The organism is Streptomyces sp. NBC_00667 (assembly GCF_036226825.1).
In the GTDB taxonomy this organism is placed as follows: Bacteria; Actinomycetota; Actinomycetes; order Streptomycetales; family Streptomycetaceae; genus Streptomyces.
Genome location: NZ_CP109022.1, coordinates 1,969,836 through 2,026,287, shown reverse-complemented (window position 1 = coordinate 2,026,287; position 56,452 = coordinate 1,969,836). Strand labels below are relative to the sequence as shown.

Sequence of the window (56,452 nt, the reverse complement as noted above, 5' to 3'; positions counted from 1 at the left end):
CTCGCCTACACCTGGAAGGGCCCGGACGAGGTCAGCTGGACGCTGCACAAGTCACAGATGCTGCGCCAGCTCGACGGCTCGTACAAGCTGACGCCGGTGGACGGCGGCACGCGCACCGAGGTGACCTACCAGCTGACCGTGGACGTCAAGATCCCGATGCTGGGCATGATCAAGCGCAAGGCGGAGAAGGTCATCATCGACCGCGCCCTGGCGGGCCTCAAGAAGCGCGTCGAATCCGCCTGACCGCTCGTCGGCCCCTTTCGGCCCGAGCACTCGTCCGAGGCCCGGGGGTGTGGGGCGGAGCCCGGCTCCGCGCAGCCACAGGCACACGACCCGGAGTACCCGCACCATGCACACACTGCTGATCACCGGACCCGGCGGGGCCGGACGGACCACCGTGGCCGCCGTCACCGCGGTCGCCGCCGCCCGGGACGGGCGGCGCGTGCTGCTGCTGTCCGGCGACCCCGGCGATCCGCTCGCCGCGCAAGCCGGCCGGGACGTGCCCGGGCTGCGGGTCGGACGGATCGACTCCGGCGAGGAGTTCCGGGCCGAACTCGTCGCCCTCCAGGAACGCGGCGCCGCCCTGCTCGGCATGCTCGGCAGTCGGCCCCTGAGCGCCGAGGAACTCACCGAGCTGCCCGGCGCCGAGCAGTTCGCGCTGCTCCGCGCCCTGCGGCGGGCCGCCGCCGCCCCCGACACCGACCTGGTCATCGTGGACATGCCCCCGCTGCACCAGACGGTGACCACCCTCGCCCTCCCCGCCCAGCTGCGCCGCTACCTCAGCCGGCTGCTCCCCGCCGAACGGCAGGCCGCCCGCGCCCTGCGCCCCGTACTGGCCCAGCTGGCCGGGGTGCCGATGCCCGCCCAGTGGCTCTACGAGGCCGCCGCCCGCTGGGACGAGGAGCTGGCCGCCGTGCAGGCCGTCGTCGAGGCCCCCACGACCGAGGTACGGCTCGTCGCCGAGCCCGGCCCCGGGGCGGACTCCGCGCTGCGCACCGGCCGGCTCGGGCTGGCCCTGCACCAGCTGCCGGCCGGGGCGCTCGTCGCCAACCGGACCCTTCCGCAGGGCTCCGCCGACCCCTGGCTGGCCGGGCTCGCCGCCCAGCAGGAGAAGTACGCCGCCCAGTGGGCCGCCGAACTGCCGCTCATCCCGCTCCCGCACCTCGGACGGGACCCCGAGGGCCCCGAGGACACGGCGCTGCTCGCCGACTCCGCCCCGGGCCTCGCCCCGGCGGCCGCCGCGCCACGCCCCGCCTGGGCCGTCGAGGACCGGCGCGCCGAGGACGGCGTACTCGTCTGGGCGATCCCGCTGCCCGGTGCCCGCAAAGCCGACCTCGACCTGGTCCGGCGCGGGGACGAGCTGCTCCTGGCGGCCGGCCCGTACCGCAGGATCGTTCCGCTGCCGTCTGCGCTGCGCCGCTGCACCGTCTCCGGAGCCGCCCTCACCGGCGGGGTGCTCCGCGTCCGGTTCACCCCGGACCCGCAGCTGTGGCCCCGCGCGCGCTGATTCCCCTACCGCCGTTCGGGTACCGTCGAAGGTAGCCCGTACCGCACGTATCGCAGCCGCCGCAGGAGTGTCCGCCATGAGCGAGGCCACCGACCGCACCACCGACGACGACGCCTGGGCCAGGGCCTGCGCCGAGGACCTCGCCGCCGAGAAGGAGCGCCTCCGCGCCGAGCGGGGCGCCGCCGGGGACGACGGGTCCCGCGGCGGGACCGGCACCGCCGCCGAGGAGCTGTTCAAGCTCTTCGAAGCCGTCGCCGACAAGGTCTCCGCCCTGAACAACCCCCTGTTCGGCGCCGCGGCGCAGGGCGCGGTACGCCAGTTCGTCGACCAGGCCAAGACCGCCGTCAAGCCCGTGGTCGAACGCAACCCCGAGGTCTTCGACCACCTCGCGGCCGCCGGCTCCGAGCTGCTCGCCGCCTACCGCTCCGCCGTGGAGGGCCACGAGCGGCGCTGGACGCAGCAGCGGCCGACGGCCCCGCACGCCGAGGACGACCCGCGCCGCGACGGCGACGACGGGGACACCGGGCCCGGGCCGGCCGAGCGCATCGATCTCGACTGAACCTCCGCCGGGCTCGGGTACGGTTGGCCGTGGCGGGGCTTGACCGGAAACCGAGGGACTAATGGGACTCACCATCGGCGTCGACATCGGCGGCACGAAGATCGCGGCCGGCGTGGTCGACGAAGAGGGCACCATCCTGGAGACGTACAAGGTGCCCACCCCGCCGACCCCGGACGGCGTGACCGACGCGATCTGCACCGCAGTGTCCGAGGTCAGCAGCAGCCACGCCATCGAGGCCGTGGGCATCGGCGCCGCCGGGTACGTGGACGACAAGCGCGCCACCGTACTGTTCGCGCCCAACATCGACTGGCGGCACGAGCCGCTCAAGGACAAGGTCGAGCAGCGCATCGGCCTCCCCGTCGTCGTCGAGAACGACGCGAACTGCGCGGCCTGGGGCGAGTACCGCTTCGGCGCCGGCCAGGGCCACGACGACGTCATCTGCATCACCCTGGGCACCGGCCTCGGCGGCGGCATCATCATCGGCAACAAGCTGCGGCGCGGGCGCTTCGGCGTCGCCGCCGAGTTCGGCCACATCCGGGTCGTTCCGGACGGCCTGCTGTGCGGGTGCGGCAGCCAGGGCTGCTGGGAGCAGTACGCCTCCGGGCGCGCGCTGGTCCGGTACGCGAAGCAGCGCGCCAAGGCCACGCCCGAGAACGCGACGATCCTGCTCGCGCTCGGCGACGGCACCCCCGAGGGCATCGAGGGCAAGCACATCAGTCAGGCGGCCCGGCAGGGCTGCCCGGTGGCCGTCGACGCCTTCCGCGAGCTGGCCCGCTGGGCGGGCGCGGGCCTGGCCGACCTGGCCTCGCTCTTCGACCCGTCGGCGTTCATCGTCGGCGGCGGCGTCTCCGACGAGGGCGACCTCGTCCTCGACCCGATCCGCAAGTCCTTCAAGCGCTGGCTGGTCGGCGGAGCCTGGCGCCCGCACGCGCAGGTACTGGCCGCGCAGCTCGGCGGCAAGGCCGGAATGGTGGGCGCGGCCGACCTGGCGCGCCAGGGCTGACCTCGACCGGCGTACGCCGCTGCCCGCCGCGCCCCCTGGGGGAGCGGCGGGCAGCTGCGTAGGGTGGGGAAGCATGGAGCTGCCTTCGCTGTCGGCCTCGCTGCCGAAGTCCTGTACGGAGCCCGACGGTTCGGCCGTGATCCGGGTGCTCAGCTACAACGTGCGCTCGCTGCGCGACGACGAGGAAGCGCTGGTCCGGGTGATCCGGGCGTGTGAGCCGGACCTGGTGTTCGTCCAGGAGGCGCCGCTGTTCTTCCGGTGGCGCAAGCACGCGGCCCGGCTGGCCGCCAAGTGCGACCTGGTGGTGCTGAGCGGGGGTGGGAGCGCCGCCGGCCCGCTCCTGCTCTGCTCGCTACGGGCCTTCGTGGAGCGCACCGAGGACGTGCTCCTCCCGCTGACGCCGGGCCTGCACCGGCGGGGCTTCGCGACGGCGGTCGTCCGGTTCGGGACGGCGGTGCGGGTGGGTGTGCTCAGCGCGCACCTGTCGCTGGACGCGGGGGAGCGGGCGGCGCAGGCGGAGGCGCTGCTGGAGCGCGTGCGGTCGCTGGACACCCCGTACGCGATCGCGGCGGGCGATGTGAACGAGACCCCGGACGGGGCGGCGTTCCGACGGCTGGCGTCGGCGATGCAGGACGGCTGGGCGGTGGCGCCGTGGGGCGGGGAGCACACGTTCTCCCGCTCCGGAGCGCCGCGCCGCATCGACGCGGTGTTCGCGTCGCCGGGCGTGGAAGTCCTGGCCTGCGGCGTTCCCCTCCCCCTCCCGGGCGTCACCCACCCCGACCTCCGGGCGGCGACGGACCACCTCCCGGTCCTGGCAGCCCTGCGCCTGCGTCCGACTCCTCTTTGACGCGCCGCTCGGACGCGCCGCTCGCACGTCTCGGCGCCAGGCGCCTCGACGGCTTCGCACCGCTGCGGCGAACTCCGTCCGCCGGGGGCGGCGCATCGGGCCCATGCGCAGCGCGGCCGCGCAAGCGCCCCCGGCTGCGCCGGGCTCCCTGGGCTCCGCCCCACACCCCGCGCCTCAATCGCCGGCGAGGCTGATTTCGTACAGCGCGGGCCGCGCAAGCGCCCCCCGGCTGCGCCGGGTTCGGCCCCACACCCGGTTGCGGTGTGCCGGCGCCCGCGCCGTGGTGTCCAGGGGGCAGGCCGCGGGGCGGCGGACGGAGTCGGACGGCGACGCGAAGGCGTCGAGGCGCCCCGACGCAGAGAGATCAGACCACCGCGCCGCGGCCCGGGTCGTCGGGCTCGTCGTCATCGTGGGCCATGCGGGCCACCAGGGTGGCGAAGCCGCCGAGGAAGCCGCCGATGCCGAGGGTGGTCAGCCACCAGGTCATCTCCCACTGCAGCAGCACCGCCAGCAGCAGCAGGACCGGGCCGCCCACCACCGCCAGCCAGGCGAACTTCGCCGTGGTGTCGGCCGGCGGGAGTTCCGGTTCCGGCGGGACGAAGTGGCCCCCCTCCCCGTCGTCGTCGCCGTCCTCCGGCTCCGCCGGGGTGTGGTCGCGGGGGCCCGGGGGCGGGGACAGGGTCACGCCCGGGGCGAAGACCACCGAGCCGCCCAAGGGCTCCTCCGGCTTCGGCTCGGGCTCCCGCTCCGGCTGGACGTCCTCCTCGGGCAGCATCAGGTTCTCGATGGGCCGGAACGGTCTGGATCCCGGCGGGTCCGGCGGTTCCTGCCCGTACCCGGCGACGATCGCCGCCCACGCCGCCTCCTCGTCCAACGGGGGCACGCCCCCGGACGACTCCTCGTGCTCAGCCACCGCTGGCCGCCCCCTCCCTGCCGACGCTCTTCGCGAGCCGCCCGACGAACGCATAGCTGTCCGCGAAGATCCGCTCCGCGTCATGGTCCAACGTCGCGACGTGGTAGCTCTGTTCCAGCAGGGTCTCCGTCACGTCCGTGGACGAGATGCGGGAGAGGATCCGCGCCGAGTCCACGGGCGGTACGACATGGTCCTGCGGGCTGTGCAGCAGCAGCACCGGCTGGGTCACCTGCGGCAGTTCGGTGTCGACCAGCCGGAAGAACCGGCGCAGCGAGTGCGCGGCCCGCGTCGGCACCCGGTCGTATCCGACCTCCACCGACCCCGGCTTGGCGATGTCGCTCGCGATACCGGGCGTCGAGCGCAGGAAGTGCTGCGCCACCGGCAGGGCGAAGGCCAGCGGGTCGTGCACCTTGTTGGCGGGGTTGACCAGCACCAGCCCGCTGATCGACTCCCCGTGCTTCGCCGCCAGCCGCAGGCTCAGCGCCCCGCCCATCGACAGCCCGAACACGAACACCTGCTCGCACCGGTCCAGCAGCTCCCGCAGCGCGCGGTCGACCTCGGCGTACCAGTCCTGCCAGCCCGTGAGCTGCATGTCCTGCCACCGCGTCCCGTGCCCGGGCAGCAGCGGCAGCGAGACCGTCAGCCCCCGCTCGGCCAGGTACTCGGCCCAGGGGCGGAGCGACTGAGGGGAACCGGTGAAGCCGTGGCAGAGAAGCACGCCGACCGGCCCGCCCTCGTGGCGGAACGGCTCTGCTCCAAGGAGGACGGGCACCAGGGACTCCTTTGAAAGGGCGGGGGTACGAGGGGTACGTAGCGCTGTGTGACTTCACCGTACGCGACCGCGGTGACACCGACCAGGGTCGTCGGGCCGCTCCTGCGGCGGGCAGGGGTTAAGGTCTGTTCGACAGACACAGGAAGGCTTTCGAGTTGATCTACGGCGCAATGAAGTTCTCCATCGGCGGTTCACTGAAGCTTGCTTTCAGGCCGTGGGTGGAGGGCCTCGAAAACATCCCCGCGGAGGGGCCGGCGATCCTCGCGAGCAACCACCTTTCCTTCTCCGACTCCTTCTTCCTGCCGGCCGTTCTGGACCGGAAGGTGACCTTCATCGCGAAGGCGGAGTACTTCACCTCACCCGGGGTCAAGGGCAAGCTGACGGCCGCCTTCTTCAAGGGCGTCGGCCAGCTCCCGGTGGACCGTTCCGGCGCGCGCGGGGCCGGCGAGGCCGCCATCAAGAGCGGCATCGAGGTCATCGAGCGCGGAGAGCTGTTCGGCATCTACCCCGAGGGCACGCGTTCGCCCGACGGCCGCCTCTACCGCGGCAAGCCCGGCGGACTGGCCCGGGTCGCGCTCGCCACGGGTGCCCCGGTGATCCCGGTGGCGATGATCGACACCGAGAAGATCCAGCCGCCCGGCAAGGTGGTGCCCAAGCTGATGCGCCCGGGCATCCGGATCGGCAAGCCGCTCGATTTCAGCCGCTACCGCGGCATGGAGAGCGACCGCTTCATCCTCCGCTCGGTGACCGACGAGGTCATGTACGAGATCATGAAGCTCTCCGGCCAGGAATACGTGGACATCTACGCGACGGCCGCGAAGCGGCAGATCGCCGACGCGGAGAAGGCCGCCAAGGCGGTCAAGGAGTAGGAACGGGCGGGGGCCCCGGCGCCCGCCCGCGCGGGGGTGGTGGGGGAGATGGCGAAACGCGAGCGCGTCGTGCGCATGTCGGTCGAGCAGCCGCTGTGGCGCGCCCTGACGGTCTACCGGCTGCTCACCATGGTCTACGCGGTGCTGCTGTTCGTCTCCGCGTACGCGCAGTTCCCGCGGCCGGCGGTCGCGGTGGGTTACCTCGCCGTGCTCGCCGTCTGGACCCTGGCCACCTACCGCAACGTCGCGAGCGCCGCCCGCTGCACCAAGCGGTTCCTCGGCGCCGACCTCACCGTCGCGCTCGCCGGCATCCTGCTCACCCCGCTCGCCGACACCCACGAGCGGATCGCGGCCGGCGGCCCCACCCTCCCCAGCATCTGGACGGCCGGTTCGGTCCTCGCCTTCGCCCTCAAGGGCGGCTGGCGCTGGGCCGGTTGCGCCTCCACGCCCGTCGCCGTCGCCAACATCGTCATCCACGGCGGCGACCCGACCCGCGACACCCTGCACAACGTACTGCTGGTCTGGGTCGCCTCCCTGGCCATCGGCTACGTGGTCGAGGTGGCCCGCGCCAGCGAGGCCACCCTCGCCCGCGCCCTGGAGATCGAGGCCGCGACCCGCGAGCGCGAGCGCCTCGCCCGCGACATCCACGACGGGGTCCTCCAGGTCCTGGCCATGGTCCAGCGGCGCGGCACCGAACTCGGCGGCGAGGCGGCCGAACTCGGCAGGATGGCCGGCGAGCAGGAGGTGGCGCTGCGCACCCTGGTCTCCAGCGGGCTCGTACCCGCTTCCCGGATCTCCCGGGACCAGTCGCTGGGCGCGCTCGTGGACGCGTACGAGGTCGAGGAGCCGGGCGCCGACGAGGGGGAGCTGGACCTGCGGACCCTGCTCGCCCCGCACGCCGGGTCCCGGGTGAGCTTCGCCGAACCGGGCGGCCCCGTGCCGCTGCCCGCGCCCGCCGCCCGCGAGCTGGCGGCGGCCGTCGGCGCCGCCCTCGACAACGTGCGCAGACACGCGGGGGAGGGTGCCCGGGCCTGGATCCTGGTCGAGGACTGGGGTGACGAGGTGATCGTCACCGTTCGCGACGACGGCCCCGGCATCCCGGCCGGCCGGCTCGACCAGGCCGAGGGCGAGGGCCGGATGGGCGTGGCGCTGTCGATCCGCGGCCGGCTGCGGGACCTCGGCGGCACCGCCGAGCTGGTGTCCGTCCCCGGACAGGGCACCGAAGTGGAACTGAAAGTACCGAGGGGGAGGACCCAGTGACCGAGCCGAACGAGATCAAGGTGATGGTCGTCGACGACCATCCGATGTGGCGCGACGCGGTCGCCCGCGACCTGGCCGCCGCCGGCTTCGACGTCGTCGCCACCGCCGGGGACGGCCCCGAGGCGGTCCGCCGGGCCGTGCCCGCCGCCCCGCACGTCCTGGTCCTCGACCTCAATCTGCCGGGCATGCCGGGGGTGCAGGTCTGCAAGGAGCTGGTCGGCGCCAACCCGGCGCTGCGGGTCCTCGTCCTGTCCGCCAGCGGTGAGCACGCCGACGTCCTGGAGGCCGTCAAGTCGGGTGCGACCGGCTACCTGTTGAAGTCGGCAGGCGCGCAGGAGCTGATCGAGGCGGTCCACCGCACCGCGGCCGGCGACCCGGTCTTCACCCCGGGCCTCGCGGGCCTGGTCCTCGGCGAGTACCGGCGCCTGGCCACCGACCCGGCACCGGCCGCCGCCGAGGGGCCGAAGGCCCCCCAGCTCACCGAGCGCGAGACCGAGGTGCTGCGGCTCGTGGCCAAGGGGTTGTCGTACAAGCAGATCGCGGAACGGCTGGTCATCTCGCACCGCACGGTGCAGAACCACGTCCAGAACACCCTGGGCAAGCTCCAGCTGCACAACAGGGTCGAGCTCGTCCGGTACGCCATAGAGCGCGGTCTGGACGACGCGTAAGGGCGGTCGTACGTCGTACTTACGTCCTCGTACGAGTGAACGGGCGTACGCAACGCCCCGTGATTCCACCGGAATTGACGCATCCGAGCCCCTCGCTGTGACCTGGGTCACCACTAGCGTGGCCGTCATGCGGGCCCCGCGCCCCCAGCGGGCCCTGTGGCGAAGGGAAATTCCATGAAGGTCGGAGTGCTGACGGGCGGCGGCGACTGCCCGGGGCTCAACGCGGTCATCCGGGGCGTCGTGCGCAAGGGCGTCCAGGAGTACGGCTACCGGTTCGTCGGGTTCAAGGACGGCTGGCGCGGGCCGGTCGAAGGGGACACCGTCCCGCTCGACATCGCCGCGGTACGCGGGATCCTGCCGCGGGGAGGGACCATCCTCGGCTCCTCGCGCACCAACCCGTTCAAGCAGGAGAACGGGGTCCGGCGGATCAAGGAGAACCTCGCCAAGTACGAGGTCGAGGCCCTCGTGGCGATCGGCGGCGAGGACACCCTGGGCGTGGCGGCGCGGCTGTTCGAGGAGTACGGCGTCCCGTGCGTCGGGGTGCCGAAGACCATCGACAACGACCTGTCGGCGACCGACTACACCTTCGGCTTCGACACCGCCGTCGGCATCGCCACCGAGGCCATCGACCGGTTGCACACCACGGCCGAGTCCCACATGCGGGTCCTGGTCGTCGAGGTGATGGGGCGCCACGCGGGCTGGATCGCCCTGCACTCGGGCCTGGCGGGCGGCGCCAACGTCATCCTCATCCCCGAGCAGCGCTTCGACATGGACAAGGTGTGCGCCTGGGTGACCTCCCGCTTCAAGTCGAGCTACGCGCCGATCGTGGTCGTCGCGGAGGGGGCCATGCCCAAGGACGGGGAGATGGTCCTCAAGGACGCCACGAAGGACTCCTTCGGGCACGTCCGGCTGTCGGGCGTCGGCGAGTGGCTGGCCAAGGAGATCGAGGCGCGGACCGGCAAGGAGGCCCGTACGACGGTGCTCGGCCACATCCAGCGCGGTGGCACGCCCAGCGCCTTCGACCGCTGGCTCGCCACCCGCTTCGGGCTGCACGCCATCGACGCGGTGCGCGACGGCGACTTCGGCAAGATGGTCGCCCTCAAGGGCACCGACATCATCCGGGTCCCCATCATCGAGGCCACCTCGAAGCTCAAGACGGTGGACCCGGCGCTGTACGAGGAGGCGGGGGTCTTCTTCGGCTGACGCGCCGCCGCGGCGCCCCGCACCCGCCGTTCGGGTCACGTTCACCCGCCGGCCGGTCGGGAACCGGTGGCCGGCCCCCGAGGGCGGTCCGCGGGGTCCCGGCCCACCGCCGGGCGGCGGTGGGCCGGGGCGGCGGGTGAGCCGGGCCCCCCGGCTCCGGCGGGGACTACGCCGGGGCGCCGGTGCGGACGGACGACAGGAGCCCGCCCAGCAGCTGCGCGCCGCGCAGGGTCAGGACCGACTCCGGGTGGAACTGGACCCCCGCGAAGCCCGACGCCGAGCGCAGGGCGTGGACCTCACCGCTCGCGGGGTCCCGGGCCACCTCGATCCCGCGCGCCGAGAGCCGCGCCGCGTCCTGGGCGGAGCACCGCGCGGTGTACGTGTTGTAGAACCCGACCACCTCCGGGGCCCCGAACAGGTCGATCCGTGTCTGCGCCCCCTGCGCCGGCTCCGCCTTGCGCACCAGCGGCAGCCCCAGCTCGGCGGCCAGCAGTTCGTGCCCCAGGCAGACCCCGAGCAGGCCGCCCCGGTGGCCGGCCAGGAGGTCCGCCGCCAGGGCGCGCAGCGCCCGCATCTTCGGGTCCCCGGGATCCGCCGGGTTCCCCGGGCCGGGGCCCAGGACGACGGGGCCCTCCCAGGCCAGGGCCGCCGCGCGCAGCCCCGGGTCGTCGAAGCGGCGTACCGTCACCTCCAGCCCGGTCACCCGCAGGACGTGGGCCAGCATCGCCGTGAAGGTGTCCTCCCCGTCGACCACCAGCGCGTGGCCCGAGCTCACCGGGGGCCGCTCCTGCATCCGCAGCCAGAACGGCGCCAGGTCCTCGCGCCGGGCGGCGAGGGCCGCCCGCACCCGGGGATCGGAGCCGAGTGCGGCCGCGGCAGGCTCCGGGCGGGGCGCCGCCGGACGGACCCCGAGGGCCGCCAGCACGCCCGCCGCCTTGGCGTGGGTCTCCGCCACCTCGGCCGCCGGGTCGGAGTGCCGCACCAGCGTCGCCCCGACGGGCACGCGCAGGGTCCCGTCCGGCGCGATGTCGGCGGTGCGGATCAGGATGGGGGAGTCCAGCGTCTGCGCCCCGGCGGCGTCCCGTCCCAGCAGCGCGAGGGCGCCCGCGTAGTAGCCGCGGCCGCCGCTCTCGTACCGTTCGATCACCCGGCAGGCGTTCTGCACGGGCGAGCCGGTCACCGTCGCCGCGAACATCGTCTCCCGCAGCACCTCCCGCACGTCCAGCGAGGAGCGCCCGCGCAGCTCGTACTCGGTGTGCGCGAGGTGCGCCATCTCCTTGAGCCGGGGCCCGACCACGACACCGCCCATGTCGCCGACCGTGCACATCATCTTGAGCTCCTCGTCGACCACCATCGACAGCTCCTCGGTCTCCTTGCGGTCGCCGAGGAACGCGAGGAGCGACCCGGCGGTCGGCCCCCCGGCCGGGTAGCGGTACGTCCCGCTGATCGGGTTCATCACGACCGTCCCGCCGGACATCCGGACGTGCACCTCCGGGCTGGCGCCGACCAGCGTGCGCTCCCCGGTGTGCACCACGTACGTCCAGTACGCGCCCCGCTCGCCCAGCAGCAGCCGCCGGAACAGGGCGAGGGCGTCGGCGCGCCCGAAGCCCTCGATCCGGCCCTCGTAGGTGCGCCGGATGACGAAGTTCGCGCCCTCGCCGCGCCCGATCTCGTCCCGGATCACCCGCTCCACGGTGTCGGCGTACTCCTCGTCGGGGACGTCGAAGCCGCCGCCCTCGACCCGCACCGGGTGGTCCGGCAGCGCGGCCAGTGCCTCGGCGAGCGGGACCTCGTAGGCCTCCTCGGCGGCCAGCACGCCGAGCGGGGTCCCGTCGTCGCGCACGTCGAACCCGCGCTCGCGGATCTGCCGGAACGGCACCAGGGCGAGGGTGGGCAGCTCCCGTACGGGCAGGTCGGCGAGGCGCTCGGACTCGTGGACCGGGCCGATCAGCACCTCGACGGTGTCGTGGTCGCGGCCGGGCGTCCGGCGGCGCAGCAGGGCGAACGGCGGGCAGGACTCGTCCAGCAGGCGGCTGAGGTCCGTGGTCATGGGGGTGGGCGTCCTTCCGGAGGGAGGGGCGCCCCGCGTCCGAAAACGCCGAAGGCCGCCCCTCGGGGCGGCCTTCGTGTCGCTCGTGTGGTTTACGTACGCGCGAGGAGTGGGCCGCCGGGAGCGGGCCACCACCAGTTCTGGTTCACGTGCGCGTACATGCCGCAGACCCTAGCCCACGCCCCGCCGGAGGCGCAGCCTCCGGACCGCGTCCCCCATATCCGGAGACACCCGTCTCACCAAATGGGCATCGGGCTGGACGTCGCGTGTGACGACGTAATGTGTACGAGGTGACCGTGAACGCTGAAACCCACGCCCCCGCCGCCAAAGCGGCCTGGCGAGACCTTCCCGCGGCGCAGCAGCCTTCGTACCCCGATGCCGAGGCACTGCGCGCTGTCGTCGCGGACCTCGAGTCGTATCCGCCGCTCGTCTTCGCGGGCGAATGCGACCAGCTGCGCGCCCGTCTGGGAGCCGTCGCCAAGGGCGAGGCGTTCCTGCTCCAGGGCGGCGACTGTGCCGAGGCCTTCGACGCCGTATCCGCCGACCACATCCGCGCCAAGCTCAAGACGCTGCTCCAGATGAGCGCCGTCCTCACGTACGCGGCCTCCGTGCCCGTGGTCAAGGTCGGCCGCATCGCCGGCCAGTACTCCAAGCCGCGCTCCAAGGACACCGAGACCCGCGACGGCATCACCCTGCCGACCTACCGCGGCGACTCCGTCAACGGCTTCGCCTTCACCGAAGAGGCCCGGATCCCGGACCCCGAGCGGCTCAAGCGCATGTACCACGCGTCCGCGTCGACGCTGAACCTGGTGCGCGCCTTCACCACCGGTGGTTACGCCGACCTGCGCCAGGTGCACGCCTGGAACCAGGACTTCGTGCGGAACTCCCCGTCCGGGCAGCGCTACGAGCAGCTCGCGCGGGAGATCGACAACGCGCTGAACTTCATGAAGGCGTGCGGCACCGACCCGGCCGAGTTCAAGGCGGTGGAGTTCTACGCCTCCCACGAGGCGCTGCTCCTGGACTACGAGGGTGCGCTGACCCGCACCGACTCGCGGACCGGCAAGCTGTACGACACCTCCGGCCACATGGTCTGGATCGGTGAGCGCACCCGCCAGCTGGACCACGCGCACATCGAGTTCTGCTCGCAGATCGCCAACCCGGTCGGCATCAAGCTCGGCCCGACCACCACCGTGGACGAGGCGCTGACGTACATCGACCGCCTGGACCCCCAGCGTGAGCCGGGCCGGCTGACCTTCGTCGTCCGCATGGGCGCCGACAAGGTCCGCGACAAGCTCCCCGAGCTGGTCGAGAAGGTCACGGCCTCGGGCGCGACCGTCGCCTGGGTCACCGACCCGATGCACGGCAACACCTTCGAGGCGGCCTCCGGCCACAAGACGCGCCGTTTCGACGACGTGCTCGACGAGGTCAAGGGCTTCTTCGAGGTCCACAAGGCGCTGGGCACCCACCCGGGCGGCATCCACGTCGAGCTCACCGGTGACGACGTCACCGAGTGCGTGGGCGGCGGCGACGAGATCTTCGTCGACGACCTGCACCAGCGCTACGAGACGGCCTGCGACCCGCGGCTCAACCGCAGCCAGTCCCTGGACCTGGCCTTCCTCGTCGCGGAGATGTACCGCGACCAGTGAGCGGCTCGCGCGGGCTCGTGCGAGGCTCGTGAGCGGGCCGTGAGTGGCTCGTGACGGTGGGGCGCGGATCGATGTGATCCGCGCCCCACTGTCGTATCCGGGTCTTTTAGGGGAGCCTCACCTTAGGTACGGTTAGGTAAGCCTCACCGAATAGGAGTGGCTGTCCGACCCAGTCCATTCCCGGGAGGTGAACCGCGTGTACGTCTGCTCGTGCTTCGGGATCACCGACAAGCAGGTCAAGGAACACGCGGAGGCCGGGGCCTGCACCCCCCGGCAGATCGCCTCGGCCACCAAGGCCGGAACCGACTGCGGCTCCTGCGTCCGCACCATCCAGGGCCTCCTCGGCCGTGGCGCGTGCCCGCGGCGCGAGCTGCTGGATACGGGCCGGACGGCTGCCGTCCTGGCTGCGGAGCCCGTGCCGGCCGCCGAGCCGGTGCTCGCCGACGCTGCCTGACGGCCCGGGACGGCCCGGGGCGGCCCGTGCGGGGCTCAGCTCTCCGGCTGCTCGATCTGCTGCGCGATGTACAGCGGCTCGCCGATGCTCTCGATGAGCTCCAGCTGCGTGTCGAGGTAGTCGATGTGGTGCTCCTCGTCCGCCAGGATCTCCTCGAAGAGGCGGGCGGAGGTGACGTCACCCTTGCCGCGCATGACCTCGATGCCGCGCCGCAGGCGGTCGATCGCCTCGACCTCGACCTGCCGGTCCGCCTGGAACATCTCCGTCAGGGTCTGGCCGACGCGCACGTGGAAGAGGCGCTGGTAATTGGGCAGCCCGTCGAGCATGAGGATGCGCTCGGTGATCTTGTCCGCGTGCTTCATCTCGTCGATGGACTCGGCACGGGTGTAGTGGGCGAGCTTCGTCCAGCCCTTGTTGTCCTGGATGCGGTAGTGCAGCCAGTACTGGTTGATGGCCGTGAGCTCACCGGTCAGCTGCTCGTTGAGAAACTCAAGGACCTCGGGGTCGCCCTGCATCGCGAAGGCTCCTTCCAAGCAATGTCAGCTTGTGACTGGGCAGTGCGCGCATCCTTCCACCGTCACCCAGGGCCGTCCAGTAAGTGCCTCCTTAGTCGGAGTTGCCGTGACTTGTCGGAATCGGCCGGGGCGGTCATGACCACCCCGCGACGTCTGTCACCATGGAGGCATGGGTCAGCCGGTGAGCCGGGAATTTCCGGGAGCAGAGCAGTTCGAGCTCCCTCCGGGGCAGCGGTTGCAGCGGGGCTGGCCGGTCACCCACTACGGGCCGGTACCCAAGTTCAAGCCCGAACGCTGGGAGTTCCGCGTCTTCGGGGCCACGGCCGACGGGGAAAAGCACTGCTGGAACCACGAGGAATTCACGGCCCTGCCGTTCGAATCGGTCGTGGCGGACCTGCACTGCGTGACGAAGTTCAGCATGCCGGGGGCCGAATGGGGCGGGGTGCTCGCGCGTACCGTCCTGGAACTGGCCCCGCCGGCGCCGCAGGTCACGCATGTGATGGTGTGGGCCGAGTACGGGTTCAGCTCGAACATGCGACTGGCTGATTTCGCCTCCGAGCGGACCGTCTTCGCCACCCATCAGGGTGGCGAACTCCTGACCGCCGAGCACGGTTTCCCGCTGCGGCTCGTGGTGCCGCACCTGTACGCCTGGAAGGGGCCCAAGTGGGTCCGGGGCGTGGAGTACATGACCGCCGACCGGCGGGGCTTCTGGGAGGAGCGGGGGTACCACAACATCGGCGACCCCTGGCGCGAGCAGCGCTACTCGTACCAGGAGGAGCCGGGCGACGGGCCCGACATATAGGCCCTGCCGCCCTGCCGTCCTGCCGCCCCGCCGTCCTCCGGGGCGGCCCGCTCAGTGGTGGTACTGGTGGACGACCGCGTGCCCCTTGCCGCGGCCGATCATCCACTTGTTGACCGGGGTGGTGATGACGAAGGCGAGCGCGAGGGAGAGCGCGAGCGCCGTCCAGAACAGCGCGTCCTGGAGCTGGGCGTCCATCGCGCCCGGCCACAGTGCGATCACACCGTTGTCGACCAGTTCCATCACGGCGATGGAGAGGGTGTCGGCGGCCAGCGCCACCCGGACGGCCGTACGCAGGTCCACGCCCGCGCCGAGGATCCCGCGCAGGGTGAGCGCGTAGCCGAAGAAGAACGCGAGGACGATGGCCGCGATCATCGTGGCCAGGTTGCCCCAGCCGAGCGCGGTGCCGATGATCATGCCGAGTACCTCGCCGATGGCGCAGCCGGTGAGGCAGTGGAGGGTGGCCTTGGCGGCCATGGCCCAGGTGACGGTGCCGTCGTGGTGGCTGGTGTGGCTTGCATGGCCGTTGTGGCCGTTGTGGCCGTCATGGCCGCCGTGGCTGTCGTGGTCGCTGTGGTGCTCGTGGCCGGCGTGTGCCTCGTGGTCGGCGTGCCCGTGATGCGAGTGGTTCATCGCGGCCCCCTGTGAACGTCGGATTACGGTCCTGCGGGTAGCAGAACCGTATACCCCCCAGGGGTATTCCCCAACGTCTTATGCGTGGGCGCCGCGGAGCTCCTTCAACAGTGCCACGTCCGCGGCGTGGCCCTCCTTGCCGCCCGGCGTCTCGATGATCAGCGGCACACCCTCCGTCGCGGGGTGCGAGAACAGCTCGCCGAACGCCTCCCGCCCGATGTGCCCCTGGCCGATGTTCGCGTGGCGGTCCTTGTGGGCGCCGACGCCTTCCTTGGAGTCGTTGGCGTGGATCAGCTTGAGCCGGCCCCCGCCCACCGTGTCCACCAGCAGGTCCAGCGTCTGCTTGACGCCGCCGGGCTCCGCGAGGTCGTGCCCGGCCGCGAAGATGTGGCAGGTGTCCAGGCAGATGCCGAGCTTCGGGTGGTGGTCGAGGGCCTCGAAGTACGGGCCGAAGTCCCAGGTGCGCGAGCACAGCGAGGAACCCTGCCCGGCCGTGGACTCCAGCAGCAGGAACGGGTCGTCGTCGTGCGTCAGCTCCTCCAGCAGCGGCAGCATGTACTGCCTGACCTGCGCGTACGCCACTTCGCGCGGACGCCCGCCGGTGGCCGAGCCAGTGTGCACGACCACCCCGAGCGCCCCGATCGCACGGGCGCGGCGCAGCGAGTGCCGCAGGGACTCCACCGACCTCTCGACGGTCGCCCCGGTGTGCGAGCCGAAGTTGATCAGGTACGGCGCGTGGACGTAGGCCGGAACGGACCCGTCCGCGCACTGGGCCCGGAACTGTTCGTCCTGCGCCGGATTGCCGGCCGGGGTGGCCCATCCGCGGGGGTTGGCCACGAAGACCTGGACGGCCTCGGCGCCCATCTCACGCGCGTAGGTCAGGCCGACCGAGGCCAGCCCGCCGGCCACGGGGACGTGCCCGCCCACCGGGTTGCGGCGCGCCACGCGCTGCTCGGCCCGCTCGTCGGCGCCCGCGTCGGCGCTCCCTTCGGTGTGCACTCACAGCCCCTTGGTGCGGATGATGATCGTGCTGCCTTCGGGGGCGCTCTGGCCGCCGGGCACCGACTGCGCGTCGACCGTGTTGCTGAAACCGAAGAACGGCCGCTCCACCTTCACCTTGAAGCCCTGCGCCTCCAGCGCCCTGCGGGCCACGTCGGCCTCCTGGCCCGTCACGTTCGGCACCGGCACCTGGCGGGGGCCCTTGGACACGGTGAGCGTCACCGTGTCACCCGCCGCGGCCTGGGTGCCGGCGGCGGCCGACTGGTTGGCGACCGTACCGGCGGGGGAGGGGGAGTTGACCTGTTCGGCCGCCGTCTCCACCTTGAGGCCGAGGTCCTGGAGGGCGACGCGCGCCTGGTCCACGGGCTGACCGGTCACGTTCGGCACCTGCACGGGGCGGCCCTTACTGACGACGATCGCCACCGCCGTGTCGGGGGCCCGCTTCTGCCCGCCCTCCGGGTCGGTGGTGATCACCGCGCCCTGGGGGACGTCCTGGCTGAACGCCTGGGTCACGATGCCGGGCGCGAGACCTGCCGACGTCAGCTCCGCCTTGGCGGCGTCCAGGGTCTTGCCCTTGAGCGCGGGCACGCTGACGATCTCGGGCCCGCGGGAGACGGTCAGCGTCACGGCGCCGTTGCCGCGGATGCGCTTGCCGCCCTGGGGGTCGGTGTTCATGACCGTGCCGCGGTCGAAGGCCTCGCTGAACTTCCGGTCCACCCCCTTCACCCCGAGACCCGCCGCCGACAGCTCGGAACGGGCCTGTTCCTCCGTCTTGCCCAGGAGGTTCGGCACCTTGGTGAACTGGCCCGAGTTGATGTACCAGACGCCCGCGCCGAGACCGAGGGCCAGCAGCACCGCGGCGATGACCAGGTACAGGCCGCGCGGCCGGGCCCGGCGGCGGGCCCGCGGCGCGGGCGGCGGCGGGGCCGCCAGGCGGGAGGTGTGCTGGACGGGCTGGTTACCCGTCCCGGAGACGGGCCGGGGGATCACGCTGGTGCGGTCCTCGCTCGCGCCCCGTTCGCCCGGGTGCGCCTGGGGCGGCACGGCGTCCAGCTCGTCCTCGCTCAACGCGGCGCGTGCCTCCAGCGTCAGGCCCAGCAGCGCGGCGGCGTCGGAGGGCCGCAGCTGCGGGTCGCGCGCGGTGGCGCGGGCGACGAGCGAGTCCAGGCAGGCGGGCAGCCCGGGGACGGCGGCCGACGGGGGCGGGACGTCCTCGTTGAGGTGCTGGTAGAGCACCTGGGCGGGACTGCCGCCGGTGTGGGGCTTGGAGCCGGTGAGCATCTCGTAGAAGACGACGCCGCAGGCGTAGACGTCCACGCGCGTGTCGGTGACGCCGTTCTCGATCTGCTCCGGGGCGAGGTAGGAGACGGTGCCGAGGACGGAGCCGGTGGTGCTGGTGACCGTGTCGACGCTGCGGACCAGGCCGAAGTCGGCGACCTTGACCCGGCCGTCGTCGCCGATCAGGACGTTCTCGGGCTTCATGTCGCGGTGGACGAACCCGGCCCGGTGCGCGGCGCCGAGCGCGGCGAGGACCGGTTCGAGGATGTCCAGGGCGGCCCGCGGCTGGAGGGCGCCGCGCTGGCGGAGCACGTCGCGCAGGGTGCAGCCGGAGACGTACTCCATGGCCAGGTACGTGTACGGGCCGTCCGTGCCCTGGTCGAAGACGGCGACGACATTGGGGTGGGCGAGGCGGGCCACGGACTTCGCCTCGCGGATGAACCGGTCGACGAAGGCGGCGTCCGCGGCGAGGGCCGGGTGCATCACCTTGAGCGCGAGGACGCGGTCGAGGCGGGTGTCGAGGGCGCGGTAGACCGTGGCCATGCCGCCGGCCGCGATGCGGGCGTCGATGCGGTAGCGGCCGTCGAGCGTCTGCCCGACGATGGGGTCGTCCAGGGTCGTGTCCACCCGGGGATTCTACGAGCCCCCGCCGTGCCGCCGGGCGGGGGCGTAGGGGTTGCAGCGCAGCTGTGACGTCCGCCGCCCGGCCGGGCCGGGAAACCCGGCCCCGCCGGCCCGCGCCTCGAACGCCGATCGGGGCCGGTCCAGGAGCGCCCTCAGAACGCCGGGCGTTCCGGGTCGAGGGTGGCGCGGCCCTCCGCCGGGGAGGAGGCTTCCGCGAAGCGGCGTTGGGGGATGCGGCCCGCGCGGTACGCGAGGCGGCCCGCCGAGACCGCGTCCCGCATGGCCGCCGCCATCAGCACCGGCGCCTGCGCACGGGTCACCGCCGAGGCCAGCATCACCCCGGCGCAGCCCAGCTCCATCGCCAGCGCGGCGTCCGAGGCCGTACCGGCTCCCGCGTCCAGGATCACCGGCACGCCCGCCCGCTCCGTGATCAGCTCGAAGTTGTGCGGGTTGCGGATCCCCATCCCCGAGCCGATGGGGGAGCCCAGCGGCATGATCGCCGCGCAGCCCACGTCCTCCAGCTTCCGCGCCAGCACCGGGTCGTCGTTCGTGTACGGCAGCACCGTGAAGCCCTCGTCGACCAGGACCTCGGCGGCGTCCAGCAGCTCGACGCCGTCCGGCAGCAGGGTGCGTTCGTCCGCGACGACCTCCAGCTTGATCCAGTCCGTGCCCAGCGCCTCCCGCGCGAGGCGCGCCGTCAGCACCGCCTCGCCGGCCGTGAAGCAGCCCGCCGTGTTCGGCAGGACCGCGATGCCGAGCCGGTCCAGGACCGACAGGACGGAGCCCTGCACCGTCGGGTCCAGCCGTCGCATGGCGACGGTCGTGAGTTCCGTACCCGAGGCGACCAGGGCGCGCTCCAGCACGTCCAGGCTCGGGGCGCCCCCCGTGCCCATGATCAGGCGGGAGGAGAAGGTCCGGCCGCCGAGGGTGAAAACGTCGTCCGCCATGGCCGTCAGCCTCCCTGTACCGCGGTCAGGACCTCGACCCGGTCGCCGTCGCCGACCACGGTGTGCGGCCACTGCCCGCGCGGTACGACCGTCTCGTTGAGGGCCGCGGCGACGCCCTTGGGGGCCGCGGTCAAAGTGGCGACCACCGCGTCGAGCGTGGTGCCGGCCGCGACCTCGCGCGGCTCGCCGTTGACGGAGATGGTCATGCGTACGACTCCTGACGTGCCCCGGTGAACCGGCGCGGGGTGAAGGGGCGGGCGATCTCCGGCACCGTGCCGGTGGCCAGCAGCTCCGCCATCACGTCGCCGGTGAGCGGGGTCAGCAGCACCCCGTTGCGGTAGTGCCCGGTGGCCAGGTGCAGCCCGGGCAGCGCGGTCGGGCCTAGCAGCGGGGCGTTGTCGGGGGAGCCGGGCCGCAGCCCCGCCCCGGTCTCGGTCAGCGGCAGTTCGGTGATGCCGGGCACCAGCTCGTGGGCGTCGCGCAGCAGCTCGTAGACGCCGCCGGCGGTGACCGTGGTGTCCCAGCCCAGTTCCTCGCTGGTCGCGCCGACGACGAGTTCGCCGTTCTCGCGCGGCACGAGGTAGACGTGGCTGCCGCGCACGACCGCCCGTACGGTCCGGGACAGGAACGGCGCGTAGGGGGCCGGCACCGTCAGCCGCAGCACCTGCCCCTTCACCGGCCGCACCGGAACCTCCACCTCCGGCGGCACCCCGGCCAACTGCCCGGACAGGGAACCCGCCGCCAGGACCGTCTGGCCGGCCCGGAGCTCCGTACCGTCGTCGAGCAGCGCCCCGGCCGCCCGGTCGCCCGTGACGAGCAGCCGGGCCGCGCTCGCCCGGTGGACGGTGACCCCGGCGCGTTCGCAGGCGGCCAGCAGTGCGGCCGTCAGCCGGCGCGGATCCACCTGGTGGTCGCCGTCGACCCGCAGGCCGCCGCGGACGCCGGGCGCCAGCATGGGCTCCAGACGGCGGCACTCGCGGCCGGTCAGCCACTGCGACTCCAGGCCGCAGCGGCGCTGGAGGGCGTGCAGCTCGCGCAGGTGGAGGCGGTCGTCGGAGTCGAGGGCGACGGCGAGGGTGCCGCAGGCGCGGTAGCCGATGTCCATGCCGCCGCTCGCCTCGGTGAGTTCTGCGGCGAACTGCGGGTAGCGGGCGGCGGAGGCGACGTTCAGCCCGAGCAGGGTCTCCTCGCCGTAGTGCAGTTCGGTGACGGCGGCGAGCATGCCGGCCGCGACCTGGGCGGCTCCGCCCCCGGGGGCCGGATCGGCCAGTACGGTGCGCAGCCCGCGCCGGGCCGCCCGCCAGGCGGTGACCAGGCCGATGATGCCGCCCCCGATGACGAGGACGTCGGACCCCTTCGGGGATCCCCTCAGAGATGAGTGCATGGGCGTCCAGCCCCTCCCTTCGCCGGCATGACCCGGATCAGGTTCGTACGGTCGGAGGCCGGCCAGCCTCCCTCTCAGCCCGGTGCGCCCGGACTCCCGCGATAGGTACGGTGGCCAGACTAACCCCGGTGGGCATGCCGGGTAAGGCTGCCTCCCCCGGGCCTGTTCCTGATGAAACGTCAGCTGATTAGGCTGGGCGGCGTGAGCGAGCAGACGGAAAAGACCCAGAGCGGCGTCGTCATCGTGGGTGCCGGAATGGCCGGGGTGCAGACCGCGGTCGCCTTGCGGGAACAGGGCTTCACCGGCCCCGTGACCCTGCTGGGAGCCGAACCCCACCAGCCCTACGACCGGCCCCCGCTGTCCAAGGCGGTGCTGCTCGGCAAGGCCGAGGACTCCGCGTTCGACGTCGACTTCGAGGCCCTCGGCATCGGACTGCGGCTCGGTGTGGAGGTCACCGGGCTCCGGGCCGGCGCCCGCGAAGTGGACACCGAGGCGGGCCCGGTCCCCTACGACGTCCTCGTCCTGGCGACGGGAGCGCGCCCGCTGACCCTGCCGGGCTCCGGCGGCGTCCCGGGCGTGCACCTGCTGCGCACCCTGGACGACGCCGCCCGGCTGCGGCCCGTGCTCGCGGCGGCGCCGCCGGTGGTGGTGGTCGGGGCCGGGTGGATCGGCGCCGAGTTCGCCACGGCGGCCCGGGAGGCGGGCTGCGCGGTGACGGTGGTCGAGGCGGCGGAGCGGGTGCTCGCGGGAGCCGTGCCGGCGGAGGTCGCCGAGCCGATGGGGCGCTGGTACGCCGAGGCGGGCGCGGAGCTGCTGACGGGGGCCCGGGTGGCGTCCGTGGAGGAGGGCCGGGTCCGGCTGGCGGACGGGCGGACGCTCCGGGCGGACGCGGTGGTCGTCGGCATCGGTGCCCGGCCCGCGACGGACTGGCTGGCGGGGTCGGGGGTGGAACTGGGCCCGGACGGGTCGGTCACCGCCGACGCCCACCTGCGGACCTCCCTGCCCGGGGTGTACGCCGTCGGCGACTGCGCGTCCTTCCCCTCGGCGCGCTACGGGGAGCGGCTGCTGGTCCACCACTGGGACAACGCGCTCCAGGGGCCCAGGGTGCTCGCGGCGAACGTGGTGGGCGGCGGGCCGGTGGAGGCCTACGACCCGGTTCCGTACTTCTGGTCGGAGCAGTTCGGGCGGTTCGTGCAGTACGCGGGGCACCACGGCGCGGCGGACCGCATGGTGTGGCGCGGGGACCCGGCGGGGGCGGCCTGGTCGGTGTGCTGGCTGCGGGACGGGGCGCTGGTGGCGGTCCTGGCGGTGGGGCGGCCCCGGGACCTGGCGCAGGGCCGCCGGCTGATCGAGGCGGGCACGGCGCTCACGGTGGCCGGCGTCTCGGACCCCGACACCCCGCTCAAGTCGGCGGTGGCCTGACGGGCCCCGCCCGAGGGGGGCGGGACCCGGACGGGGTGGTCCAGGTACCGGCGGCGAGTCCGAGATGGCAGGCTTGTGCCCGTGACCGAGATTGACGCAAAGATCGATGCCCTTGTCCCCGCCTGGCTCTACCTCCCCGACATCGCCGAGATGCTCGACATCGAAGTGACCCGGGTCCGCCAGCTGGTCAAGGAAGGTCAGCTGCTCGCGGTGCGCCGCGGCGAGAACCGCTCCCTCCAGGTCCCCGCACCCTTCATCGACGGCGACAAGATCGTCAAGGGGCTCACCGGTCTGCTGACCGTCCTGCGCGACGACGGCTTCTCCGACGAGGAGATCCTGGAGTGGATGTTCACCCCCGACCCGACCCTCCCCGGCACCCCCGCCCAGGCGCTGAGCGAGAATCGTGGCACGGAGGTGAAGCGCCGCGCTCAGGCGCTCGCCCTCTGACCGACCCGCGCACGAAGTGACGTACTGATCCACCCGGTGTACGGGCCCGCGCGGCCCGTACACCGCCACGACCACGGGGGTACACCCATGCTGCTGTCCGACGCCCGGCTCTACCTGTGCACGGACGCCCGCAAGCGGCAGGGCGACCTTCCCGAGTTCCTCGACGCCGCCCTGGCCGGCGGGGTGGACATCGTCCAGCTCCGCGACAAGGGCATGGAGGCCGGCGAGGAACTCGAACACCTCCAGGTCTTCGCCGACGCCGCCCGCCGCCACGGCAAGCTGCTCGCCGTCAACGACCGCGCCGACGTCGCGCACGCCATCGGCTCCGACGTGCTCCACCTCGGCCAGGGCGACATACCCGTCCCCGCCGCCCGCGCCATCCTCGGCGGGTCCGTCCTCGTCGGCCGCTCCTGCCACGCCGAATCCGAAGTCGACGCGGCCGCCGCCGAGCCCGGCGTGGACTACTTCTGCACCGGCCCCTGCTGGCCCACCCCCACCAAGCCCGGCCGCCACGCCCCTGGCCTCGGCCTCGTGCGGTACGCGGCCTCCCTGCGCCAGGACCGTCCCTGGTTCGCGATCGGCGGCATCGACGCCACGAACCTGGACGAGGTGCTCGACGCCGGCGCCACCCGGATCGTGGTCGTACGCGCCCTCACCGAGGCCACCGACCCCGGCGCCGCCGCCGCCGAACTGGCCAAGCGGGTCCGCGAGCGCGCGTGACGGGCCCCCGCCGCCTGCACGAGCCGTCCGAAGCGCCGTCCGAAGCGCCGTCCAAAAGGCTGTCCAAAAGGCGGACCGGGCTACGAGACCGGCCACCCCCCGTCTAACCTGCCCGTATGGCCTCTGGTACCGCTTCCACCTGGTCGGATCGTGCACACACGGTCCGCGACCTCCTCGCGTCCGGGAGCTCGTACTCCTTCGAGTTCTGGGCTCCCAAGACCGAGAAGGGCGAGCGCAACCTCTGGAACGCCCTGCGCCGGATCGAAGCGGTGGCCCCCAGCTTCGTCTCCGTCACCTACGGGGCCGGCGGCTCCACCCGCGGCGGCACCGTACGCGCCACCGAGCAGATCGCGGCGAACACCACCCTGACCCCCGTCGCCCACCTCACCGCCGTGGACCACTCCGTCGCGGAGCTGCGCCACGTCATCGGGCAGTTCGCCGACGCCGGGATCCGCAACATGCTCGCGCTGCGCGGTGACCCGCCGGGCGACCCCATGGGTCCCTGGGTCAAGCACCCCGAGGGCGTGGACTACGCGGCGGACCTGGTGCGCCTCCTCAAGGAATCCGGCGACTTCTGCGTGGGCGTCGCGGCCTTCCCCGAGATGCACCCGCGTTCGCAGGACTGGGACTCGGACATCCGGCACTTCGTGGACAAGTGCCGTGCGGGCGCAGACTATGCCATCACGCAGATGTTCTTCGACCCGGAGAATTATCTGAGGCTGCGCGACAGCGTCCAGAAGGCGGGCTGCGAGACCCCGATCATCCCCGAGGTCATGCCTGTTGTGGGGATCAAGCAGCTCGACAGACTGCCCCAACTCAGCAACGCCGTCTTCCCCGAGGCAGTAAAAGACCGCATGCTCGCCGTCAAGGACGACCCGGCCGCTGTACGCTCCATTGGCATCGAGTTCGCCACGGAGTTCTGCGCGCGGCTGCTGTCCGAGGGTGTCCCGGGGCTGCACTTCATCACGCTGAACAATTCCACGGCGACTCTGGAGATCTACGAAAACCTGGGTCTGCACCAGCGGGCCTGATCGGCCGGCCCCCGTTTCCCGCGCGGTGGTCGGCCGTACGAGAGGGGCCATGCATGGGAATGACGGTCCTCTACATCGCGTTCGGCTTCGTCGCGCTGTGGCTGCTTGCCGAGGTCCTGATGCAGTACAAGGCCCGGCTCCGCTGGCGCCTGCTCGCCTTCGCCGGGTTCGTCGGCGTCGTCGCCGGGGTGGTGCTGCCGTCGGTGCCGGTCATCGCCGTCGGCGCGACCGCGTTCGCGGTGGGCCAGACCCTGGTGACGCTCTCCTTCCGCAAGGGCTTCGTGGCCGGCTGGGCGCTGCGCCGTGGCGGGGAACCCGTGCGCAAGGGCGGACGGCGCCGCAGCGGTGGTGCCCCGCGCCCGCCGCGCACGGAACCCGCGCTGGAGGTGACGGCGCTGGAGTACGGGACCGAGGGCGAACTGCCGGACTACGAGGCGTCGTCCGGGCGGGACGCGGCCGGCCGGAACGACCCGGACGCGGGGGACGAGGACGTCTTCACCCCGCAGCCGGTGCCCGAGGAGACGGGCTCCTACGGGATTCAGAGTTTCGCCCCCCAGACGCAGGCGTACTCCGAACACCCCGCGCAGACCGCCGCCTTCGCCTCACCGTTCACCACGGCCGAGCAGGACGCCCACCAGTTCGCGGCGTACTACGACCAGCAGGGCCAGGGCGGCTACGACTACTCCACCGGCTACCCGGGCGCCGAACAGCAGGTCTACGCCGCCTACTCGGACCCGTACATCGGCACCGGCGGCGTCGCCCCGCAGCAGGAGTACGACTACACCGCGTACGGGGACTACGGACGCCAGCAGTACTCCATGGACACCCCGCCCGGCGGGGTCTGGGTCCCGCAGCAGCGCGACGCCGCCCAGCCCTACCCCGCGGAGGACCAGCAGCCGCCCCAGCAGCCGCAGGGCTACCCGTACCAGGGCGACCCCGGCGGCTACGAGCAATACCGCTACTGAGCCGCCCGGGGCCCCTACAGGGCCGTACAGGGCCCTTCAGGGGGCCGTGGCCGTGCGGGGCCGTCAACGCGAGCCGCGGAACCCGGTGCCCTCCACGATCAGCCCGGCCACCAGGGCGCCGGTCATCCCGGCGTGCGGGAGGCCGCCGCCCGGGTGGGCCCAGCCGCCCGCGAGGTACAGCCCGGGCAGGGCGGTGGTGTTCGCGGGGTACAGCAGCCGGCCGCCGGCCCCGGCCAGCGCGGGAGCCGGGACCGCGCCGTCCACCGCGCCCGTGGCTTCCGCGATGTCGGCCGGGGTGCGCAGCTCGTGCCACAGCAGCCGCTCCCGCAGCCCGGGCACGGCGCGGTCGGCCGCCGCCAGCAGCTCCCCGGCCGAGGGCGCCGCACCGGGGGCCGCGACGGCCTGCACGGTGACGGCCTCGTGCTCCGCGTCGGGCACCGCGGCCGGGTCGTCCGGGCGCAGCACGGTGACGCCGCCCCCGGCCAGGGTGCGGTGCACGGCGTCCGCCGGGCGAGCCCCGCGCAGGGCGAGGAACAGGGTGTACCGGGCGCGCGGCCCGGTGCTCCGGGCGGGCGCGGAACCCGGCGCGAGCGGGATGGCCAGCGTCCTCGGGTCCACCCCGCACACCACCGCGTCCGCCTCCACCGCCCCGCCGTCGGCCAGCAGCAGCCCGGCCGCCCGGCCGCCCTCCTCCACGACCTCCCGGACCCCGGCGCCGAAGACGAAGTCGACCTTCCGCTCCCGGCACCGCTCGTGGACGGCGGTGGCCAGCGCCCGCAGCCCACCGCGCACGTACCAGCTCCCGAAGGTCTGCTCCATGTACGGCAGCACCGCCGCGGAGGCGGGCGTCGTCGCCGGGTCCAGCCCGTACGCGAGCACCCGCTCGGCGAGCAACTGCGCCAGCGGGCCGCCCAGCTCGCGCGCGGCGACCTCGGCCAGGGTGGGCGGCCGGCGCCGCAGCAGGCCGCTCCTGCGCAGCGCGGGGTACGGATCCTCGCCCAGCGCCTGCCGGTCGGGGCGCAGCGGCTCCTCCAGCAGGGGGCGCCGGGTCGCGTCCCAGGCGTCCCGGGCGCGGCCGAGCACGTCGCTCCAGCGGGCCCCGGCGCCGGCCCCGAAGGCCTGGTCCAGGGCGGCGGCCGAGCCGCCGCGGGAGGCGTTGGGCAGGGTCACCACCGTGCCGTCGGGCAGCACGTGCCGAACGGCGGGGTCGACCTGCACGAGGTCGACGCACTCCTCCAGGGGCCGTTTGCCGGTCTTGACGAACAGGTCGCGGTAGACGGCGGGCAGGTGCAGCAGTCCGGGGCCGGTGTCGAAGGCGAAGCCGTCGCGTGCGTACCGTCCCACGGCGCCGCCGTAGGTGGAGCCGCGCTCGTACACCGTCACCCGGTGGCCCGCCACGGCCAGCCGGGCCGCCGTCGCCATCGCGCCCATGCCGGCGCCGATCACCGCAATTCGTGCCATGCGGTGGAGCCTACCGAGCGGGCCGGGAACAGGATCGACCGAGGTCAGTAGGGCGGTGTGCCCGTCACCCGGCGGCTTTCGGCGGCCAGCCGCCGCTCCTCGCGGCGCTGGGCCCGGCGGCGCAGGTAGCGGCGGATCCGGGTCCAGAGGTAGACCACCAGGGCCAGGCCCGCGGCGAGCAGCACGGCCGCGATCAACGCCGCCGCCCGGGGGTTGAACATCGCGAAGGTGACGAGGCCGGCCACGCCCAGGTCCTCGGCGGTGCTGAGCACGATGTTGCTGAACGGCTCCGGGGAGGTGTTCACCGCCATGCGGGTGCCCGCCTTGACGAGGTGGCTGGCCAGCGCGGTGGAGCCGCCGATGGCAGCGGCGGCGAGGTCGGAGAGCGAGCCGCTCTGCCCGGCCAGCAGGGCGCCGACCACTGCCCCCGCGACCGGGCGGATCACCGTGTGGACGGAATCCCACACCGAGTCCACGTACGGGATCTTGTCGGCCACCGCCTCGCAGAGGAACAGCACGCCCGCGACGATCAGGACGTCGGGGCGCTGGAGGGCGGCGGGCACGTCGTCGCTCAGCCCCGTCGCGCCGAAGACGCCGAGCAGGAGGACCACCGCGTAGGCGTTGATCCCGCTGGCCCAGCCGCTGGTGAAGACCAGGGGGAGCACTGTCATCGGGCCATCATGCCGCAGCGGAGAGGGACGGCCGCCGTACGGCGGCCGTCCCTCTCGAAGTCACGTCATGTCGGACGGGGAGCAGGAGCCGATCACTGTCCGTGTTCGTCGCGGCGGCGCTGCCACCGTTCCTCGATGCGGGTCATCATGGACCGGCGCTGCCGGTTCTGCCCGCGGGCCGAACCACCTGCACCTCCGGAGACGGGCTGCTCACCGGGCTTGGGTGCCTTGCGCCAACCAGTGACGACGAGAACCGTGCAGGCCAGCATGACGAGGAAGCCCACCACGCTGATCCAGAGCACGCTCTGCCAGATCACACCGGTCATGAGGAGCGCGATACCCACCACAATGCCCGCGACTGCCTGGTAGACCCGTCGCCGGGTGTACGTGCGCAGTCCGCTTCCCTCAAGCGCTGTCGCGAACTTGGGATCTTCGGCGTACAGCGCTCGCTCCATCTGCTCGAGCATTCGCTGCTCGTGCTCCGAGAGCGGCACGGGAGTCCTCCTCATCCGTCGGTCGCGGGGGGAGCGACCAGGGGTCCCTTTCAGGATAGGCGGGGAATCGCCCCCGTGACACCCGCCCTCTGCGCCAGGTTCGAAATTGCACCGCCTGGAAAAACACTGCCGGAAAAACGTCGCCTGGGAGAAGCGCAGCGTCAGACCGCACCGTCGCGGGCATGGTCAGTGAGGCGCTTATTCCCCAATGACCGGTCCGCCATGCCGACCGGTGTGCTCGATCATACGGGGACGGCGGCCCGTTCGGAGGGTGTCCGACGAAGCCCGTGCACGGCAGCTCCGCAGATCAGGCGGGCTTCTCGCCCAGGACGTGCAACTGCGTGGCCACCGCGTGGAACGCGGGCAGCTCTGCGGCGGCCTCCTCCAGGCGCAGCAGCGCCTCCACGGCGCCGGGCTCGGTGTCCACCAGCACCCCGGGGACGAGGTCGGCGAAGATCCGGACGCCGTGCACCGGGCCGACTTCGAGTCCGGCTCCACCGACGACTTCGGCCAGCTGCTCGGCGGTGAAGCGGCGCGGCACGGGGTCGCCCGCGCCCCAGCGGCCGGCCGGGTCGGTCAGGGCGGTGCGGGCCTCGGTGAAGTGCCCGGCCAGCGCGCGGGCCAGCACCGCTCCGCCGAGGCCGGCGGCGAGGAGGCTGAGGACGCCGCCGGGGCGCAGGGCGGCGACGGCGTTGACCACGCCCTCGGCCGGGTCGTCCACGTACTCCAGCACGCCGTGGCACAGCACCACGTCGTAGGCGTCCCGCTCGACCACGTCCAGCAGGCCCTGGGCATCGCCCTGGACCCCGCGCACCAGTTCGGCGACGCCCGCCTCGGCGACCCGGCGCTCCAGCCCGAACAGCGCGTTCGGGCTGGGGTCGACCACCGTGACCCGGTGGCCCAGCCGGGCCACCGGCACGGCGAACTTTCCGGTGCCGCCCCCGGTGTCCAGTACGTCCAGGACGTCCCGGCCGGTCGCCTTCACCCGGCGGTCGAGGACCTCCTTGAGGACCTCCCACACCACGGCGGTGCGGAGCGAGGCGCGGGGGCGGGACGTGTCCGACACGACTGATGACTCCTCGGCGTAGGGGCACCTCCCGGCGGCAGCCGGGGGAGGGCGGGCGGTACAGGGCCCCACCCTATTGCCTCCCGCAGCCGGGCAGGTCATCCCGCCTGCGGACGCTCCGGCCGGGGTCGAGGTACGCCCTGCCGGCCGCCCGGGCCGCCGGGCGCGAGGGCCAGCATCCGTTCGACCAGGCGCAGGAACATCCCGACCTCGCGGACCAGGTCGTCGGCGTCCCGGCCGGTCGCGGCGTCCGGTATGCCCGCCTCGGCCCGGGCCCGGCGTGCGGCGCCCGAGGCGAACAGGGCACTCCACTCCGTCAGCTCCGGCGCTATCTCGGGCAGTACCTCCCACGCGCTGCGGATCCGCGGCCGCCGGCGCGGGTGCACCGGCTCGGGCCGGGCGCGGGCGGCGAGGACGGCCGCGGCCGCGCGCAGGGCCGCGAGGTGTGCGGTTGCGTACCGCTCGTTGGGCCGGGGCAGAAGCGCAGCCTCGGCCAGGCCGTCGTGGGCCTTGGCGAGCAGATCGAGGGCGGCCGGTGGGGCCGCCGACTTCCTCGGGACGGGGTGGACAGGGGACGGGGACGGTGTGGCCATGACGAACCTCCTGTCGATGCGTACTGCTGCGGAGCGACTGGATGGTGCGGGGGTGGTGCCGAGTGGTGCGGGGTGGTGCTTCGACTGACTGTCCCCATCGTGACGGGCCCCACTGACAATCGCGCTGACCTGCGGGTTCGGGCGGTTGGGCCCCCTCGTCGGGCGAAGGACGACTAAGCCTGATAGTTTTTGAACTGACCAGTCAGTTCAAAAGGAGGGGGGCGACGTGGACAGCCCACACGGCGCGGCCGTCAAGACCGAGGGCTTCGGACTCAAGGGCCCGCGGGGCTGGGTGTTCCGGGGAGTGGGGATCGACGTGGAGCCCGGGTCGCTCGTCGCGATCGTCGGTCCCTCGGGCAGTGGCCGCACCTGCCTCCTGCTCGCCCTCACCGGCCGGATGAAGCCCACCGAGGGGCACGCCGAGATCGGCCGCCACCGCCTGCCGAAGAAGATGGCCGCGGTCCGCCGGATCTCCGCCCTCGCCCATGTACCCGGGGTCAACGACCTGGACCCGGCCCTCACTGTCGCCGAACAGCTGCGGGAGGGCGCCCTGCTCCAGCGCCGCTACGAAGGCCCCGTGCGCGCCCTGCTGCGCCCGCGCGGCGAGCGCCGCGTCTCCACCGCGGCCAGGATCGAGGAGGTGCTCGCCGCCGCCGGACTCGACCTGGGCACGCTGCCCAAGGGGCCGCGCACCGCCGTGCGCGACCTCGAACGGCTGGAGGCCCTGCGGCTGTCGGTGGCCATCGCCCTGCTGGCCTCACCCCGGCTGCTCGCGCTCGACGACGTCGACCTCAAACTCCCGGCCGCCGAAAGCGCCGGAGCGTGGGCCCTGCTGCGCTCGCTCGCCGAGCGCGGGACCACCGTCCTCGGGGTGTGCAGCGAGGCCCCCCAGGACGCGACGGTCCTGCGCCTGGGTGCCACCGCCGAAGAGCCGGCGCGGCCCCAGCCGCCCCAGGCGCCGGTCGCCCGCCCCGCCCGGGACCCCAAGATCACCTGGGGCGCCGGTCCCACGGCCGGCACCGACGAGGCGGATGAGGCGGATGAGGTGAACAAGGCGGACGAGGCGGACGAGGCGAACAAGGCGGACCGGGCCGACGCCCCCGCCGACGTGGCTGCCGACCCCAAGCCCGACGCCGAGCCCGCAGACGCCGAGCCCGGCCACGACGACGGCCCCGGCCACGCCGACCACGACGCCGACCACGACGCCGACGACGACACGAAGGGGGCAGACGATGCGCTCACCCAAACTCGCCGCGCTTGAGCTCAAGCGGTTCGGCCGGGGCAAGCTCCCCGCCGCCGCCCTCGTCGCGCTGCTCCTGCTGCCCTTGCTCTACGGCGCGCTGTACCTCTGCTCCTTCTGGGACCCGTACAGCCGCCTCGACAAGATCCCCGTCGCCCTCGTCAACGCCGACCGCGGCGCGACCGTCGAGGGCAAGCGCATCGCCGCGGGCGACGAGATCACGAAGAAGCTGCACACCAGCAAGACCTTCGACTGGCGCGAGGTGGACGCCGACGAGGCGGCCAAGGGGCTGGAGCACGGGAAGTACTACCTCTCCCTCACCATGCCCGCCGACTTCAGCGCCAAGATCGCCTCCAGTTCCGGCGCCGACCCCGCCACCAGCGCCCTCCAGGTCCGCACCAACGACGCGAACAACTACATCGTCGGCTCGATCTCCAAGACCGTCTTCTCCGAGGTCCGTGCGGCCGCGTCCACCAACGCCTCCCGCGGCTTCCTCGACAAGATCTTCGTCAGCTTCTCCGACCTGCACGACAAGACCGCCGAGGCCGCCGACGGCGCCGACAAGCTCAAGGACGGCGCGGGCAAGGCCCAGCAGGGCGCCAAGGAGCTCGCCGACGGCCTCGACACGGCCGAGGAGAAGACCGGCGAACTCACCGGCGGCCTCAAGAAGCTGAACTCCGCCGCCGGTCAGCTGGAGACCGGTGCGTCCGAGGTCGCGGCCGGCACCCAGACGGTCGCCGACAAGGTCAACGGCGCGGCCGCCAAGGCGCGCCCCTTCGTCAAGGACCCCAAGTCCCTCGCCGACACGGCCCGGCTCGTCGCCGACACCGCCAAGGTGGTCAACAACCACCTCGGCAAGTTCGCCGAGAAGGCCCCCGCCGCGGCGGTCGTCACCAAGCGGGTCGCCGCCCGCACCGACAAGTACTACACGGACCACTGCGTCACCCCGGGCGCCGAGCCGCACCTCGCCTCCTGCCCCGACCTCAAGCAGATCAAGGACGACGCGGCCGAGGGCGCCCTGCTGGCCGGAGACGTCAACAGCGTCGTCAAGGACACCAACGGCGACCTGACCACGCTCCGCGGTCAGCTCGGCGACCTGGAGACCAAGGCCAACGCGCTCGCCGCGGCCGCCCCCGGCCTCTCCTCGGACCTCGAAACGGCCGTGGCCAAGGTCAACGCGCTCAACACGGGCGCCCACCAGGTCGCCGCGGGCATGGTCAAGCTGCACGCCGGGCTCGGCACCGCCACCGGCGGCTCCGGCGCCCTGGCGGAGGGAGTCGGCAAGCTCGGCGACGGCGCCCACACCCTCGACGGCGGCATGTACAAGCTGGTGGACGGCACCGGCCAGCTGGCCGGCGGCCTGCACGACGGCGCCGGCAAGATCCCCGACTACGACCAGCAGGCGCGCGACGCCCGTACCCAGGTCATGGCCGACCCGGTCCGGCTCGCCAACCAGTCCCTGCACCGGGCGCCCAACTACGGCACCGGCTTCGCCCCGTACTTCATCCCGCTGTCCCTCTGGGTCGGCGCGATGGTCGCCTACATGCTGATCGCGCCCCTCAACAAGCGGGCGCTGGCCACCGGCGCCTCGCCGTGGCGGATCGCCTTCGCGGGCTGGCTGCCCGTGGCGGGGATCGGCGTCGCGCAGGTCGCGGCACTGATGTCCGTACTGCACTGGGGCCTCGGGCTGGAGATGTCCCGTCCGGCGCTGACCATCGCCTTCCTGGCGCTGGTGACCGCCTGCTTCGCCGCGATCGTCCAGTGGCTCAACGCCAGGTTCGGCGCGGCCGGACGGATCCTGGTCCTCGCGTTCCTGATGCTCCAGCTGACCTCGGCGGGCGGTACGTACCCCGTCCAGACCAGCCCGGGCTTCTTCAACGCGGTCCACCCCTACCTGCCGATGTCGTACGTCGTCGAGGGCCTGCGCCGGCTCATCACCGGCGGCGACCTCACGCCGGTGTGGACGGGCTGCGCCGTACTGTCGGCCTTCACGGTCGGGGCGCTCGCCCTCACCGCGCTCGCCGCACGCGGCAAGCAGGTGTGGACGATGGACCGGCTGCACCCCGAACTGAGCCTGTAGGGAGCCGGTGACCTGTGAGAATCAGCGCCATGGAAAGCAGCAGCACCGGTACGGGTACCGGCAGCGGCCGGCGGCGGGCGACCCGGCAGAAGCTCTACGAAGCGGCTGTCACCCTCATCGCGGAGCAGGGGTTCTCCGCGACGACGGTCGATGAGATCGCCGAGCGGGCGGGCGTCGCCAAGGGCACGGTCTACTACAACTTCGCGAGCAAGACCGATCTCTTCGAGGAGCTGTTGCGCCACGGGGTGGGGCTGCTGACCGCCTCGCTGCGGGAAGCGGCGGAGTCCACCGAGGCGCGGGGCGGTACCCGGGTCGAGGCGCTGGACGAGATGATCCGGGCCGGCCTGGTCTTCATCGACCGCTACCCGGCCTTCACCCAGCTGTACGTCGCCGAGCTGTGGCGGACCAACCGGGCGTGGCAGTCCACGCTGATGGTGGTCCGCCGGGAGGCGGTGGCCGTGGTGGAGACCGTGCTCCGGGAGGGCGTGGAGCGCGGGGAACTCAGCGCGGAGATCGACGTGCCGCTGACGGCCGCGGCGATGGTGGGCATGGTGCTGGTGGCCGCGCTGGACTGGCAGTCCTTCCAGAGCGAACGCTCGCTGGACGACGTGCACTCGGCGCTGTCGCTGCTGCTGCGGGGCCGCGTCAGCGGGAGCCGGTGACACCGACGGGTGACCCCCGGTCGGCGGTGCCGCCGGGCCGCGGTCGCGGCGTAGAACTGAGTATCCGTACCTAGGCGCCCCCGGGCCGCGAAATGAGTACGCGTACGGATGGGCTCCCACCTGCGCGGACAGCAGACTGGGGGCGACGGACGGGGCCGCTCGGCCCGCACCGCGGACACGGGGCCGCGGAGCGGGACCGGGTCCTCGTCCAGCACCGGGAGGGGGAACCCGGTGGGCACGGCCGGTGCGGCGGGGCTCGGGGGGATCGAGCCCCGCCGCACCGGCGTTCCGGCCCCCGAAGCCCCGAAGCCCCGAAGCCCCGAAGCCCCGAAGCCCTGGGCCCGCAGTCCGCCAGCCCTCGATCCCCAGCCCTCAGGCCCCGCAGCCCTCAGGCCCCCAGCTCTCAGGCCCCTCGGCCCCGCCCCCGCAGCGGCAGCCGGACCGCCGCCAGGCGGGCGGACACCGCCGAGGTGAACGCCGACCACCTGGCCGAGACCGCCCAGCCCGTCCGGGCCGCCGACCGCGGCAGCAGCAGTGCCCTCAGGCGGGTGCCCCGGGACACCGCCGCCAGCAGCCCGGCCCGCGCCAGCAGCACGTCGTCCGCCAGCTCCTCGTGCCGGACCCCGGCCCCCGGAGGTGCGTACAGCGCACGCTCCACCGCGTCCGCGACCCGGTGCACCGCCCGGGCCGCCTCGCCTTCCAGCCGGCCCTGTGCCACGGTGCGCCCGGCCGCCCGCCGGGGCGACAGCGCCCCGTCCGGCGGGATGTTCACGTCCCAGGCCGCGTCACCCAGCTCCTGCCAGGCGAGCAGCACGTCCCCCGAGGCCAGCCGCCGCGCCCGCAGCCGCCCGCGCCACAGCAGCGGGAGCAGCGGCAGCGACAGCAGCAACAGCCCTCCCAGCGTCCAGCCCAGCACTCCGAGGGCCGACACACCGCCGGAGCCGGCTCCCGCGTCCTGCCCGGCCGCCGGGGTCCCGCACTCGCCGAGCCTCTTGAGGTCCGGCGGGCAGGCGTCCGACTGCGAAGGCGCCGTCGCCGGCTCCGACGCGTTCTGCGACGGCAGTGAGGCGGGGGCGGACGGCTGGGCCGTCGGGGTGTCGGTGCGGCCGTAGTCCGGCAGCGAGATCCCGGACCGGGGCGTCGGCTCGAACCGGGTCCAGCCCACGCCCTCGAAGTACAGCTCCGGCCAGGCGTGCGCGTCGCGCATCGTCACGTTCACGCTGCCGTCCGACTGCTTGGTGCCCGGCGTGAAACCCACCGCGACCCGCGCCGGGATGCCGAGCGAGCGCGCCATCGCCGCCATCGAGAACGAGAAGTGGATGCAGAACCCCTCCTTGTCCTGCAGGAACCGGGCGATGGCCTGCGAACCCGTCCCCGAGGACACCCTCGTGTCGTAGCGGAACCCACCGCTCACCGCGAAGAAGTCCTGGAGCATCACGGCCCGCGTGTAGCCGTCCTTCGCGCCCTGGGTGACCCGCCGGGCCGTGTCGCCGACGACCGCCGGCAGGTTGTCCGGCAGCCTCGTGTACTCGTTCATGACCAGGGGGTCCGTCGGCGGCGCGTGCTGGAGCTGCTCCGCCGTGGGCTGGAGCAGCAGGCTGCGGACCGTGTACTGGGCGCCCTGCACGTTCTGGAAGCCGTCCTTGCCGAGCTGGTCGCCGACCAGGGTCCGGCCGACCGGTTCGAAGCGCCACTTCCCGCCGATGTCCACCTGCGTGGCCGGGTAGGGCATCGGCAGGTAGCGCTGGGCGTACGTCTCGGCGGCCGAGACGGTGGTGCGCACCTCGGCGGCGCTGCGCCGCACCTCCAGGTTGCTCAGCCCCTGCGGGTTCGGCAGCCGCGGCGGGACGTCCGTCAGGGGCCGCCCGGAAGCCTCCCACTTGACGCCGTCGAACTCGTCGAGCGCCAGGATGCGCAGGTACTGCTCGGAGAGCTGCGGGCTGTCCGTGCGGTAGCGCAGCACCACCCGGTTGTCCTGCGCGTTCAGGCTGCTCTGGAGGGAGACCAGCGGGTTCACCGCCGAGATCGTCCCGCCGCCGGGGCCGCTGCCTGCGCCGTCGCCGCCGGTCCCCAGCATCCCGCCGCCCATGGCCGGCAGTGCCACCGGCGCAACCAGCGCCAGGCCCAGCGCGACCGCGCCGATCCGCCGTCCGGTGCGTACGGGAGCCACGGCCTGGGCGCCGCCCCCGCCGCCGACGTGCCCCGGGGCCGCCCCGCCGAACACCCGGCCCCACTGCGCGAGCCGGTCCCGGCTCTCCGACAGCAGCAGCATCAGGTAGCCGCAGCCGGCCAGCAGGAAGGAGAGCCAGGCGCCGCCGCGGCCCGCCGACAGCCCGGCGGCCACCGAGTACAGCGCCAGCAGCGGCAGCCCGGCCGCGGCCGCGGACCGCATCGTGACGGCCAGCAGGTCCACCATCAGCCCGATCAGCAGCACCCCGGCCAGCAGGAGCAGCCGGATGCCGTCGGTCGTCGGGGCCGGTATCGCGAACTCGCCGACGTCCCGCACGCCCTGCCCGAACAGCGACCCGAAGTCGGTGAGCAGGTAGCCCAGCACCCCGCCCGAGGGGTTCTCCGCCTTCCCCGCGAACAGCAGCGCGAGGAGCAGCAGGGACACCAGGAACTGCGCGGCGACCGTCAGGGGCCGGGCCAGCGGCACCCTGCGGGCGCCGGCGCCGACCAGACTCTGCACGCCCAGCAGCAGCGCGGCCTGCACCAGCCAGCCGGGCGACTCCACCAGCGGCGTCAGCGACCACGCGGTGAGCAGCGTCGCCAGCAGTGCGAAGAGCGTCAGCCGTGCTTGCCCGCTCATCGGCGGCCTCCGGAGGCAGTCGTGCCGAGCGCGGTGGCACCGGCCCGGCGCCACAGGTCGGCGAAGGCGGCGCCGGGCGGGGCGGCCAGCGCCGTCCAGCCCGCGTCGCGCAGCCGGCGCAGGGTTTCCTCCACCCGGGAGGGCAGGCCGGTCCAGGCCGCGGAGTCCAGGACGAACGCCACCGCGCCCCCGCTGCGCTGGCGCATCCGGGCCGCCAGTTCCGTTTGTACGTCGTCCAGGTCCCCGAAGAAGGCGATGAGGAGCCCGTCGGAGCCGGCTCCGGCGAAGCCGCCCCCGTCCCCCGCGCCGCGCAGCGCCTCGTAGGCGCCGACGAGGTCCGGGCCGTCGGAGTGGCCGACCACCGCGAGGGTGTCCATCATCAGCCCGGCCGCCTCGGCGGACTCCTGGGGCCCGGAGGAGAACCCGCCGCCCGCCCCGCCGGGGACCGAGTCGCCCGTGTCGGTCAGCAGCCGTACCGAGAAGCCGTGCTCCAGCAGGTGCAACAGGGTCGAGGCGGCGCCCGACACGGCCCACTCGAAGGCGGAGCCGGGTCCGGCGCCCTCGTACGCGTCGTGCCGGGTGTCCAGCAGGACGGTGGCCTTGCTGCGCCGGGGCTGTTCCTCGCGGCGCACCATCAGCTCGCCGTAGCGGGCGGTGGAGCGCCAGTGCACCCGGCGCAGGTCGTCGCCGCGCCGGTAGGTGCGCGGGATCACGTCGTCGTCCCCGGCCAGGGCCAGCGAGCGGCGGCTGCCGTCGCCGTAGCCGGAGGACTCGCCGCCCAGCCGTACGGGGGGCAGGGCCTCGGTGCGCGGGACGACGGTCAGGGTGTCGTAGGTGCTGAACGAACGGGTCAGCTCGACCATCCCGAACGGGTCGGTCAGGCGCAGCTGGAGCGGGCCCAGCGGGTAGCGGCCGCGCAGGTCGGAGCGGACCCGGTAGGACACCTCGCGACGGCCGCCCGGCTCGACCCGGTCCAGCACGAAACGGGGCCGCGGCCCCAGCACGTAGGGCACCCGGTCCTGGAGCATCAGCAGTCCGGTGGGCAGGCGGGACACGTTCTCCATGCGCAGCTGCACCCGGGCCTCGCCCCCGGCGGGCACGCGGGCCGGGGTCAGCAGCCGGCTGCCGCGGACCCGGGAGCGGTTGCGGTGCAGGGCGACGACGCAGACCAGCGGCAGCAGGGCGAGCAGCAGCCCGACCCGGAGCAGTTCGCTCTGGCCCAGTACGTAGGCGCAGACGGCGGCGGCCCCGGCGGCCAGGAAGGACCGGCCGCGGGTGGTCAGCCCCGACAGGGAGGCCCGCAGCCCGTCGGCGCCCTCGGCCGTCGCACCGGCGCCGTGCGGGGCACCGGCGCTCATCAGAAGCCCCGCAGGCCCGCGCCGGGCGGCATCTCGCCGCGGGCGTGCGCGGCGGGGACGGGGGTGCGCTGGAGGATGTCGGCGACCACGTGCTCGGCGGTGCGCCGGTTCAGCTGGGCCTGCGCCGTGGGCAGCAGCCGGTGCGCGAGGACGTGCCCGGCGAGCTGCTGGACGTCGTCGGGAAGTACGTACTCGCGCCCCGACAGCGCCGCGGACGCCTTGACCGCGCGCAGCAGGTGCAAGGTGGCGCGGGGCGAGGCGCCCAGGCGCAGGTCCGGGTGGCTGCGGGTGGCGGAGACCAGGTCGACCACGTAGCGGCGGACCGGCTCGGCCACGTACACCTCGCGGACGGCCTCGATCAGCTTGGTGATGTCGTGGGCGTGGGCGACGGCCCGGAAGTCGTCGAGCGGGGAGACGCCGCCGTGCACGTCGAGCATCTGGAGCTCGGCCTCACGGCTGGGGTAGCCGACGGAGACGCGCGCCATGAAGCGGTCGCGCTGCGCCTCGGGCAGCGGGTAGGTGCCCTCCATCTCCACCGGGTTCTGGGTGGCGACGACCATGAACGGGCTGGGCAGCGCGTAGGTGGTGCCGTCGATGGTGACCTGCCGCTCCTCCATCGACTCCAGCAGCGCCGACTGCGTCTTCGGCGAGGCGCGGTTGATCTCGTCGCCGATGACGATCTGCGCGAAGATCGCGCCGGGCTTGAACTCGAACTCGCGGCGCTGCTGGTCGTAGATGCTGACGCCGGTGATGTCGGAGGGCAACAGGTCCGGGGTGAACTGGATGCGCTGCACCGAGCAGTCGATGGACTTGGCGAGCGCCTTGGCGAGCATGGTCTTGCCGACGCCCGGCACGTCCTCGATCAGCAGGTGCCCTTCGGCGAGCAGCACGGTCAGCGCGAGGCGGACGACCTCGGGCTTGCCCTCGATGACGCTCTCGACCGAGTCGCGCACCCGCTCCGCCGTGCTGGTCAGATCCGCGAGGCTCGCTCGGTCGTCGTACGTGGTCACCTGGTTCTCCTCGGCCCTTTTCCAGGGCCGACGCCCCTTGGCGCATGAACCGGCCCACCCCGAAACCCCCGGACGCGCCGGGGGTGACGCCGGGCCCGACGGCTCCCGGGTGGCGTCACCCCGCATTGTTGACGGCGTTGCGGCGCTGTGTCACTCAGGAGACGGGATCGATCTCCCGCAGGAGCCCGGTGTGTACGTCGAAGACGAAGCCTCGCACATCGTCCTTGAAGGGCAGGAAGGGGTTCGTCCGTACCCGCTGCATGGACTGGCGGACGTCCTGGTCCACGTCCCGGAAGGCCTCCACGGCCCAGGCGGGGCGCTGGCCCACCTCGTCCTCCAGCTCGTGGCGGAAGTCCTCGGTCAGGCTTTCGAGGCCGCAGCCGGTGTGGTGGATCAGTATCACCGTGCGGGTGCCGAGCGCTCGCTGGCTGATGGTGAGCGAGCGGATGGTGTCGTCGGTGACGACACCGCCGGCGTTGCGGATGGTGTGACAGTCGCCGAGTTCCAGACCGAGGGCCTTGTGCAGGTCGAGGCGGGCGTCCATACAAGCCACGACGGCCACGTGGAGCACCGGACGTGCGTCCATACCGGGGTCCGTGAACTGGGCGGCGTACCTCCGGTTCGCCTCCACCAGCCGGTCGGTGACCGAACGGCCGCCGGATGCCTTGGCTGCGGAGTCTGCGGGCAGGGATGCGGAAGTCGTCATGGATACGACGTTAGTGGTCACGGCCCCTCGCGGCACTGAGCGAGGGTGGACAAAGAAGGTCAACGGGACTTGGTGTGAGCTAACCCACAGGGGTGGGGCGGGGTCGGCCGTCCGGGTGATTGGCGGCTTTTGCGGGTTCCGTTCGAGCGGGGCGCACCGCGCGCGGGGCGGTTCGTTGACCGCGGCGACCGTTGCACTAAAGTGACGCGAACCGGCCGGAGCCCGGCCCCCACCGGCCGCCCGGCCCCCTGGTAACACTCCGCGTGCGCGGCGCGGCGTATGCCTGCCGCGCCGTTATCTGAGAGGGCGCTTTGACTAGCGAGTCCCGACATGTCCCGGTGATGCTCCAGCGGTGCCTGGACCTGTTGGCCCCGGCACTGGAGAGGCCCGGGGCCGTGGTCGTCGACTGCACCCTCGGCCTCGGCGGCCACAGCGAGGCCCTCCTCACCCGGTTCCCCGAAGTCCACCTGATCGGCCTGGACCGCGACAAGGAGGCCCTGCGGCTCTCCGGCGAGCGGCTCGCGCCCTTCGGCGAGCGGGCCACCTTGGTCCACGCCATCTACGCCGACCTCGCCGAGGTGCTGGACGGCCTGGGCATCCCCGCCGTCCAGGGCATCCTCTTCGACCTCGGCGTCTCCTCCATGCAGCTCGACGAAGCCGACCGCGGGTTCGCGTACGCGCAGGACGCGCCGCTGGACATGCGGATGGACCAGACGACGGGCATCAGCGCCGCGGAGGTCCTCAACACGTACGCGCCCGGCGAGCTGGTCCGCATCCTGCGCCAGTACGGCGAGGAGAAGCAGGCCAAGCGCATCGTCTCGGCGATCGTGCGCGAGCGCGGGAAGGAACCGTTCTCGAACAGCGCCCGGCTGGTCGAGGTGATCCGCGAGGCGCTGCCGCAGGCGGCGAAGCGTACGGGCGGCAACCCGGCGAAGCGGACCTTCCAGGCCCTGCGGATCGAGGTCAACGCCGAGCTGGCCGGGCTGGAGCGGGCCATTCCCGCGGCCGTGGACCGGATCGCGGTCGGCGGCCGGATCGCGGTGCTGTCGTACCACTCGCTGGAGGACCGGCTCGTGAAGCAGGTCTTCGCCGCGGGCGCGGCCTCCACCGCGCCGCCGGGGCTGCCGGTCGTGCCGGAGCGGTACCAGCCGAAGCTGAAACTGCTCACGCGCGGTGCGGAGCTCCCGACGGAGGAGGAGATCGCCGAGAACCGGCGGGCCGCCCCGGCGCGCTTCCGCGGGGTCGAACGCATCCGGGAGGCGCGACTGTGACCAAGCGCGGGCTGCTGCGGGGCGCGGGCGGCGGCGGGACGGGGGCCGGGCCGGGGACGGCCGGGCAGGCGGCGCGGATGCCGTTCGTCCTGCTGGTGGTGGCCCTGCTCGGCGGCGGGCTGATCAGCCTGCTGCTGTTGAACTCGGCGCTGAACCAGGGCTCCTTCCAGCTGAGCAAGCTCAAGAAGGAGACCACCGTCCTGCGCGACGAGCAGCAGGAGCTCCAGCGGGACGTCGACGGCTACTCGGCGCCGGACGCCCTCCAGCGCCGGGCGCACGAGCTGGGCCTGGTGCCCGGCGGGAGCCCGGTCTTCATCGGTCCGGACGGGAAGGTCGCGGGAACCCCTGCGGCGGCGGAGACACCGCCCCCGCCGTCGCCCCCGCCCGCCGCCCCGCCGGTTGCGCAGAGCCCGGCCGCATCGCCCGCCCCGCCGGCCGCGGCCGCCTCACCCACCCCGAGCCCGGCGGGCTCGCCCTCCTCCGGAAGGTGACGTCGTGAACCGAATCCAGCCCCGCCGGCTACGGGGGCCCGGGGCCCGGGGCACGTCCCCGGCGGCGGGCCGGCGCCACGGGGCGGGCACGTGAGCCCGCAGGTGCCGCGGCGGCGGGAGCCCGGCTTCCCGCGGGCGCGGGCCACGGGCCGCCCCGGAGCCCCACGCACACCGCACACCATCCGCCTCGGCAGCCCCAAGCCCCGGCTGCGCCTGGTCAGCGTGGCCCTGACCCTCGTGATGCTCGCCTTCGTCGTCCGGCTCCTCCAGGTCCAGGCCGTCGACGCCTCCGCGTACTCCGCCAAGGCCTCCGAGAACCGCTTCGCCAGCTACACCCTGGCCGCCGAGCGCGGGGAGATCACCGACCGCAAGGGCGTGGCCCTGGCCACCAGCGTCGACGCGTACGACATCACCGCCGACCCGAAGATGTTCACCCCGCAGGAGAGCAAGGCCCCCGACGCCCCGCAGCAGGCCGCCGCCCTCCTCGCGCCGATCCTGGGCAAGGACGCCAAGGAGATCGCGGGCCGGCTGGCGACCAAGAACAGCCGCTACGTCGTCCTCGCCCGCCGCCAGACCCCCCAGGTCTGGAACCAGATCAAGGACCTCCAGAAGGTCTTCGCCGACAAGGCGGCCGCCGACCGGAAGAACAACGGACCCGGCGCCAACGTCCTGGCCGGCGTGTTCAAGGAGGACAGCAGCAAGCGCGTGTACCCGAACGGCGACCTGGCCGCCGGGATACTGGGTTACGTCAACGCCGACGGCAAGGGCGGCGGCGGTCTGGAGTCCGCCCTCGACAGGAAGCTGGCCGGCAAGGACGGCGAACTGACCTACGCCCAGTCCGGCGGCCGCCGCGTCCCCACCGCCGGATCCAGCGAGAAGCCCGCCGTACCCGGCGAGGACATCGAACTGACCATCGACCGCGACATCCAGTGGGCCGCGCAGAGCGCGATCACCGAGCAGGTCGAGAAGTCCGGCGCCGACCGCGGCTACGTCATCGTCCAGGACACCCGCACCGGCGAGGTGCTGGCCATGGCCAACGCCCCCGGCTTCGACCCCAACGACCTCAGCAAGGCCCGCTCCACCGCCATGGGCAACGCGGCCCTCCAGGACGTCTACGAGCCCGGCTCCACCGCGAAGGTGATGTCGATGGCCGCCGTACTGGAGGAGAAGAAGGCAACGCCGCAGACGCACGTCGAGGTCCCCAACCGGCTCCACCGCGGTGACCGGCTCTTCAAGGACGACATCGACCACCCCACCTGGTACCTGACCCTCAACGGGGTCCTCGCCAAGTCCTCGAACATCGGCACGATCCTGGCCACCGGCCAGCTCGGCAGCACCCAGACCGAGGCCAACAAGGTCCTCTACTCCTACCTGAACAAGTTCGGCATCGGGCAGCCCACCGGCCTGAACTACCCGGGCGAATCCCGCGGCATCCTGGCCAAGCCCGAGGACTGGTCCACCTCGCAGCAGTTCACGATCCCCTTCGGCCAGGGCCTCTCCCTCAACGCCATGCAAGCGGCCTCGGTGTACTCCACGATCGCCAACGACGGGGTGCGGATCGAGCCGACCCTGGTGCGCGGCACCAAGGGCCCCGACGGCCGCTTCACCCCGGCGAAGGCGCCCGGGCAGACCCGCGTCGTCAGCAAGGAGACCGCCAAGACCCTCGCGCAGATGCTCGAATCCGTGGTCGACGACCAGGAGGGCACCGGCACCAAGGCGCGGATCCCCGGCTACCGGGTCGGCGGCAAGACCGGCACCTCCAACCGGGTGGATCCGGCCACCGGCCGCTACAAGGGCTACACCGCCTCCTTCGCCGGCTTCGCACCCGCCGACAACCCGCGGATCACCGTCTACTGCGCCATCCAGAACCCCACCAAGGGCAGCTATTTCGGCGGCCAGATCTGCGGACCGATCTACAAGAAGGTCATGGAGTTCGCCCTCAAGACCCTCCAGGTCGCCCCCACCGGAACCGCCCCCGCCGGGCTGCCCGTCACCTATGACGTCGCGCCCCCGCCGGCCCCGCAGCCCACACCCCGGACGGGCCCGCAGCCCGGCCAGTGAACCGACCGCCCAGCCCCAGACGCGTGAGGCACCATCAGTGACAACGATCACCCCGAAACCCGGGAACCAGTCGCCCGCCGACGCCGCGGCCGGGCCCTCGCTTCGCGAGGGGCCCGCCACGCCCGGTACGCTCACCGCCGTGTCCCACGCTGATCAGCCCAGAACGCCCCAGAAAGACGCCCCGGCAGCGCCGCCGGGAGCACCCCGGCCCGTCTCCGCCCGCCCGACCCCGCTGGGCGAGCTGGCGGAGCTGCTGGGCGTGCGCGCATCAGGAGCCGCCCCGACCGTGGAGAAGACGCGGATCACCGGCATCACGCACGACTCCCGTGCCGTGCGCCCCGGTGACCTGTACGCGGCCCTGCCCGGAGCCAAACTGCACGGGGCGGACTTCGCCGCCCAGGCGGCCGGCCTCGGCGCCGTCGCCGTGCTGACCGACCCGGCGGGCGCCGAACGCGCCGCCGCGACGGGACTGCCGGTGCTCGCCGTCGCCGACCCGCGCGGCCGGATGGGCGAGCTCGCCGCCGAGATCTACGGCCGGCCCGGCGAGGCCCTGCTCCAGCTCGGCATCACCGGCACCTCCGGCAAGACCACCACCGCCTACCTCATCGAGGGCGGCCTGCGCGGCGCCGGACGCTCGACGGGCCTGGTCGGCACCGTGGAGATGCGCATCGGGGACGAACGCATCAAGTCCGAGCGCACCACTCCCGAAGCCACCGACCTCCAGGCCCTCTTCGCCGTCATGCGCGAACGCGGGGTCGAGGCCGTGACCATGGAGGTCTCCAGCCACGCGCTGGTGCTCGACCGGGTCGACGGCTGCGTCTTCGACGTCGCCGTCTTCAACAACCTGAGCCCCGAGCACATGGAGTTCCACTCCGACATGGAGGACTACTTCCAGGCCAAGGCGCAGCTCTTCACCGAGCGCCGCGCCCGCCTGGCAGTGGTCAACGCCGACGACGAGTACGGGCGCCGCCTGGCCAAGGAGGCGACGATCCCGGTCGTCACCTTCTCCGCCTCGGGCGACCCCGCCGCCGACTGGCGCGCCGAGGACGTGGTCCTGGGCGCCGCCGACTCCACGCTCACCCTGCTGGGCCCGGGCGGACAGCGCGTACGGGCCACCGCCCCGCTGCCCGGCCCGTTCAACGTCGCCAACACCGTCGCCGCGATCGTCACGCTCGCCGCCGCCGGCGTCGACCCGCAGACCGCCGCCGACGGCGTCGCCGCCGTCCCCGGGGTACCGGGCCGACTGGAACGGGTCGAAGCGGGACAGCCGTTCCTGGCCGTCGTGGACTACGCGCACAAGACGGACGCCGTCGAATCGGTGCTGCGGGCGCTGCGCGAGGTCACCCGGGGCAAGCTGCACATCGTCCTCGGCTGCGGCGGCGACCGCGACACCACCAAGCGCGCCCCGATGGGCGCCGCGGCCGCCCGCTTCGCCGACACCGCGATCCTGACCTCCGACAACCCGCGCTCGGAGGACCCCCTCGCCATCCTCGCCGCGATGTTCGAAGGCGCCGTCTCCGTACCGCCCGCCGAACGCGGCGCCGTCCTGGTCGACGCCGACCGGGCCGCGGCCATCGCCGCCGCAGTGGCGCGCGCCCGGCCCGGTGACACCGTCCTGGTGGCCGGCAAGGGCCACGAGCAGGGCCAGGACACCGCAGGCGTCGTCCGTCCCTTCGACGACCGCGCGGTGCTCCGCGCCGCCATCGAACGCCAACAGCAGGCCGACCAGGCCGAGGTGACCCCGTGATCCCCCTCTCCCTCGCCGAGATCGCCGACATCACCGGCGGGCAGCTCCACGACATACCGGATCCGTCCGTCCTGGTCACCGGCCCCGTCGTGTTCGACTCCCGCCAGGTGGAGGACGGCAGCCTGTTCGCCGCCTTCGTCGGCGAGCGCGTCGACGGCCACGACTACGCCGCCACGGCCATCGAGGCGGGCGCCCGCGCCGTCCTCGCCACCCGGCCCGTCGCGGTGCCCGCCATCGTCGTCCCCGACGTCGTCGCGGCGCTCGGGGCGCTGGCCGGCGCCGTCGTCGCCCGGATCGGCACCGACGTGGTGGCCCTGACCGGCTCGGCCGGCAAGACCTCCACCAAGGACCTCATCGCCCAGGTCCTCCAGCACCACGCGCCGACGGTGTGGACGCCGGGCAACCTCAACAACGAGATCGGCCTGCCGATCACCACGCTGCGCGCCACCGAGGAGACCCGGCACCTGGTGCTGGAGATGGGCGCCCGCGGCATCGGCCACATCCGCTACCTCACGGGGCTCACCCCGCCCCGCATCGGTCTCGTGCTGAACGTGGGCACCGCCCACATCGGCGAGTTCGGCGGCCGCGAGGCCATCGCCCAGGCCAAGGGCGAGCTGGTCGAGGCGCTGCCGTCCGAGGCCGAGGGCGGCGTCGCCGTCCTGAACGCCGACGACCTGCTGGTACGCGCCATGTCCGCCCGGACGAAGGCCCGTACGGTGCTCTTCGGCGAGGCCGAGGACGCCGACGTACGGGCCACCGACGTCCGCATGACGCCCCAGGGGTGTCCTTCGTTCACACTCCACACACCCACCGGGTGCAGTGACGTGACCTTGCGGCTGTACGGTGAGCACCACGTGTCGAACGCGCTCGGCGCGGCCGCGGTCGCCCATGTCCTGGGCATGTCCGCCGAGGAGATCGCCACCGCGCTCTCCGGGGCGGGCACCCTGTCCCGGTGGCGGATGGAGGTCACCGAGCGCGCGGACGGCGTCACGATCGTCAACGACGCCTACAACGCGAACCCCGAGTCCATGCGGGCCGCTCTGCGAGCGCTCGCTGCCATGGGCTCCGCCGCACAGGCGAACGGGGGCCGCACGTGGGCGGTGCTCGGCCCCATGGCCGAGCTCGGTGACGACGCGCTCGCCGAACACGATGCGGTGGGACGGCTTGCCGTCCGGCTCAACGTGAGCAAGCTCGTCGCAGTCGGGGGCAGGGAAGCGTCCTGGTTGCAACTGGGCGCATATAACGAGGGTTCGTGGGGTGAGGAGTCGGTGCTCGTGTCCGACGCACAGGCGGCGGTCGACCTGTTGCGCAGTGAACTGCGCCCGGGGGACGTCGTGCTGGTGAAGGCTTCCAGGTCGGCCGGTCTGGAGCGGGTCGCACAGGCTCTGCTCGAAGGCGAGGCCTCCGACCGATGAGGCAGATCCTGTTCGCCGGTGTCATCGGCATGTTCCTCACCGTCATCGGTACCCCGCTGCTGATCAAGCTGCTGGCCCGCAAGGGCTACGGCCAGTTCATCCGCGACGACGGCCCGCGCGGCCACGCAGGGAAGAAGGGCACGCCCACCATGGGCGGCATCTCCTTCATCCTGGCCACGCTCATCGCGTACGCCCTCACGAAGGTGATCACCGGGGAAGAGCCGAGCTTCTCGGGTCTGCTGGTCCTGTTCCTGATGGCGGGCATGGGCCTGGTCGGTTACCTCGACGACTACATCAAGATCGTCAAGCGGCGTTCGCTCGGCCTGCGGGCCAAGGCCAAGATGGCCGGCCAGCTGATCGTCGGCATCGCCTTCGCGGTGCTCGCGCTCCAGTTCAAGGACTCGCGCGGGCTGACCCCGGCCTCCACCAAGCTGTCGTTCGTCACGGACTTCGGCTGGGCGATCGGCCCGGTGCTGTTCGTGGTGTGGGCCCTGTTCATGATCCTGGCCATGTCCAACGGCGTGAACCTGACGGACGGCCTGGACGGCCTGGCCACGGGCGCCGCGGTGATGGTCTTCGGTGCGTACACCTTCATCGGTGTCTGGCAGCACCAGGAGTCCTGTGTGAACGCGCAGGACCTGACCAACCCGGCGGCCTGTTTCGAGGTCCGTGATCCGCTGGACCTCGCGGTCGTCGCCTCCGCGCTGATGGGCGCCTGCTTCGGCTTCCTGTGGTGGAACACCTCGCCCGCCAAGATCTTCATGGGCGACACCGGTTCGCTCGCGCTCGGCGGCGCGCTCGCCGGCCTGGCGATCTGCTCCCGCACGGAGTTCCTGATCGCCCTGCTCGGCGGCCTCTTCGTCCTCATCACGATGTCGGTCGTCATCCAGGTCGGCTCCTTCAAGATGACCGGGAAGCGCGTCTTTCGGATGGCCCCGCTCCAGCACCACTTCGAACTCAAGGGGTGGTCCGAAGTCCTTGTGGTGGTCCGCTTCTGGATCATCCAGGGCATGTGCGTGATCGTGGGCCTCGGACTCTTCTACGCGGGATGGGCAGCGGACAAGTGAGCACCACCGACCTGGCCGGCCTGATCGGCCCCGACGCCTTGGGCCGCTTCGGTCTGCCGGGCCGGATCACGGTGGCCGGCCTCGGCATCAGCGGCATCAGCGCCGCCCGGGCGCTGGCCGGACTCGGCGCGACGGTGACCGTCGTCGACAACGGCGACGGGGACGCGCACCGCGCGAAGGCGGCCGAACTCGCGGAGCTCGGCGTCGAGGTCCGCCTCGGCCTCCTGCCCGACGGGGCCCGGGCCGGGGAGGTCCTGCCCGAGGGCACGGAACTGGTCGTCACCTCGCCCGGCTGGCAGCCGCAGTCCCCGCTCTTCCTGGCCGCCGCCGAGGCGGGCGTCGACGTCGTCGGCGACGTCGAGATCGCCTGGCGGCTGCGCGAGGCCGGCCGGGAACTTCGCGCGGCCCGCACGGGCGAACCGCAGCCGGACCCGGCCCCGTGGCTCGCCATCACCGGTACCAACGGCAAGACCACCACCACGCAGATGCTCGCCTCGATCCTGCGGGCCGCGGGCCTGCGGACGGCGGCCGTCGGCAACATCGGCACCCCCATCATCGACGTGGTGACCGGCGAGGAGCAGTACGACGTGCTCGCCGTCGAACTCTCCAGCTACCAGCTGCACTGGGCGCCCTCGGTGCGCGCCCACTCGGCGGCCGTGCTCAACCTGGCCCCCGACCACCTCGACTGGCACGGCTCCATGGAGGCGTACGCCGCCGACAAGGGCCGCATCTACGAGGGCAACACCGTTGCCTGCGTCTACAACGTCGCCGACCGGGCCACCGAGGAACTGGTCGAGAAGGCCGACGTCGAAGAGGGCTGCCGCGCCATCGGGTTCACCCTCGGCGCCCCCGGCCCCTCCATGCTCGGCGTCGTCGACGGCATCCTCGTGGACCGCGCCTTCGTCGAGAACCGGCAGAAGAACGCCCAGGAGCTCGCCGAGGTCGGGGACGTCAACCCGCCGGCCCCGCACAACATCGCCAACGCGCTCGCCGCGGCCGCCCTGGCCCGCGCCTTCGGCGTCAAGCCCCGTGCCGTCCGCGACGGCCTGCGCGACTTCCGCCCCGACGCCCACCGGGTCGCGCGCGTGGCGGAGGTGGAGGGGGTCACCTACGTCGACGACTCCAAGGCCACCAACACGCACGCCGCGGAGGCCTCCCTCGCCGCGTTCGAACCCGTCGTCTGGATCGCCGGCGGTCTCGCCAAGGGCGCGACCTTCGACGAACTCGTGCAGAAGTCGGCGAAGCGGCTGCGCGCGGTGGTGCTGATGGGTGCCGACCGTGCCCTGATCGCGCAGGCGCTGGCGCGACACGCCCCGCAGGTCCCGGTCGTGGACCTCGACCGGACCGACACTGGGGCGATGCTCGCAGCGGTCCGGGAAGCGGCCCGGTTCGCCGAGCGCGGCGACACGGTCCTGCTGGCACCTGCCTGCGCCTCGATGGACATGTTCGCGAACTACAACGAGCGTGGGGACGCGTTCGCCGACGCGGTACGCGAACTGGCCGCCGAGAGCGCCTAGGTCGAACCAGGGCAGGCGTCCCTCCCCGACCGGCTGCTCGCCCCGTACGAGTGGAGGGGAAGATCACAGATGCCGGCCAGACAAGTCCTGCCGGGGCGGCGGCCGTCCGCCACGAAGGCCGTGAAGGCCGTCAAGGCGGTCCGGGCCGCCACCTCCGTGAAATCGGTCCGGGCACAGGGCCGCAAGCGCCCGGCGGCCCGCCCCGGCGGCCCTGCGGGGCGCGGGCCGCTCGCCGGGCTCCGGCGCACGCAGTGGCAGTTGCGCAAGGCCTGGGACCGCCCGCTCACCGCGTATTACCTGATTTTCGGCAGCTCGTTGCTCATCACCGTCCTCGGACTGGTGATGGTCTACTCCGCCTCCATGATCAAGGCGCTCCAGCTGGGCCTGGGTGACGCCTACTTCTTCAAGAAGCAGTTCCTGGCCGCCCTGATCGGCGCCGGCCTGCTGCTGGTCGCCTCCCGGATGCCCGTCAAACTGCACCGGGCGCTCTCCTATCCGGTGCTCGCGGGAACCCTCTTCCTGATGGTCCTGGTCCAGGTTCCCGGGATAGGGGTGTCGATCAACGGCAACCAGAACTGGATCTCCCTCGGCGGCCCGTTCATGCTCCAGCCCAGTGAGTTCGGCAAGCTGGCGCTGATCCTGTGGGGCGCCGACCTGCTGGCGCGCAAGGGCGAGAAGGGGCTGCTGAGCCAGTGGAAGCACCTGCTGGTGCCCCTCGTGCCGGTGACCTTCCTGCTGCTGGGCCTCATCATGCTCGGCGGGGACATGGGGACCGCCGTGATCCTCGGGGCGATCCTGTTCGGGCTGCTGTGGCTCGCCGGGGCGCCCACGCGGATGTTCGCGGGAGTGCTGGCCTTCGCGGGTGTGATCGTCGTACTGCTGATCAAGACCAGTCCGCACCGGATGGACCGGCTGGCCTGCATCGGTGCGACAGAACCGGGCAAGAACGACCTTTGCTGGCAGGCCGTCCACGGGATCTACGCTCTCGCGTCCGGTGGATGGTTCGGTTCCGGTCTGGGTGCCAGTGTGGAAAAATGGGGGCAACTGCCCGAAGCGCACACGGACTTCATCTTTGCCATCACCGGTGAGGAACTGGGTCTCGCGGGGACGCTGTCGGTGCTCGCCCTGTTCGCGGCTCTAGGCTATGCGGGTATCCGCGTGGCCGGACGCACGGAGGACCCCTTCGTACGGTATGCCGCGGGAGGCGTGACCACATGGATCACGGCGCAGGCCGTGATCAACATCGGTGCGGTGCTCGGTCTGCTGCCGATCGCCGGGGTCCCGCTCCCGCTGTTCTCCTACGGAGGGTCAGCCCTGCTGCCGACCATGTTCGCGATCGGACTGCTCATCGCCTTCGCGCGGGAGGAGCCGGCCGCGCGCGCGGCGCTCGCGATGCGGCAGCCGAAGAACGGCCGGCCGTGGAGCGGGCTGAGATGGAAGTCGATGAGACGGCGCGTCACAAGGCGTCCGTCCGGAGAGCGGTGAATTTCGGTGCATGTCGTACTCGCCGGTGGGGGGACCGCCGGCCACATCGAGCCGGCGCTCGCCCTCGCGGACGCCCTGCGCAGGCAGGACCCATCCGTGGGCATCACCGCCCTCGGCACGGAACGCGGACTCGAAACCCGCCTCGTGCCCGAGCGCGGCTACGAGCTGGGGCTGATCCCCGCCGTACCGCTGCCCCGCAAGCCCACCCCCGAGCTGATCACCGTCCCCGGACGGCTGCGCGGCACGATCAAGGCGGCCGAGGAGATCCTGGAGCGCACCAAGGCCGACTGCGTCGTCGGCTTCGGCGGCTACGTGGCCCTGCCCGGCTACCTCGCGGCCAAGCGCCTCGGGGTGCCGATCATCGTCCACGAGGCCAACGCCCGGCCGGGACTGGCCAACAAGATCGGCTCCCGCTACGCGCACGCCGTCGCGGTGTCCACCCCGGACAGCAAGCTGCGCGGCGCCCGCTACGTGGGCATCCCGCTGCGCCGCTCGATCTCGACCCTGGACCGGGCCGCCGTGCGCCCCGAGGCGCGCGCCGCGTTCGGGCTGGACCCCAACCTGCCGACCCTGCTGGTCTCCGGCGGCTCGCAGGGCGCCCGCCGCCTCAACGAGACCATCCAGGCGGTCGCTCCGACCCTCCAGCGCTCGGGGATCCAGATCCTGCACGCGGTCGGCCCGAAGAACGAACTGCCGCGTGTCGACAACATGCCCGGGATGCCGCCCTATGTCCCGGTACCGTACGTGGACCGGATGGACCTCGCGTACGCCGCCGCCGACATGATGCTGTGCCGCGCGGGCGCGATGACCGTCGCCGAACTCTCCGCCGTCGGGCTCCCGGCCGCCTACGTACCGCTGCCGATCGGCAACGGTGAGCAGCGGCTCAACGCCCAGCCGGTGGTGAAGGCCGGCGGTGGCCTGCTCGTCGACGACGCGGAACTGTCCCCCGAGTGGGTGCTCGGACAGGTCCTTCCGGTGCTGTCCGATCCGCACCGCCTCTACGAGATGTCCCGCGCCGCCGCCGAGTTCGGTCGCCGGGACGCCGACGACCTGCTCGTCGGCCTGGTCTACGAGGCGATCGCCGCACGCAGTAACCGCTAACCAGGAGGCACCGCAGTGGCCGGAGCGACGACCGCGCAGCGAGGCAATCCGGGCTCCGGCCGGCCCCGCCCCAAGGGCGGGGGCTCCGGCGCTCCCAAGCCGCCCGGCGGGCCGAAGCAGTCGAAGCGCACCGGCCCGCGGGGCCCCGGCATCAGATCGCGCCGGGTCCTCGCCCTGGCCGCGCTCGTCGCCGCGGTGCTCCTGGCCGCCGGCGGCACCTGGGTGCTCTACGGATCCTCCTGGCTCCGCGTCGAGAAGGTCACCGCCACCGGCACCGAGGTGCTCAGCGAGCAGCAGGTGCTGGCGGCGGCGGCCGTGCCCGTCGGCGCACCCCTGGTGAGCATCGACAGCGACGAGATCGAGGGCCGGCTCCGCCGCCGGCTGCCCCGTATCGATTCGGTCGACGTGGTGCGCGCCTGGCCGCACGGAATCGGTCTGAAAGTGGCGGAACGCAAACCGGTCCTGCTCATCAGGAAGGACGCGAAGTTCGTCGAAGTGGACGCTTCGGGTGTGCGATTCGACACGGTCGCGAAAGCACCCGCCGGTGTCCCCGTCCTCGAACTGGCCGCGGAACGCTCGCCGAGCGGCCGCCGCTTCGACGCGGAACGGCTGCTGCGCGAGGCGGTGGGCATCGCGGGAGGCCTCCCCGAAGCCGTCGCCAAGGAGGCCGTGCAGGTCAAGGTGGAGTCCTACGACTCGGTCGTGCTCCAGCTGACACGGGGCCGGACGGTCGTGTGGGGGAGCGGCGAACTGGGCGAGGCGAAGGGGCGGGCGCTGACCGCTCTGCTCAAAGCCGCGCCGGGCGCGGGGCACTTCGACGTGAGCGTCCCCACCGCCCCTGCCGTGTCCGGGAGTTGACGTCCGGTCGAACGGCGACGCACCCTGGTTGGCCAGCGATACGGGTGATCACATAGGGTGAAAAGAAAAACGGGAGGTTCGGCGTGTTCGTTGAACACGCGCTACTTGTCGACTTAGTGTCCTGTTCGGAAGAGTCCAAGGAACAGACACACGCTTAACCCTAAACTTCAGGGTTAGGGTTCGGGTCGGCGCGGTCGGACCGTCCCACATTTCGGCATCAGTCGTCGCACCGCAGGCCCGCGAGGCGGCGACACGTAATCGAGGCGAGAGGCCTTCGACGTGGCAGCACCGCAGAACTACCTCGCAGTCATCAAGGTCATCGGTGTCGGCGGCGGTGGTGTCAATGCCATCAACCGAATGATCGAGGTCGGTCTCAAGGGTGTCGAGTTCATCGCCATCAACACGGACGCCCAGGCGCTGTTGATGAGCGACGCCGACGTCAAGCTCGACGTCGGCCGCGAACTCACCCGGGGCCTCGGCGCCGGCGCCAACCCGGCCGTCGGCCGCAAGGCGGCAGAGGACCACCGCGAGGAGATCGAGGAGGTCCTCAAGGGGGCCGACATGGTCTTCGTCACCGCCGGTGAGGGCGGCGGCACCGGCACGGGCGGCGCACCCGTCGTCGCCAACATCGCCCGTTCGCTGGGCGCCCTGACGATCGGTGTGGTCACGCGGCCGTTCACCTTCGAAGGCCGGCGCCGCGCGAACCAGGCGGAGGACGGCATCGCCGAACTCCGCGAAGAGGTCGACACCCTCATCGTCATCCCCAACGACCGCCTGCTGTCGATCTCGGACCGCCAGGTCAGCGTCCTCGACGCGTTCAAGTCGGCCGACCAGGTCCTGCTCTCGGGCGTCCAGGGCATCACCGACCTGATCACCACCCCCGGCCTGATCAACCTCGACTTCGCGGACGTCAAGTCCGTGATGTCCGAGGCGGGCTCGGCCCTGATGGGCATCGGCTCGGCCCGCGGCGACGACCGCGCGGTGGCGGCGGCGGAGATGGCGATCTCCTCGCCGCTCCTGGAGGCCTCCATCGACGGGGCCCGGGGCGTCCTGCTCTCCATCTCCGGCGGCTCGGACCTCGGTCTCTTCGAGATCAACGAGGCCGCGCAGCTGGTCAGCGAAGCGGCGCACCCCGAAGCCAACATCATCTTCGGTGCCGTCATCGACGACGCGCTCGGCGACGAGGTGCGGGTCACCGTCATCGCGGCCGGGTTCGACGGCGGACAGCCCCCGGCCCGCCGGGACAACGTCATCGGCGCCGCGTCCACCAAGCGCGAGGAGTCGGCCCCGGCTCCGGTCCGCGCCGCCCCCGAACCGGTCCGCCCGGCTTTCGGCGGACTCGGCACGGTCACCCCCCGTGAGGACCCCCCGGCCCCGGTCGAGGTCCCCGCGGAGGCGGCCGCCCCGGCACCGCAGGTCCCCACGGCCCGTCCCTACGCGGACAGCCCGGCCGAGGAACTGGACGTACCGGACTTCTTGAAGTGACGCTGGCACACCACAGCGAGAACGGCGCGCACTTCGCCTTCACCGACAGGTGGGGCGGGGTGAGCGCCGTTCCGTACGAGGAGCTCAATCTCGGCGGCGCGGTCGGAGACGACCCGGCCGCCGTTCGCACGAACCGGACGCGCGCCGCCGAATCCCTGGGCGTCGCGCCCGGGCTGGTGGTCTGGATGAACCAGGTGCACGGCCGGGACGTGGCGGTGGTCGACGGACCGTGGGACCCGGACCGGGAGGTCCCGGCGGTGGACGCGCTGGTGACCGGCCGCCGGGGACTGGCCCTCGCGGTGCTCACCGCCGACTGCGTACCGGTCCTGCTGGCCGACCCGGTCGCCAAGATCGCGGGCGCGGCCCACGCCGGGCGGCCCGGGCTGGTCGCCGGCGTGGTGCCGGCCGTCGTCGAGGCGATGACCGCCCTGGGCGCCGATCCCGCGCGCGTGATCGCCCGTACCGGACCGGCCGTCTGCGGGCGCTGCTACGAAGTGCCCGCCGAGATGCGGGCGGCGGTCGCGGAGGTGGTTCCGGCCGCCTGGGCCGAGACCAGTTGGGGAACGCCCTCCGTGGACGTGGTCGCCGGGGTGCACGCGCAGTTGGCCGAGGCGGGGGTGGCCGAAAGCCGGCGGTCCCCGGTCTGCACACTGGAGTCGCGGGACCACTTCTCGTACCGCCGTGACCGGGTGACCGGCCGGCTGGCCGGATATGTCTGGTTGGACTGAAATATGATGGACCGTAAGTCGGAACTCGCGCAGAACTTGGCGCGGGTGGAGGGGCGGATCTCGTCCGCCTGCGCCGCGGCCGGCCGTGCGCGGGATGAGGTGACGCTGATCGTGGTCACCAAGACGTATCCGGCGAGCGACGTACGACTGCTGGCGGACCTGGGTGTCCGTCATGTGGCCGAAAATCGCGACCAGGACGCCGCCCCCAAGGCTGCGGCCTGCGCGGATCTGCCGCTGGACTGGCACTTCGTCGGCCAGTTGCAGACGAACAAAGTCCGTTCCGTGGCGGGTTACGCGCACGTGGTGCAGTCGGTCGACCGGCCCAAGCTCGTCACGGCGCTGTCCGCGGCGGCGCAGCACACGGGGCGCGAACTCGGCTGCCTCGTACAGATCGCCCTCGACGCCGAGTCGGGCGAACGGGGGGCGCGGGGAGGGGCGGCGCCCGACCTGCTCCCGGAACTGGCGGACCTCGTGGCCGCGGCACCGGGACTGCGGCTCGACGGTCTCATGACCGTGGCCCCGCTGGCGGGCTCCTACGCGGGGCGCGAACAGGCGGCCTTCGAGCGGCTGATGGAATTGTCATCCGGCCTGCGCGCCGACCATCCGGCTGCCACGATGGTGTCGGCCGGAATGAGCGCGGACTTGGAACAGGCCGTGGCGGCCGGTGCGACACATGTGCGCGTCGGCACTGCGGTACTCGGCGCGAGACCCCGGCTCGGGTAACGTCGCGAAGAAAGTCGGACCACAGCAGAAAATATGGTCATTTCCGCCGATGAGCGGACAGGCCACGTGGATCGCGGGCAGTTGGTGACAATACCGACGAAGCCTTCGCTGGCACAGCGGCACCTGCGACAGGGCGATCCACCACAGAGCGGAGGACTCGGAGAATGGCCGGCGCGATGCGCAAGATGGCGGTCTACCTCGGCCTCGTGGAGGACGACCGGTACGACAATCCGGGGTACGACCCCGATGACGAGTTCGAGCCCGAGCCGGAGCCGGAGCGGGATCGCCGGCGTCAGCCACCCGCGCACCAAACGCCCGTAACGGACGAACCGGTACGGGCGGTACAGCCTCCGGCGCAACGGGAACCCACCCCGGCACCAGTGGAAAACGGACGTCCGGCGCGAATCGCACCCGTGGCATCCATCACACCTGACCGCACCAGCATGGAGAAGAACGCCCCCGTGATCATGCCCAAGGTCGTCTCCGAGCGGGAGCCGTACCGCATCACGACGCTGCACCCGCGGACGTACAACGAGGCCCGTACCATCGGGGAACACTTCCGTGAGGGCACTCCGGTGATCATGAATCTCACGGAGATGGACGACACCGACGCGAAGCGTCTGGTCGACTTCGCCGCCGGCCTCGTGTTCGGTCTGCACGGCAGCATTGAACGCGTGACACAGAAGGTGTTCCTGCTGTCGCCTGCTAACGTCGATGTAACGGCGGAGGACAAGGCCCGCATCGCGGAGGGCGGGTTCTTCAACCAAAGCTAGACCGATCCGTCAGACACGGGGCCGGGAACAGAGCGGGAGCAGGGGAGAGGGAAGCGCGGGATGGG

At 72.8% G+C, this 56,452-nt stretch carries 54 protein-coding genes and 1 riboswitch (2 of these 55 only partly in view); of the genes, 35 read left to right on the top strand and 19 right to left on the bottom strand.

The window, feature by feature from the left end; genetic code table 11:
• From OHA81_RS09620 to OHA81_RS09600, 5 genes are all read left to right on the top strand, one after another.
• Positions 1–243: the 3' portion of an SRPBCC family protein gene (locus tag OHA81_RS09620; protein ID WP_329194621.1), read on the top strand. 198 nt of this gene lie to the left of the window's left edge; 243 of the gene's 441 nt are visible here — the last part of the coding sequence; the start codon falls outside the window, past its left edge; the stop codon is at positions 241–243.
• A gap of 106 nt (positions 244–349) precedes the next feature.
• A complete protein-coding gene (locus OHA81_RS09615; protein WP_329194619.1) occupies positions 350–1,507 on the top strand; it encodes an ArsA family ATPase in 1,158 nt (385 codons plus the stop codon).
• A gap of 76 nt (positions 1,508–1,583) precedes the next feature.
• Entirely contained in the window at positions 1,584–2,066 is a 483-nt protein-coding gene (locus OHA81_RS09610) for a DUF5304 domain-containing protein (protein WP_329194617.1), read from the top strand.
• A gap of 61 nt (positions 2,067–2,127) precedes the next feature.
• The gene (locus OHA81_RS09605) at positions 2,128–3,069 is read left to right on the top strand and encodes an ROK family glucokinase (RefSeq protein WP_329194614.1); all 942 of its coding nucleotides are present in this window, start codon (positions 2,128–2,130) and stop codon (positions 3,067–3,069) included.
• A 73-nt stretch (positions 3,070–3,142) separates the two neighbouring features.
• A complete protein-coding gene (locus OHA81_RS09600; RefSeq protein ID WP_329194612.1) occupies positions 3,143–3,916 on the top strand; it encodes an endonuclease/exonuclease/phosphatase family protein in 774 nt (257 codons plus the stop codon).
• 364 nt (positions 3,917–4,280) lie between these two features.
• Here the strand turns inward: OHA81_RS09600 and OHA81_RS09595 are convergent, their stop codons facing one another.
• Entirely contained in the window at positions 4,281–4,883 is a 603-nt protein-coding gene (locus OHA81_RS09595) for a hypothetical protein (protein ID WP_443056489.1), read from the bottom strand.
• On the bottom strand, positions 4,822–5,601 hold the full coding sequence (locus OHA81_RS09590) for an alpha/beta hydrolase (RefSeq protein ID WP_329194609.1): 780 nt from the start codon (positions 5,599–5,601) through the stop codon (positions 4,822–4,824). Before OHA81_RS09590 ends, OHA81_RS09595 begins: the two co-directional genes overlap by 62 nt.
• A 170-nt stretch (positions 5,602–5,771) precedes the next feature.
• Here OHA81_RS09590 and OHA81_RS09585 point away from each other — a divergent pair, with 170 nt between their 5' ends.
• The 4 genes from OHA81_RS09585 (at position 5,772) to OHA81_RS09570 (ending at position 9,601) form a co-directional block, all read left to right on the top strand.
• The gene (locus tag OHA81_RS09585; protein ID WP_329202132.1) at positions 5,772–6,470 is read left to right on the top strand and encodes a lysophospholipid acyltransferase family protein; all 699 of its coding nucleotides are present in this window, start codon (positions 5,772–5,774) and stop codon (positions 6,468–6,470) included.
• A 48-nt stretch (positions 6,471–6,518) separates the two neighbouring features.
• Positions 6,519–7,730 (top strand): MacS family sensor histidine kinase, encoded by a 1,212-nt coding sequence (macS, locus tag OHA81_RS09580; protein ID WP_329194608.1) that lies wholly within the window; start codon positions 6,519–6,521, stop codon positions 7,728–7,730.
• A gap of 23 nt (positions 7,731–7,753) precedes the next feature.
• Positions 7,754–8,398 (top strand): response regulator transcription factor, encoded by a 645-nt coding sequence (locus tag OHA81_RS09575; RefSeq protein WP_329202129.1) that lies wholly within the window; start codon positions 7,754–7,756, stop codon positions 8,396–8,398.
• Between the two features lie 174 nt (positions 8,399–8,572).
• Positions 8,573–9,601, top strand: coding sequence for a 6-phosphofructokinase (locus OHA81_RS09570; RefSeq protein ID WP_329194607.1), 1,029 nt, complete (start codon positions 8,573–8,575; stop codon positions 9,599–9,601).
• 166 nt (positions 9,602–9,767) lie between these two features.
• Here OHA81_RS09570 and OHA81_RS09565 read toward each other — a convergent pair whose 3' ends face one another.
• A complete protein-coding gene (locus tag OHA81_RS09565; protein ID WP_329194605.1) occupies positions 9,768–11,651 on the bottom strand; it encodes an anthranilate synthase family protein in 1,884 nt (627 codons plus the stop codon).
• A gap of 281 nt (positions 11,652–11,932) precedes the next feature.
• Between OHA81_RS09565 and OHA81_RS09560 the strand changes: the two genes are divergently transcribed.
• Positions 11,933–13,297, top strand: a complete 1,365-nt coding sequence (locus OHA81_RS09560) for a class II 3-deoxy-7-phosphoheptulonate synthase (RefSeq protein ID WP_443056488.1) — start codon at positions 11,933–11,935, stop codon at positions 13,295–13,297.
• 187 nt (positions 13,298–13,484) lie between these two features.
• The gene (locus tag OHA81_RS09555) at positions 13,485–13,751 is read left to right on the top strand and encodes a (2Fe-2S)-binding protein (protein WP_329194600.1); all 267 of its coding nucleotides are present in this window, start codon (positions 13,485–13,487) and stop codon (positions 13,749–13,751) included.
• A gap of 35 nt (positions 13,752–13,786) precedes the next feature.
• On the opposite strand, the gene bfr is transcribed toward OHA81_RS09555, so the two are convergent.
• Positions 13,787–14,266, bottom strand: a complete 480-nt coding sequence (gene bfr, locus OHA81_RS09550; RefSeq protein ID WP_190182156.1) for a bacterioferritin — start codon at positions 14,264–14,266, stop codon at positions 13,787–13,789.
• A gap of 169 nt (positions 14,267–14,435) precedes the next feature.
• On the opposite strand from bfr, the gene OHA81_RS09545 reads away from it, so the two are divergent.
• On the top strand, positions 14,436–15,068 hold the full coding sequence (locus OHA81_RS09545) for a sulfite oxidase-like oxidoreductase (protein WP_329194598.1): 633 nt from the start codon (positions 14,436–14,438) through the stop codon (positions 15,066–15,068).
• Between the two features lie 51 nt (positions 15,069–15,119).
• Here the strand turns inward: OHA81_RS09545 and OHA81_RS09540 are convergent, their stop codons facing one another.
• The 6 genes from OHA81_RS09540 to thiO form a co-directional block, all read right to left on the bottom strand.
• Positions 15,120–15,698: a DUF4396 domain-containing protein gene (locus tag OHA81_RS09540; RefSeq protein ID WP_329194596.1), complete on the bottom strand. Its 579-nt coding sequence runs from the start codon at positions 15,696–15,698 to the stop codon at positions 15,120–15,122.
• Between the two features lie 78 nt (positions 15,699–15,776).
• Complete coding sequence (locus OHA81_RS09535; RefSeq protein WP_329202127.1) at positions 15,777–16,643, bottom strand: deoxyribonuclease IV; 867 nt, start codon at positions 16,641–16,643, stop codon at positions 15,777–15,779.
• A 54-nt stretch (positions 16,644–16,697) separates the two neighbouring features.
• The gene (gene pknB, locus OHA81_RS09530; RefSeq protein ID WP_329194594.1) at positions 16,698–18,602 is read right to left on the bottom strand and encodes a Stk1 family PASTA domain-containing Ser/Thr kinase; all 1,905 of its coding nucleotides are present in this window, start codon (positions 18,600–18,602) and stop codon (positions 16,698–16,700) included.
• Between the two features lie 149 nt (positions 18,603–18,751).
• Positions 18,752–19,546 (bottom strand): thiazole synthase, encoded by a 795-nt coding sequence (locus OHA81_RS09525; protein WP_329194592.1) that lies wholly within the window; start codon positions 19,544–19,546, stop codon positions 18,752–18,754.
• Positions 19,547–19,551: 5 nt separating this feature from the next.
• A complete protein-coding gene (gene thiS, locus OHA81_RS09520) occupies positions 19,552–19,752 on the bottom strand; it encodes a sulfur carrier protein ThiS (RefSeq protein ID WP_329194590.1) in 201 nt (66 codons plus the stop codon).
• Positions 19,749–20,930 (bottom strand): glycine oxidase ThiO, encoded by a 1,182-nt coding sequence (gene thiO / locus OHA81_RS09515; protein WP_329194588.1) that lies wholly within the window; start codon positions 20,928–20,930, stop codon positions 19,749–19,751. The genes thiS and thiO overlap by 4 nt, the downstream gene beginning before the upstream one ends.
• Positions 20,928–21,040, bottom strand: a riboswitch (TPP riboswitch). Its footprint overlaps the gene before it by 3 nt.
• A 91-nt stretch (positions 21,041–21,131) precedes the next feature.
• Between thiO and OHA81_RS09510 the strand changes: the two genes are divergently transcribed.
• The 5 genes from OHA81_RS09510 (at position 21,132) to OHA81_RS09490 (ending at position 25,515) form a co-directional block, all read left to right on the top strand.
• Positions 21,132–22,352, top strand: coding sequence for an NAD(P)/FAD-dependent oxidoreductase (locus tag OHA81_RS09510; protein WP_329194586.1), 1,221 nt, complete (start codon positions 21,132–21,134; stop codon positions 22,350–22,352).
• Positions 22,353–22,433: 81 nt separating this feature from the next.
• Entirely contained in the window at positions 22,434–22,799 is a 366-nt protein-coding gene (locus OHA81_RS09505) for an Rv2175c family DNA-binding protein (protein ID WP_136215209.1), read from the top strand.
• Positions 22,800–22,886: 87 nt separating this feature from the next.
• A complete protein-coding gene (thiE, locus tag OHA81_RS09500) occupies positions 22,887–23,519 on the top strand; it encodes a thiamine phosphate synthase (protein WP_329194583.1) in 633 nt (210 codons plus the stop codon).
• A 116-nt stretch (positions 23,520–23,635) separates the two neighbouring features.
• The gene (metF, locus tag OHA81_RS09495; RefSeq protein WP_329194581.1) at positions 23,636–24,550 is read left to right on the top strand and encodes a methylenetetrahydrofolate reductase [NAD(P)H]; all 915 of its coding nucleotides are present in this window, start codon (positions 23,636–23,638) and stop codon (positions 24,548–24,550) included.
• A gap of 53 nt (positions 24,551–24,603) precedes the next feature.
• Entirely contained in the window at positions 24,604–25,515 is a 912-nt protein-coding gene (locus OHA81_RS09490; protein ID WP_329194579.1) for a hypothetical protein, read from the top strand.
• Positions 25,516–25,578: 63 nt separating this feature from the next.
• Here the strand turns inward: OHA81_RS09490 and OHA81_RS09485 are convergent, their stop codons facing one another.
• The 5 genes from OHA81_RS09485 to OHA81_RS09465 form a co-directional block, all read right to left on the bottom strand.
• Entirely contained in the window at positions 25,579–26,976 is a 1,398-nt protein-coding gene (locus OHA81_RS09485; protein WP_329194577.1) for a phytoene desaturase family protein, read from the bottom strand.
• Positions 26,977–27,020: 44 nt separating this feature from the next.
• The gene (locus tag OHA81_RS09480) at positions 27,021–27,647 is read right to left on the bottom strand and encodes a DUF4126 domain-containing protein (RefSeq protein WP_329194575.1); all 627 of its coding nucleotides are present in this window, start codon (positions 27,645–27,647) and stop codon (positions 27,021–27,023) included.
• 92 nt (positions 27,648–27,739) lie between these two features.
• Complete coding sequence (locus OHA81_RS09475) at positions 27,740–28,141, bottom strand: DUF3040 domain-containing protein (RefSeq protein ID WP_329194574.1); 402 nt, start codon at positions 28,139–28,141, stop codon at positions 27,740–27,742.
• Between the two features lie 307 nt (positions 28,142–28,448).
• Positions 28,449–29,207 carry a methyltransferase gene (locus OHA81_RS09470; protein WP_329194572.1) on the bottom strand — a complete coding sequence of 253 codons (759 nt, stop codon included), beginning with the start codon at positions 29,205–29,207 and terminating at the stop codon, positions 28,449–28,451.
• 98 nt (positions 29,208–29,305) lie between these two features.
• Positions 29,306–29,800, bottom strand: coding sequence for an SAV_6107 family HEPN domain-containing protein (locus OHA81_RS09465; RefSeq protein ID WP_329194570.1), 495 nt, complete (start codon positions 29,798–29,800; stop codon positions 29,306–29,308).
• Between the two features lie 226 nt (positions 29,801–30,026).
• Here OHA81_RS09465 and OHA81_RS09460 point away from each other — a divergent pair, with 226 nt between their 5' ends.
• Genes OHA81_RS09460 through OHA81_RS09450 form a run of 3 tightly spaced genes read left to right on the top strand, consistent with a single transcriptional unit; the run spans position 30,027 to position 33,782 of the window.
• The gene (locus OHA81_RS09460) at positions 30,027–31,061 is read left to right on the top strand and encodes an ATP-binding cassette domain-containing protein (protein ID WP_329194569.1); all 1,035 of its coding nucleotides are present in this window, start codon (positions 30,027–30,029) and stop codon (positions 31,059–31,061) included.
• Entirely contained in the window at positions 31,033–33,120 is a 2,088-nt protein-coding gene (locus OHA81_RS09455) for a YhgE/Pip domain-containing protein (RefSeq protein WP_329194566.1), read from the top strand. The genes OHA81_RS09460 and OHA81_RS09455 overlap by 29 nt, the downstream gene beginning before the upstream one ends.
• A 29-nt stretch (positions 33,121–33,149) precedes the next feature.
• Entirely contained in the window at positions 33,150–33,782 is a 633-nt protein-coding gene (locus OHA81_RS09450) for a TetR/AcrR family transcriptional regulator (protein ID WP_190182138.1), read from the top strand.
• Positions 33,783–34,185: 403 nt separating this feature from the next.
• Here OHA81_RS09450 and OHA81_RS09445 read toward each other — a convergent pair whose 3' ends face one another.
• The 4 genes from OHA81_RS09445 to OHA81_RS09430 all read right to left on the bottom strand — a co-directional run bounded on the left by OHA81_RS09445 (position 34,186) and on the right by OHA81_RS09430 (position 39,665).
• Positions 34,186–36,591, bottom strand: coding sequence for a transglutaminase family protein (locus OHA81_RS09445; RefSeq protein ID WP_329194564.1), 2,406 nt, complete (start codon positions 36,589–36,591; stop codon positions 34,186–34,188).
• Positions 36,588–37,949 carry a DUF58 domain-containing protein gene (locus OHA81_RS09440; RefSeq protein ID WP_329194562.1) on the bottom strand — a complete coding sequence of 454 codons (1,362 nt, stop codon included), beginning with the start codon at positions 37,947–37,949 and terminating at the stop codon, positions 36,588–36,590. The genes OHA81_RS09445 and OHA81_RS09440 overlap by 4 nt, the downstream gene beginning before the upstream one ends.
• Positions 37,949–38,959 (bottom strand): AAA family ATPase, encoded by a 1,011-nt coding sequence (locus tag OHA81_RS09435; RefSeq protein WP_329194561.1) that lies wholly within the window; start codon positions 38,957–38,959, stop codon positions 37,949–37,951. The genes OHA81_RS09440 and OHA81_RS09435 overlap by 1 nt, the downstream gene beginning before the upstream one ends.
• 154 nt (positions 38,960–39,113) lie before the next feature.
• Positions 39,114–39,665, bottom strand: a complete 552-nt coding sequence (locus OHA81_RS09430; RefSeq protein WP_329194559.1) for a beta-class carbonic anhydrase — start codon at positions 39,663–39,665, stop codon at positions 39,114–39,116.
• Positions 39,666–40,006: 341 nt separating this feature from the next.
• On the opposite strand from OHA81_RS09430, the gene rsmH reads away from it, so the two are divergent.
• The 15 genes from rsmH to OHA81_RS09355 all read left to right on the top strand — a co-directional run.
• Positions 40,007–40,936, top strand: a complete 930-nt coding sequence (gene rsmH / locus OHA81_RS09425; protein ID WP_443056756.1) for a 16S rRNA (cytosine(1402)-N(4))-methyltransferase RsmH — start codon at positions 40,007–40,009, stop codon at positions 40,934–40,936.
• A 77-nt stretch (positions 40,937–41,013) separates the two neighbouring features.
• A complete protein-coding gene (locus OHA81_RS09420; protein WP_329202126.1) occupies positions 41,014–41,427 on the top strand; it encodes a hypothetical protein in 414 nt (137 codons plus the stop codon).
• Between the two features lie 90 nt (positions 41,428–41,517).
• Entirely contained in the window at positions 41,518–43,488 is a 1,971-nt protein-coding gene (locus OHA81_RS09415; RefSeq protein WP_329194555.1) for a peptidoglycan D,D-transpeptidase FtsI family protein, read from the top strand.
• Positions 43,489–43,525: 37 nt separating this feature from the next.
• Positions 43,526–45,235, top strand: a complete 1,710-nt coding sequence (locus OHA81_RS09410) for a UDP-N-acetylmuramoyl-L-alanyl-D-glutamate--2,6-diaminopimelate ligase (protein WP_329194554.1) — start codon at positions 43,526–43,528, stop codon at positions 45,233–45,235.
• Positions 45,232–46,650 carry a UDP-N-acetylmuramoyl-tripeptide--D-alanyl-D-alanine ligase gene (locus tag OHA81_RS09405; RefSeq protein WP_329194553.1) on the top strand — a complete coding sequence of 473 codons (1,419 nt, stop codon included), beginning with the start codon at positions 45,232–45,234 and terminating at the stop codon, positions 46,648–46,650. The genes OHA81_RS09410 and OHA81_RS09405 overlap by 4 nt, the downstream gene beginning before the upstream one ends.
• Positions 46,647–47,717 carry a phospho-N-acetylmuramoyl-pentapeptide-transferase gene (gene mraY / locus OHA81_RS09400; RefSeq protein ID WP_329194551.1) on the top strand — a complete coding sequence of 357 codons (1,071 nt, stop codon included), beginning with the start codon at positions 46,647–46,649 and terminating at the stop codon, positions 47,715–47,717. Before OHA81_RS09405 ends, mraY begins: the two co-directional genes overlap by 4 nt.
• Positions 47,699–49,234 carry a UDP-N-acetylmuramoyl-L-alanine--D-glutamate ligase gene (murD, locus tag OHA81_RS09395; protein ID WP_329194548.1) on the top strand — a complete coding sequence of 512 codons (1,536 nt, stop codon included), beginning with the start codon at positions 47,699–47,701 and terminating at the stop codon, positions 49,232–49,234. Before mraY ends, murD begins: the two co-directional genes overlap by 19 nt.
• 69 nt (positions 49,235–49,303) lie before the next feature.
• On the top strand, positions 49,304–50,719 hold the full coding sequence (gene ftsW, locus OHA81_RS09390; RefSeq protein WP_329194546.1) for a putative lipid II flippase FtsW: 1,416 nt from the start codon (positions 49,304–49,306) through the stop codon (positions 50,717–50,719).
• Between the two features lie 6 nt (positions 50,720–50,725).
• Positions 50,726–51,820, top strand: a complete 1,095-nt coding sequence (murG, locus tag OHA81_RS09385; RefSeq protein ID WP_190182127.1) for an undecaprenyldiphospho-muramoylpentapeptide beta-N-acetylglucosaminyltransferase — start codon at positions 50,726–50,728, stop codon at positions 51,818–51,820.
• 15 nt (positions 51,821–51,835) lie between these two features.
• Positions 51,836–52,678: a cell division protein FtsQ/DivIB gene (locus OHA81_RS09380; protein WP_443056486.1), complete on the top strand. Its 843-nt coding sequence runs from the start codon at positions 51,836–51,838 to the stop codon at positions 52,676–52,678.
• 279 nt (positions 52,679–52,957) lie between these two features.
• The gene (ftsZ, locus tag OHA81_RS09375) at positions 52,958–54,163 is read left to right on the top strand and encodes a cell division protein FtsZ (RefSeq protein WP_329194544.1); all 1,206 of its coding nucleotides are present in this window, start codon (positions 52,958–52,960) and stop codon (positions 54,161–54,163) included.
• Positions 54,160–54,891 carry a peptidoglycan editing factor PgeF gene (pgeF, locus tag OHA81_RS09370; protein ID WP_329194542.1) on the top strand — a complete coding sequence of 244 codons (732 nt, stop codon included), beginning with the start codon at positions 54,160–54,162 and terminating at the stop codon, positions 54,889–54,891. The genes ftsZ and pgeF overlap by 4 nt, the downstream gene beginning before the upstream one ends.
• 3 nt (positions 54,892–54,894) lie before the next feature.
• On the top strand, positions 54,895–55,614 hold the full coding sequence (locus OHA81_RS09365) for a YggS family pyridoxal phosphate-dependent enzyme (RefSeq protein WP_329194540.1): 720 nt from the start codon (positions 54,895–54,897) through the stop codon (positions 55,612–55,614).
• A gap of 164 nt (positions 55,615–55,778) precedes the next feature.
• On the top strand, positions 55,779–56,387 hold the full coding sequence (locus OHA81_RS09360) for a cell division protein SepF (RefSeq protein ID WP_329194538.1): 609 nt from the start codon (positions 55,779–55,781) through the stop codon (positions 56,385–56,387).
• Between the two features lie 60 nt (positions 56,388–56,447).
• Positions 56,448–56,452 carry the start of a YggT family protein gene (locus tag OHA81_RS09355; RefSeq protein ID WP_030155988.1) on the top strand. It continues 292 nt past the right edge of the window, so 5 of the gene's 297 nt are visible here — the first part of the coding sequence; its start codon is at positions 56,448–56,450; its stop codon lies off the right edge, out of view.

Excerpts from the sequence above, each read along its gene's own strand:
- OHA81_RS09615 (WP_329194619.1), top strand. The coding sequence starts at position 350 with ATGCACACACTGCTGATCACCGGACCCGGCGGGGCCGGACGGACCACC.
- OHA81_RS09610 (WP_329194617.1), top strand. The coding sequence starts at position 1,584 with ATGAGCGAGGCCACCGACCGCACCACCGACGACGACGCCTGGGCCAGG.
- OHA81_RS09605 (WP_329194614.1), top strand. The coding sequence starts at position 2,128 with ATGGGACTCACCATCGGCGTCGACATCGGCGGCACGAAGATCGCGGCC.
- OHA81_RS09600 (WP_329194612.1), top strand. The coding sequence starts at position 3,143 with ATGGAGCTGCCTTCGCTGTCGGCCTCGCTGCCGAAGTCCTGTACGGAG.
- OHA81_RS09595 (WP_443056489.1), bottom strand. The coding sequence starts at position 4,883 with ATGCGTTCGTCGGGCGGCTCGCGAAGAGCGTCGGCAGGGAGGGGGCGG.
- OHA81_RS09585 (WP_329202132.1), top strand. The coding sequence starts at position 5,772 with ATGAAGTTCTCCATCGGCGGTTCACTGAAGCTTGCTTTCAGGCCGTGG.
- macS (WP_329194608.1), top strand. The coding sequence starts at position 6,519 with ATGGCGAAACGCGAGCGCGTCGTGCGCATGTCGGTCGAGCAGCCGCTG.
- OHA81_RS09575 (WP_329202129.1), top strand. The coding sequence starts at position 7,754 with ATGGTCGTCGACGACCATCCGATGTGGCGCGACGCGGTCGCCCGCGAC.
- OHA81_RS09570 (WP_329194607.1), top strand. The coding sequence starts at position 8,573 with ATGAAGGTCGGAGTGCTGACGGGCGGCGGCGACTGCCCGGGGCTCAAC.
- OHA81_RS09565 (WP_329194605.1), bottom strand. The coding sequence starts at position 11,651 with ATGACCACGGACCTCAGCCGCCTGCTGGACGAGTCCTGCCCGCCGTTC.
- bfr (WP_190182156.1), bottom strand. The coding sequence starts at position 14,266 with ATGCAGGGCGACCCCGAGGTCCTTGAGTTTCTCAACGAGCAGCTGACC.
- OHA81_RS09545 (WP_329194598.1), top strand. The coding sequence starts at position 14,436 with ATGGGTCAGCCGGTGAGCCGGGAATTTCCGGGAGCAGAGCAGTTCGAG.
- OHA81_RS09540 (WP_329194596.1), bottom strand. The coding sequence starts at position 15,698 with ATGAACCACTCGCATCACGGGCACGCCGACCACGAGGCACACGCCGGC.
- OHA81_RS09525 (WP_329194592.1), bottom strand. The coding sequence starts at position 19,546 with ATGGCGGACGACGTTTTCACCCTCGGCGGCCGGACCTTCTCCTCCCGC.
- thiS (WP_329194590.1), bottom strand. The coding sequence starts at position 19,752 with ATGACCATCTCCGTCAACGGCGAGCCGCGCGAGGTCGCGGCCGGCACC.
- thiO (WP_329194588.1), bottom strand. The coding sequence starts at position 20,930 with ATGCACTCATCTCTGAGGGGATCCCCGAAGGGGTCCGACGTCCTCGTC.
- thiE (WP_329194583.1), top strand. The coding sequence starts at position 22,887 with ATGCTGCTGTCCGACGCCCGGCTCTACCTGTGCACGGACGCCCGCAAG.
- metF (WP_329194581.1), top strand. The coding sequence starts at position 23,636 with ATGGCCTCTGGTACCGCTTCCACCTGGTCGGATCGTGCACACACGGTC.
- OHA81_RS09490 (WP_329194579.1), top strand. The coding sequence starts at position 24,604 with ATGGGAATGACGGTCCTCTACATCGCGTTCGGCTTCGTCGCGCTGTGG.
- OHA81_RS09485 (WP_329194577.1), bottom strand. The coding sequence starts at position 26,976 with ATGGCACGAATTGCGGTGATCGGCGCCGGCATGGGCGCGATGGCGACG.
- OHA81_RS09480 (WP_329194575.1), bottom strand. The coding sequence starts at position 27,647 with ATGACAGTGCTCCCCCTGGTCTTCACCAGCGGCTGGGCCAGCGGGATC.
- OHA81_RS09465 (WP_329194570.1), bottom strand. The coding sequence starts at position 29,800 with ATGGCCACACCGTCCCCGTCCCCTGTCCACCCCGTCCCGAGGAAGTCG.
- OHA81_RS09455 (WP_329194566.1), top strand. The coding sequence starts at position 31,033 with ATGCGCTCACCCAAACTCGCCGCGCTTGAGCTCAAGCGGTTCGGCCGG.
- OHA81_RS09450 (WP_190182138.1), top strand. The coding sequence starts at position 33,150 with ATGGAAAGCAGCAGCACCGGTACGGGTACCGGCAGCGGCCGGCGGCGG.
- OHA81_RS09445 (WP_329194564.1), bottom strand. The coding sequence starts at position 36,591 with ATGAGCGGGCAAGCACGGCTGACGCTCTTCGCACTGCTGGCGACGCTG.
- OHA81_RS09440 (WP_329194562.1), bottom strand. The coding sequence starts at position 37,949 with ATGAGCGCCGGTGCCCCGCACGGCGCCGGTGCGACGGCCGAGGGCGCC.
- OHA81_RS09430 (WP_329194559.1), bottom strand. The coding sequence starts at position 39,665 with ATGACGACTTCCGCATCCCTGCCCGCAGACTCCGCAGCCAAGGCATCC.
- rsmH (WP_443056756.1), top strand. The coding sequence starts at position 40,007 with ATGCTCCAGCGGTGCCTGGACCTGTTGGCCCCGGCACTGGAGAGGCCC.
- OHA81_RS09420 (WP_329202126.1), top strand. The coding sequence starts at position 41,014 with ATGCCGTTCGTCCTGCTGGTGGTGGCCCTGCTCGGCGGCGGGCTGATC.
- mraY (WP_329194551.1), top strand. The coding sequence starts at position 46,647 with ATGAGGCAGATCCTGTTCGCCGGTGTCATCGGCATGTTCCTCACCGTC.
- murD (WP_329194548.1), top strand. The coding sequence starts at position 47,699 with ATGGGCAGCGGACAAGTGAGCACCACCGACCTGGCCGGCCTGATCGGC.
- ftsW (WP_329194546.1), top strand. The coding sequence starts at position 49,304 with ATGCCGGCCAGACAAGTCCTGCCGGGGCGGCGGCCGTCCGCCACGAAG.
- OHA81_RS09365 (WP_329194540.1), top strand. The coding sequence starts at position 54,895 with ATGATGGACCGTAAGTCGGAACTCGCGCAGAACTTGGCGCGGGTGGAG.
- OHA81_RS09360 (WP_329194538.1), top strand. The coding sequence starts at position 55,779 with ATGGCCGGCGCGATGCGCAAGATGGCGGTCTACCTCGGCCTCGTGGAG.